The sequence below is a fragment of the Paludisphaera soli genome, assembly GCF_011064595.1.
Lineage (GTDB): Bacteria > Planctomycetota > Planctomycetia > Isosphaerales > Isosphaeraceae > Paludisphaera > Paludisphaera soli.
Window position 1 is genome coordinate 115,344 of record NZ_JAALJI010000011.1, and the last position, 57,671, is coordinate 173,014.

Sequence of the window (57,671 nt, forward strand, 5' to 3'; positions counted from 1 at the left end):
CCGCCGCCGCTTGATCCTGGCGCCGGGGGGGACGGCCGTCCTGGCGTTCACTACGGCCGTGGCCGAGAACCGCCGAGGGGCCCTCGCGCTGGCCGACCACTACCACGGCCCGAGCGCCCCGGCCCGCGCCTTCGAGCTGGCCTGGGCCCACCGCCAGGCCGAGCACGGCCAGCGCGGCTGGTCGGCCGAGGAGGCCCATCTGTTCCAGCGGCTGGCGGCCAACCTGATCTTCGCAGGCCCGGCCCTCCGCGCCCGCCCGGCGGCCGCCGAGCCGGCCGAGCCCGCGTCGCGGGTCGCCGCCCGTTTCGGGATCCACCTGCACCTGCCGGTCCTGCTGGCGAGGCTGTCCGGCACGCCCGAGCTGACGCTGGCCCGGCAGCTGATGTCGGCCCAGGCGTACCTCCGCTCGCAGGGGCTGGAGATCGACCTCGTCCTGATCGACGACGCCCCCGCGCCCGGCCTGGCCGAGCCGCTCGACGCGCTCGCCCGCGAGGTCGGCGCCGACGACCGGATCAACCAGCCGGGGGGCGTCCACGTCGTGATCGGCGCGGCGCTCGACCCCCCGGCCCGCGCGGTGCTGTACGCGGCGGCCCGCGTCGCGCTCGACGCGTCCGAAGGGCCGCTGGCGACCCAGCTCGAATCGGTCGACTGGTCGCCGCCGCTCCCCGAGCCGCTCACCGCGTCGCCCCCGGAAGTCCCGCACCGCGACGAGCCGGTCGCCCTCCCCGGCGACCTCGCGTTCGCCAACGGCCTGGGGGGCTTCACGGCCGACGGCCGCGAGTACGCCGTCCTGATCGACACCCCCGGACGCGCCGAGGCCGACGCCGCCCCGGCCTCGCCCTCGCGCCGGCCCCTCCCCAGGCCGACGCTGCCGCCGCTCCCCTGGAGCAACGTCGTCGCCAACCCGGCGATCGGCCTGCTCGTCACCGAGAGCGGGGCGCAAACCACCTGGGCGGGCAACAGCCAGACCAACCGCCTGACCGCCTGGAGCAACGACCCGGTCTCCGACCCCCCCGCCGAGGTCGTCTACCTCCGCGACGAGGAGGACGGCCAGGTCTGGTGCCCCACGCCCCTGCCGATCCCCTCGGCCGGGCCGGTCCTCGTCCGCCACGGCCAGGGGTCCACGAGCTTCGAGCGCAACAGCCACGGGATCGAGCACCGGCTCACGGTCTACGTCGACCCCGAGCGGCCGGTCAAGTACGCCCGGCTCCGCGTGACCAACCCCGGCGACTCCCGCCGCCGGCTCTCGGCCACCTACTACGCCGAGTGGGTGCTGGGGACGACCCGCGACCGCTCGGCCATGCACGTCGTCTCGGCGATCGACCCCGAGACCGGCGCGCTGACGGCCCGCAACCCCTTCCGCGAGGAGTTCGGCGGCGGCGTCGCCTTCCTCGACGTCGACCGCCGCCCCCGCACCGTCACCGCCGATCGGGGCGAGTTCCTCGGCCGGCACGGCTCGGTCGCCAATCCCTCGGCGCTCGGCCAGGTGGAGCTGTCCAACCGCGTCGGCCCCGGGCTCGACCCCTGCGGCGCCGTGCAGACCCAGTTCGAGCTGGGCCCCGGCGAGTCCCAGGAGATCGTCTTCCTGCTGGGCTGGGCCGACGCCCCCGGCCGGGTCCGCGAGCTGATCGCCCACGTCCGCGACCTCGGCGCCGCCGCCGCGCTCGACGAGGCGAAGGCGCGCTGGGACCGCATCCTCGACGCCGTCCGGGTCCGCACCCCCGAGCCGACGTTCGACCTCCTGCTCAACCGATGGCTGCTCCATCAGGCGACGAGCTGCCGGCTCTGGGGCCGCACCGCCTACTACCAGTCGGGCGGGGCCTTCGGCTTCCGCGACCAGCTCCAGGACGTGCTGGCGCTCCTGCACGCCGCGCCCGGCCTGGCGCGCGACCAGATCCTGCTCCACGCCTCGCGGCAGTTCGTCGAGGGGGACGTCCAGCACTGGTGGCATCCCCCCGAGGGCCGAGGCGTCCGCACCCGTTGCTCCGACGACTTCGCCTGGCTGCCGTTCGTCGCCTCGCGCTACGTCGAGGCGACCGGCGACCGCGCGATCCTGGACGTCGAGGCCCCGTTCCTCGAAGCCCCCGCGCTCGCGACGGGCCAGGACGACGACTACCGCCTGCCGGAGACCTCCGCCGAGTCCGCCTCGCTCTACGAGCACTGCGCCCGGGCGCTCGACCGCTCGGACGCCGCGGGCCCGCACGGGCTGCCGCTGATCGGCGGCGGCGACTGGAACGACGGCCTGAGCCGCGTCGGCGTCGAGGGGGAAGGGGAGAGCGTCTGGCTCGCCTGGTTCCTGATCGTCGCCCTCCGCCGCTTCGCGCCGATCGCCGAGGCGCGCGGCGACGCCGGACGCGCCTCGCGCTGGCTCGCCCGCGCCGACGCCCTGGCCGGGGCCGCCGAGGCCCACGCCTGGGACGGCTCCTGGTATCGCCGCGCCTTCTTCGACGACGGCTCGACGCTGGGCTCGGCCGCGAACGACGAGTGCCGGATCGACTCGATCGCCCAGTCGTGGTCGGTCTTCGCCGGGGCCGACCCCCACCGCTCGGCCCGGGCCGTCGACGCCGTCGAGGCCCATCTGGTCCGCGAGGCCGACCGGGTGATCCTCCTGCTCGACCCGCCGTTCGACCGCTCCGCCCCCAGCCCCGGCTACATCCAGGGCTATCTCCCCGGCGTCCGCGAGAACGGGGCCCAGTACACCCACGCCGCCGCCTGGTTCGTCCAGGCCCTCGCGGCGCTGGGACGCGGAAATTCCGCCCTCCAGGCGTTCCAGCTCCTCAATCCGATCAACCACGCACTTTGTAAGGACGACGTCGGGCGTTACAAAGGCGAGCCCTACGCCCTGGCCGGCGACGTCTTCAGCCGGCCCCCGCACGCCGGCCGCGCCGGCTGGACCTGGTACACCGGCGCGGCCGGCTGGCTCTATCAGGCCGGGCTGGAATCGATCCTGGGAGTCCGTCGGGTCGGCGATCGGCTGACGATCGACCCACGCATCCCCGCCTCGTGGGACCATTTCCAGGTCGACTACCGCTTCGGCGGGTCGGTCTACGAGATCCACGTCCGCAACCCGGAGGGCTGCGAGTCCGGGACCGTACGGGTCGTCGTCGACGGCGAGCCCCAGCCCGCGCCGGAGGTCCTCCTGGCGGACGACGGGCGTCGGCGGCATGTCGAAGTCGTCATGTCTCCACCCGGGGCAGCCGCGTCGGGTGCATGATTAAGGGGCACTCAGCCCGGAAATCCTTCAGGCTTTCGCCCCCCTCCGGGCCGTCCCGGCGCGGCGCGCACGCCGACGGCCCGCGTCCCGCCCCCTCTCGCGAAGGGGAGGGCGACCGGGCCGGGGACCTATCGGGTCCGCGGGCCGAAGGGGCCCGCGGCGGCGTGTTCGAGAACTTGCCGCGACGCTCGGGAGGTCGCGAGGGGCCGGCGTCGGGCCGCGAGGGGGAGGATCGCGGCGAAGCCGGAAGAAGAGGGGACGAGTGAAGATGCCGTGACGCTTTGGTCAGGGCGATATGAACATGAAGCCCGTCGGCCTCGGATCATCTCAACGCGACCGCAGCATGGCCCGCATCTGCAGGCGGCTGGCGGGCAGCGAGGCTTCCTTCAGGAGTCGGGTGAGCTTGGATTCGACGACGCAGGCGGGCCGCAGGCCCGAGCGTTCGTCCACGACGAGGGCCTCTTCCCGCGGGGCGGGCGAGCGGCGGTCGGCGGCGGACTGGGGCCGGGCGGGCGTCACTTCGGTGGCGGTCATCACGAAACTCAAGGAATCCTCTCTCGATATCATGGAAGGGGCACCTCCTGCAAAACGGGCTTCGAGCCGCTCCTGTCCGATGGCACTGCAAAGGGCGCGCCGAAGACGAATCCTCAGGACGGCCGACGAGGCGAAGTGGGGGAGGCGGGCCGGTGGATCGCGGTGGAACAGGAGTTAAACACGATCCCGAGCTTCCCTTGGGCCTGCGAGCGTCCGGGGTTGGATTTGTCGTCCCGTTCGCTCACCAGACTAGTACGCATTTCTTCCGGGGCCCGTGGGACGATCCGCGCGAATTTCCAGAGAAATCGGATCCGGGCCGAAAATCGTCGATCCGCCGGGTCCGCCTCGCACGATCGCCCGCGGGATCCGTACGATGATCCGAGGGGGGACGCGGCGGCGTCCCCGAGGCCGGGACCGGACGCGGACGAGCGAGGGATGGGGGAGCGATGGCGCGAGAGAGCGTGGGAAAGCGGCTGCGCGAGGTCGGACGCGAGCTTTCGCGGATCCGACGCCGCGGCCGGCAGGTCTGGCGGCTGGTCCCCTGGCGGCATCGGCTCTCGCTGGGGGCGGCCCTGGTCGTCATGGCGCTCGCCAGCGCCGGCGGCACGGCCAGCGCCATCTTCCTGGGCAAGCTCGTCAACGCCATCGGCCCGGCCGCCGACGGACAGAAGCCGCCCCTCGACGTCATCGCCCGCACGGCCGGGCTCTACCTGGCGATGATCGGGGTCGGCTACCTCGTCCGCGAGACCATGAACGTCCTGCGGCGGTTCCTCGTCGAGCGGGCCTGCACCCGGATCGACAAGGACATGAGCATTCGGCTGGTGGGCCACCTGATGCGGGTGGACCTGGCCTCGCTGGCCCAGGACCAGGTCGGCGCCCTCTACGGCCGCGTCACCCGCAGCGCGGACGGCTTCGTCCGGTTCATCCGCATCAGCTTCCTGGACTTCATCCCGGCGCTCTTCATCGGCGGGTTCGCGATCTTCTACGCGGTGACGCAGCAGCCGTGGGTCGCCCTGGCGATGCTCGGCGTCGTCCCCATCTCGCTCGGCCTGACGGTGGCCCAGATCGTCACCCAGAAGGGGGTCCGGCTGGACCTGCTGCGCACCCGCGAGCGCATGGACGGCACCGTGGTCGAGCAGCTCAGCGGCATCGACTACGTCCGCGCCTCGAACACCCACCGCCGCGAGGTCCGCCGCGTCGCCAAGGCCGCCGAGCGCAAGCGCTCGATGGAGCTGAAGCACCACTTCCAGATGTCCCTCTTCGGCTGCGGCAAGGCGCTCAACGAGGGCTTCTTCCACCTGGTCGTCCTGGCCCTGGCCGTCGCCTTCTACATGAACGGGCGCATCAACCTGGGCGACATCTTCACCTTCTCGATCCTCTACCTGAACGTGATGGCGCCGCTCAACGAGGTCCACCGCTTCATCGACGAGGCCCACGAGAGCAGCCTGCGGGTGGGCGACCTGATCAACCTCCTGCGCGAGCCGATCGACCCCTCGTTCAAGCCGGTCGACCCCCGCACGCCGGTCCTGACGACCGGCCAGCCGCTGTTCGTGGCCGAGGACGTGGGAGTACGCTATCCCCGGACCGTCGAGAACGGCCGCCAGGCGCTCGAGGGGCTGTCGCTGGTCATCCGCCACGGCGAGACGATCGGCATGGCCGGCCGCTCGGGGTGCGGCAAGACGACCTGGCTCCGCGTGCTCATGCGGCTGGTCCACCCCACCTCGGGCAAGGTCTGGTTCGGCGGCGTCCCGCTGGAGTCGGTCTCGCGCGAGTCGATCGGCGACCTCGTGGGCTACGTCGGCCAGAACCCGTTCGTCTTCTCCGGGACCGTGGCCGAGAACATCGCTTACGGCTGCCGCGACGTCACCGCCGAGGGGGTCCGCAAGGCCGCCGAGGCCGCCTGCATCCACGACGAGATCATGATGATGCCCGGCGGCTATCGCGCGCGCGTCGCCGAGCGCGGCCAGAACCTCTCCGGCGGCCAGCGCCAGCGGATCGCCCTGGCGCGGATCTTCCTCAAGAATCCGCCGATCCTGATCCTCGACGAGGGGACCTCGGCCCTGGACAACATCAGCGAGCGGAAGGTCCAGCAGGCCGTCGACGCCGCCCGCGCCGACCGCACGGTGATCCTGGTCGCCCACCGCCTGACGACCCTGATCGACACCGACCGGATCCTCGTCTTCGAGGACGGCAAGGTCGTCGAGAGCGGCCCCTACGGCCGCCTTGTCCGGGCCGACGGCCACTTCGCCGACCTCGTCCGCTCGGCCGAGCAGGGCCGCCTCGACCGCTCGCCCGACGACCGGGACGACGCCGTCCGGGCCGTCGAAGGGGGGGACGCCGGGGAGATGGCGTGACCCCCGCCCCCTCCCGGCGGGCGAGGCGCCCGCCCCACGAGCCGGGTCTTGGGGCCTACGCCTCACGGGGCGCCGGCGTCTCGACGACCTTCCCTAGCGCCGGGGTGCCGTCCGGCCGCCGAAGTCGCCGGCGGGGGCGGGCGCCAGCTTGAGCCAGTCGACGCCGACGAGATAGCTGACGCTCTCGGCGTTCCTGCCGGCTGTGGTGAGGCTCAGGACGTGGGGGCCGGCGTCCAGGTCGACCACGCCCAGCGGGACCTCGCCCGAGTGGACGACGTTCGGCGCGTACAGGTCGATGGGCTTGCCCAGCGGCGCGCCGTCGAGGGCGAGCTGCACGACGCCGTAGTCGGCGGCCTTCGTGAACGCGGCCCAGAGCGCGTAGGGGCCGGCCTTCTCGACCGGAAGCTCCAGGTCCAGCCGGGCGCCGGGCTCGCGGACGATCCAGAAGAGTTGGCTGGAGCCCGACCAGGCGTCGCCGAACGGGGTCATGTCCTGGCTGGCGAATTCGCCCGCCGTCTTGTCCCGGAGCCGCAGGGACTCGGCCTCGATCGCGCCCGGCTCGCGCTTGATCGGCGGCCGGGGATGGACGATGCGCGTGGACAGGTCCGGGACGCCCGAAGGTTCGACCTTCGCGCCGGGGGCGGCGTAAGCGTAGGCGATCGTCGCGTACTGGACCTTCACGGCCTCCCAGTGCCAGAGTTCCAGGTCGAACGTCAGCGAGCGGTCGAACGGGATGTTGTCGAGGACGTGCACTCGCAGGTTGCTGGTGTTCCCCTTGTTGCCGGGGCCGTCGCAGCGGGTCTGGGCGTGGAAGGGGTTCATGTAAGGATGCGGGTCGCACCAGGCGTAGCCGAAGTAATCCTCGGTGCCGGTGCCGAAGGTGCTGGGGAAGGCCTCGCCGTCGACGTAGGCCTTCTCGTCCCCCTCGCCCCACCAGGCCGGGGTCGGGTTGTGGACGTTGCCGAGCAGGCCGACGAACCGCCCGGCCCCGCCCGAGACGCGGAGCGCCGGCCAGTCGAGCGTGCCGTCCGCCTTCACGGTCGGGACGTCGTCGCGCTGCCGCCAGCGGGCGTGGAACGTGAGCTTGTCGGCCGCCGAGGGGTCGTCTCGCCAGTTGTAGCGGACGACCAGGTCCGCCGCATGTCCGGACTGGTTCGCGACGGCGATCCGGGCCTTCCGCTTGTAGGGCATCTCCCATCGCGAGGCCATCGCCCCGTCCTCGCGGACCTCCTGGACCAGGGTGCGGAACGGGTTCAGGCCGGGCCCCGAGCCGAAGAAGTCGCCCAGCGGGACGGCGACCTGGGGCTCGGCCGCGTCGTCGAACGTGATCGTCAGCAGGGTGCGGGCGAGCACCTCGGCCAGGGCCTCGTCGTCCAGCTCGACCTTCCGGGCCTGGATCGCCAAAGCCGTCAGCACGCCCGGCTTGCCGGGGTCGTGGGCGAATTCTTGCGAGCGGCCGGGCTCCAGCCGGAACGGCCGGGACGCCGCGAGCGCCGCATCGAGCGGGGCCAGGGGCGATTCCAGGAGCGACCGCCGGGCCCGGGCGATCGCCCCGCCCGCCCGCTCCAGGACGCGGGGCGAATAACTCTCGACGGCCGTCCCCGGGGCGAACGTCGTGACGTTCACCTGGTAATACTGGTCCCCCTGCGTCGTCGTGATCTTGATCGACCTGGCGAACGGGAAGGGGAAGTAGAGGTTCCGCCCGCGCGAGGCGTCGTGGCCGAAGGGGGCGGAGAAGGGCTCGACCCGGCCGTCGGTGATCGCGGCGAAGTCGGCCGCCAGGGCCGGCTCGGCCGCGCCGTCGACGTAGATGCGCAGCTCGCCGGCCGGGTTGGCGCTCCAGATCCGCGAGACGTAGCCGGGCCCCTCCGCGTCGGCCAGGACCCACTCCCGCGCGTCGCCTTCGCCCTCGACGCGGAGGTAGTGACCCCGGTCGCCGTTGGCGAACGGCTCGACGAGCTTGCCGTCCACGAGGCGGCTCGCGCGGTCGTAGCTGGAGGACTGGAGCGACCGCTCGCCCGGCAGCGGCACCTCAGCCAGCCACGAGGGGTCGACCATCCGCCGCAGCAGCGACTCAACCGTCATCGGCCCCGGCGGCGCGTCGGCCCGCACTTCCCGCGAGGTCGGGGCCAGGGAGGCGGTCAGGAACGCCAGCGCCAGCAGGGCGCGTCGGGGCGTGGGCATGAGAGGGGCCCTCTTCCGCGGGATCAACCGGCAGGCGGGGCGGGCGGGGCGACGGGCTCCGTCCGTCGATCCTCAATCGGACCAGACCGCGGGGACCCCCGCAAGGCCTCGGCGGCATCCCGCATGCGGGATGAGAGGTGTCACGGGAACCGCACGTTTCGAACACGGGCCCGCCGCCCCGCCACGAGTCGAAGGCCGGGGGCAGGGATCGGGCCCGACCCTTGGCTCGCCTCGGGGGCTGTGATACGGTCGAGGGGCTTTCTGAGGACATCCGTTTCGAGGCCGGGCGAGGGGAGCGTGCGATGACGATGGGGACCGGATCGACGTCGCGGCGCGCGTTCGCGACCGCGTGGGCCTCCCTGCTGGCGGGAGCGATGTTCATGACGACGACCGAGGCCCGCGCCGCGGAGAAGTCCTGGGTGTTCGTCGGCACCTACACCAACTCGAAGTCCTCGCCCAGCGAGGGGATCTATCGGCTGGAGTTCGACCCGGCCGACGGCTCGCTGACGCCGAAGGGGGTCGCGGCCGAGTCCGCCGACCCGTCGTTCCTGGCGGTCCACCCGAGCGGCAAGTTCCTCTACGCGGTGAACGAGCTGGGCGAGTTCGAGGGCGAGAAGGCCGGCGGCGTGAGCGCCTTCGCCCTGGACGCGGCGACCGGCGCGCTGAAGCCGCTGAACCGGCAGTCGTCCCGGGGGGCGCATCCGTGCCACCTGGCGATCGACCCGTCGGGTAAGGTCGCGCTGGCCGCCAACTACTCGGGCGGGAGCGTGGTTTGCCTGCCGATCGACCCGGACGGCTCGCTGCGGCCGGCCTCGTCGTTCATCCAGCATCAGGGCAAGAGCGTCGACCCCGACCGCCAGACCGCGCCCCACGCCCATTCGGCGAACCTCGACCCGACGGGCAAGCTCGCCCTGGTGGCCGACCTGGGGCTCGACAAGGTTTTGATCTACGACCTGGACGCCCCCGCCGGCAAGCTCACGCCCCACGACCCGGCCTTCGCCCCGGTCGCGGCCGGCTCCGGGCCCCGGCACCTGGCCTGGCACCCCTCGGGCCGCTTCGCCTACGTCATCACCGAGATGGGGAACACGGTCGCCGCGTTCGCCTACGACCAGGAGAAGGGCGCGCTCAAGGAGATCCAGTCGATCCCCACGCTCCCCGACGACTTCCGGGGCAAGAGCTTCTGCGCCGAGGTCGTCGCACACCCGTCGGGCAAGTTCCTCTACGGCTCGAACCGGGGCCACGACAGCCTGGCGATCTACAAGGTCGACCCCGCGACGAGGAAGCTGGCCGCGGCCGGCTGGCAGCCCGTCGGCGGCAAGAACCCGCGCAACTTCGCGATCGACCCCACCGGCGGGTTCCTGCTGGCCGCGAGCATGGATTCCGACCGGATCGTCGTCTTCCGCATCGACCCGGAGACCGGCGGGCTGACGGCCGTGGGCGAGCCGGTCTCGCTCCCGAAGCCCGTCTGCATCCGGTTCGTGACGCAGCCCTCCTCGGCGAAGTGAAGTGAGCCCGCCCCCCGCATGAGCGTCCCCCTCGGCGACGAAGCGACGTGGTCCGAAGCGTCCGGCCCGGGCCGCCCGCGGCAGGCCAGGCTCGCTTCGCTCCTGTACGCGCCGGCCGAGGCCCGCGATCGTTCGCGGCGGATCTACGCGGCGGTGCTGGATGAGTCGCCGAGGATCCGCGAGGGGAACTTCGAGACGATCGGGGCGGACGACCTGGAGCGGCTGTTCCACCTCTACGACGCGGCCTTCTTCCGGGGGTCGTTGTCGGAGATGCTGCAGGAGGACCGGGCCTATCCGATGGCCTTCCGGCTCTCGCGGCGGCTGACCCGCGCCGCCGGCCAGACGATCCGCCTGGTGCGCCGGGTCCGTCGCGGCCCGACGGTGGTCGAGCAGGCCGAGTACGAGATCTCGGTCTCCACGACCTTGCTGTTCAACACGTTCCACGAGGTCGACCGCGAGGTGGTCGTCGGCGGCCTGGCCTGCGCCGACCGGCTGGAGGCGCTCCAGCGGATCTTCGAGCACGAGCTGCTGCACCTGGCCGAGTTCCTGGGCTGGGGCCGGTCGAGCTGCTCGGCCGAGAACTTCCACGCCCTCTCGCGGCGGATCTTCGCCCACGAGGGGGTCCGGCACGACCTGGTGACGCCCCGCGAGCAGGCCGCGGCGGCCTTCGGCGTCCGCGTGGGGGACGCCGTGGAGTTCGACATGGAGGGCGCCCGCCTGCTCGGACGCGTCAACCGCATCACCCGCCGGGCCACCGTGCTGGTGGAGGACCCCGCCGGCGTCCTCTTCACCGACGGCCGCCGCTACCAGACCTTCTACGTCCCCCTGTCGCTCCTGCGGCGGGTCTGAGCGACGCCCGGGCGTTTCCCCCGGCGCGGATTGCCGTCGCCCGCACCGTCGACGTAGATTGGACTGCATGGGAGAGAAAATCCTCGAAGGGACCTGGGAAGAGATCGCCCGCCGCGGCCCCGAGCTGGCGGGTCGCCGCGTGCGCGTCACGATCATCGAGGAGCCGCAGCCGAGCCCGCTCGACATCGCCCTGGCCCCCTTGATCGAGGACGCCGAGCGTCTGGCTCGGCCCGATGCGTCGGAACCGCCCGCCGCCGACTGGGGGGAGGCGGTCGAAGAGAAGTTCCGACGCCAGGGGTTCGACCTGTGATCCTGTGCGACGCCGGCCCGCTCTTCGCCCTCGTCGACCCGAGGCAAGCGGAGCTTCACCGGCGTTGCAAGGACGCGTTGCCGGGCCTCTCCTCGCCCCTCGTCACCACCTGGCCGAGCTTCACGGAGGCCATGTATCTGGCGCACCGTTGGGGCGGTTGGGCGATGCAGCGGATCCTCTGGCGTTTCGTCGGCGAATCGGTCCTCAGCTTCCATGAGCCTGCGCCCGGCGAGGCCGCTCGGATGGTCGAGCTGATGGAGCGGTATCGCGACGTGCCGATGGACCTGGCGGACGCCTCGCTCGTGGCGGCCGCCGAGGCCCTGGGAGTCTCGCGGAGCTTCACGCTGGACCACCATTTCCGCGTGTACCGCATCCAGGGAGTCGCTGCCTTCCACGTCATCCCATGACCATCGCCGATCCCCCCTCCCGCTCGGAAAATCCCCCGGCGGGTGCAAGGTCCGGGCGGGGCGCGGCAACTCTCCTCTCACGATGAGCGAAGAAAGCCCGCAACGAATGGACGCGGAGGGGCCGGACTGGGGCGGCCTGCTGGCCCGGCACGAGGGCTGGCTGCGTCGCGTGGCGTCGGCCCGGGTGCGGGAGCCGCAGGGGGTGGACGAGGTGATGCAGGAGGTGGCCCTGGCGGTCGTCGCCGGCCGCTCCCCCTTGCTCGACCCCTCGCGGCTCGTGGGCTGGCTGTATCGGCTGACGGTGCGACAGGCGCTCCTGTACCGCCGCAAGGCGGGGCGCGGGCGGGCCCTGATCGGCCGCTGCGCGGCGGTTCGGCCCGTCGCCGAGGAGGCCCCCGGCCCCTCGCCCCTGGCCTGGCTGCTGCACGACGAACGCCGGGAGCTGGTGCGGAAGGCCCTGGACCGGCTCCCCCCCCGCGACGCCGACCTGCTGGCGCTCAAGCACGGCGAAGGCTGGACCGCCCGCGAGCTGGCCGAGCGGCTCGGCCTGGGCGTCCCCGCCGTCGAGGCCCGGCTCTCGCGGGCGCGGAAGCGGCTCCGGGCCGAGCTGGAATCCCTCACGAGCGACTTCGAGGACCACGACCCATGACGCCCGACCTCGAGACCCTCCTCGACCGCCTCGTCGACGGCGACCTCGCCCCGGCCGAACTCCGCGAGGCCCTGACGGCCGTCGAGGCCGCCCCCGACGGCTGGCGGCGCTGCGCCCTGGCCCTCCTGGAGGCCCGCTGCCTGGACCACGCCCTTCGCGAGCCGGCACCGGCGCCGAAGCCGACGTTCGCAGTCGCGGCCCCGTCGCGCCGTCGGTTCCGCCCGGCCCTGGCGGCGTCCCTCGCCCTCGCCTGCTTCGGCTCGGGCTGGCTCGTCGGCGGCGGCGGTCCGGGCCCGGTCGACGAGCCCGAACCGCCGGCCCCTCTCGTTGCGAGGGCCGAGCCGTCGCCCGAATCCCCCGAGCCGCCGCCCGAGGCACCGCAGCCGCAGCCCGAGGCACCGCAGCCGCCGCCCGCGCCCGTTCGCCTGGCGTCCTGGGTGGTGAACCAGCCGCTGCCGGTCTCGGACGCCGAGCGGGCCGCGCTGGAAGCTCGCGGCTACCGCCTCGACCAGCAGCGCCGGCTCGTCTCCGCCCGCCTCGCCGACGGCCGCCGCGTCGTCGTCCCCGTCGATCGCCTGGGCCTCCGCTACGTCGGCGGGGCGACGCTGTAGGCAGGCGGCGCGAATCGACCTTCTCCCCTGGTGGTGCTCCGTCGAAAAATCCTCGTCGGAGAGCCCGGGTTCGTCGGCCTGAAACGGTCTTCCCCCCTGGCGGGGGAAGACAGACCGCGAAGCGGTCAGATGAGGGGGGGACGCGCGCGGGCAGCTTCGGATTTCCAGGCCCGTTCGCAGGCCGGCGGCCTCGGAATGACCTCTGGAAGCTCCGACGGTCGTCTCGCTCGGCCCCCCCTCATCCGGCCCTCCGGGCCACCTTCCCCCGCCAGGGGGGAAGGGAAGAAATGTATGCCTTGGAATCCGCCTTGATGATCCCTTTCCTCGACCGCTTCGCGGTCCTTCCCCCACCGGGGGGGAAGGATCGACGCCTCAGTCTCTTTTGATCAGGAGATTCCGCCCATGCTCCGTTCCCTCGCCTGCTCGCTCCTCGCGGCGTTCGCGCCGTTCGGCCCGTTCGACGACCCGGGCCCGCAAACCCCGGAGGACGCCGGCGCCGTCTACCGGGGCGATGGGCAGGACTTTCGACTCAACCTGTCCGCCGGCTCCGACCTGAATCGCTTCCTCGTCGAGAACGCCCCGACCCGCGCCGACCTCGTGCTGGAGACGCTCGACGACGCGGCCCGGGGCCAGCTCGGCGTGCCCGAGGGGCGCGGGCTGGTCGTCGCCTCGGTGCAGGTGGACGGCCCGGCGTGGGAGGCCGGCGTCCGCGAGCGGGACGTCCTGCTGACGCTGAACGACGAGCCCCTGGCCGAGCCCGACGACCTGCCCCGCCTGCTGAAGAAGGCGGGCGACGAGCCGGCGACGCTCACCCTCCTCCGCAAGCGGAAGCCGACCACGCTCAAGGTCCAGGCCCAGGTGCGCGTGGACCTGGGCCCGCTGGAGGACGAGGCGCCGGAGTTCTGGATCGGCGCGAACGTCGGGCCGGTCGCCCCGATCCTCCGCGATCAGCTCGACCTGCCGGCCGACCGCGGCCTGAGCGTCGTCGGGCTGGTCGACGACGGGCCCGCCGCCAAGTCCGGCCTGAAGGTCCACGACGTCATCCTGGCCCTCGACGGCGAGCCCGTCGCGGACGCCGCCGGCCTGGTCGGCCGCGTGGGCAAGTCGGCCGCGAAGCCCCTGAACTTCGAGATCCTCCGCGGCGGCGAGAAGCTCGCGCTCAGCGTCACCCCCGCGAAGCGCCCGCCCCGCGACGAGACGCGGCGCTACTACAGGATCAGCAGCCCCCCGGCGCAGAACTTCAAGTACTATGACGTCGTCCGCCCCGGGGTGGTCCTGGACCGCCAGGGCCTCCTGCTCGACAACGCCTGGCAGGACATGATCGCCGGCCAGGCGAGACCCAAGCCCGACGACCCCGGCGCGCCCGACGCGCGGATCGACGCCATGGCCGCCGAGATCAAGGCCCTGCGCGAGGCGGTCGAGTCGCTCCGCAAGGCCCTCGAAGCCAAGAAATAAGGCCGAGGCCGGCCGGGGCGGGGGGCCTTCGACCATTGACGACGCGGGGCGGCGGGCTTAGTCTGCAAGTCCGCCGCCGGTGGGTCGCCGGCAGGGTCGAAGACACCCCCCGCAGAGCAGACAACCCGCCCGGAGCCTCCCCTTGATGACCGCGCGACGCCTCCCCTTCGTCCTCTCGTCGGCCGTCGCCGTCGGGGCCCTGCTCGTCCTGTCCGGCGCGGACGATCCGGCGCCGGCGCCGGCCCACGCGCCGACGCCCGCCGATCAGGCCCCGTCGAAGATGACCATCCCGCCGGGGTTCACCGTCAAGCCGTTCGCGGCCGAGCCCGACGTGCTCCAGCCGATCGCCTTCACCATCGACCCGAAGGGCCGGCTCTGGGTGGTCGAGAACTTCTCGTACCCGATCTGGCTGGGCGGGCCGGTGGGCAAGGACCGCGTGACGATCTTCGAGGACGCCGACGGCGACGGAAAATTCGACTCGCGCAAGGTCTTCTACGAGGGCGGGACCAGCTTCACCGGCATCGAGCTGGGCTTCGGCGGCGTCTGGCTCTGCGCCACGCCGAACCTCCTGTTCATCCCCGACGCCGACGGCGACGACGCGCCCGACGGCCCGGCCGTCACGGTCCTCGACGGCTGGGACGAAAAAGCCCAGCATAATATGTTCAACGGCCTGAAATGGGGCCCGGACGGCTGGCTCTGGGGCCTCAACGGCATCCTGTCCAACTCCAAGGTCGGCGCCCCCGGCGCGTCCGACGCCGACCGCACGCCGATCAACACCGGCGTCTGGCGGTATCACCCCACGCGCAAGACCTTCGAGGTCGTCGCGCACGGGACGACGAACCCCTGGGGCCTGGACTTCGACGACCACGGCGAGGCGTTCATCACCAACTGCGTGATCCCCCACCTGTTCCACGTCGTCCCCGGGGCCCGGTTCGACCGCATGTTCGGCGAGGACTTCAACCCGAACACCTATCAACGCATCCCCACCTGCGCCGACCACCTGCACTGGGCCGGCGGCCACTGGACCGAGTCGCGCGAGGGCGAGGGGCACGACAAGCACAGCCTGGCCGGCGGCGGCCACGCCCACGTCGGCGCGATGGTCTACCTGGGCGACAACTGGCCCGACTCGTACCGCGACGGCGTTTACACGTTCAACATCCACGGCCACCGCGTCAACCACGACCGCCTGGAACTCAAGGGGTCCGGCTACGTCGCCCATCACGAGCCCGACCTCCTCCGCGTGGACGACGTCTGGTTCCGCGGCCTGGAGCTGAAGTACGGCCCCGACGGCGCCGTCTACTTCACCGACTGGGCCGACATCGGCGAATGCCACGAGAACGACGCCGACAACGCCCACCGCGAGAACGGGCGGATCTATAAGATGACCTACGGCGAGACGAAGCCGGTCCAGGTCGACCTGGCGAAGCAGACCGACGTCGAGCTGGCCGGCCTCCAGCGCCACAAGAACGATTGGTACGTCCGCACCGCCCGCCGGATTTTGCAGGAGCGCGCGGCGGCCGGCGGCGACATGAGCGCGGCCCGCTCGGCGCTGCAGGCGACCTTCCGCGACGAGGCCGAGGCTCCCCGACGCCTCCGCGCCTTGTGGGCGCTGCACGCGATCGGCGGGCTCGACGAGGAGGCCCTGATCGGCCTGCTGGCCGACCGCGACGAGTCGGTGCGGGGCTGGGCCGTCCGCCTGCTGGTGGACGGGCCTTCGGTCGCCCCGGCGGTCGTGGCGAAGCTCGCGGCGCTGGCGAAGGACGAGCCCTCGCCCCGCGTGCGGCTGGCCCTGACGTCGGCCCTCCAGCGGATCCCCGTCGCCGACCGCCGGCCCCTGGCCGAGACGCTGGCGGCGGCCGAGATCGACCCGGCCGACCCGATGCTCCCGCTGATGACCTGGTACGGGATCGAGCCCCTGGCGGCGGACGACTTCGACCGCGCGGCGGCCCTCGCGCCGGTGGTCAAGCTGCCGATGCTCCGCAACTTCCTGGCGCGGCGGATGGTCTCGGCCGACCCGGCGAAGGGCCTGGCGGCGCTCGCCTCGGTGCTGAAGCTCGACCGCGACGACCTGCGGTCAGACGTGCTCGACGGCGTGCTGGAGGCCTTCCGGGGCCGCAAGCAGGTCCCCCGGCCCGAGGGCTGGGCGGACCTCTACGCCGGGCTCTCGGCCGTGAAGTCGCCCGAGGTCCTGGAGAAGGCCCTGCGTCTGGCCGTGATCCTCGACGAGCCCCGGGCCGTCGAGGCCCTGCGCGCCACCCTGCTCGACTCGAAGGCCGACGCCGAACGACGCGCCCAGGCCCTCACCACGCTGGTCGAGCGCCGGACCCCGGGCCTGGAGCGCGACATCCCCGGCCTGCTCGACGACGACGCCCTCCGCGCCCGGGCCCTCCGCGCCCTGGCCGCCTTCGCCGACCCGGACGTCCCCGGGCTCGTGCTCGGCCGCTACCCGAAGCTCACCCCCTCCGAGCGCGAGGACGCCGTCGCCACGCTCGCCGCGCGGCCGGCCTGGGCGCTCGCCCTGCTCGACGCGGTGGAGCAGGGGACCGTCCCGCGCCGCGAGGTCAGCGTGACCACGGCCCGCCAGATCCAGGCCCTGGGCGACGCCGGCCTGGCCCGCCGCCTGGAGGCCGTCTGGGGGACTGTGCGGGCGACCTCGGCCGACAAGGCGTCGCTGATCGGCAAGTACAAGGCGATCCTGGGCGGCGGCGAGCCCGACCTCGTCAACGGCCGCGCCGTGTTCGAGCGGACGTGCCAGGCCTGCCACAAGCTGTTCGACTCCGGCGGGGACGTCGGCCCCGAGCTGACCGGCTCCGACCGCGCCAACGCCGACTACATCCTGGAGAACGTCCTCGACCCCAGCGCCACGGTCGCCCGCGAGTACACCGTGACCAACGTCGCCACCGCCGACGGCCGCCTGGTCTCGGGCATCCTCCGCTCCCAGACCGACGCCGTCCTGACCATCCAGACGGCCAACGAGCGGATCATCCTCCCCCGCGAGGACGTGGAGGAGGTCAAGACCTCCAACATCTCCATGATGCCCGAAGGCCAGCTCGAAGCCCTCTCCCCCCAGGAGATCCGCGACCTCTTCGCCTACCTCGCCTCCCCGGCCCAGGTCGCGCCGCCGTCGGCGAAGTGAAGTCAGATTCGATTCCTCAAAGTCCTTCCCCCCTGGCGGGGGAAGGTGGCCCGAAGGGCCGGATGAGGGGGGGACGAGCGAGAAGGCCGCCGGAGTTCCAGCAAGGTTTTCGAGGCCGTCGGCCGTGCGGGCCTGGCTTCGAAGTGCGAAGCACCCCGCGAGCGCCCCCCCTCAACTGACCGCTCCGCGGTCTGTCTTCCCACGCCAGGGGGGAAGACCGTTCCGGACCTCATACCACTCGCCCCGCCGGCGCTAGCTCGATGCGGACCATCCCCGCCCGCCCCTGCCGATCAGCCCCGGCGGACGCGGATCGTGAACGCCTCGCGCGGGTTGTCGACGGTCAGCTTGCGGACCTCCGCGTCGGTGAAGTCGGCCCGGCGAAGGGCGGGGAGGAGGTCTTTCCCCAGGGTGTCGAACGGCCGGAAGTCGCCGCCGCCGGGTTCGCCGACGTGGTACCAGCCGGCGTCGTGCGAGAGCAGCACGCGGCCGAGCCGGCCCTTCGCCTTCATCGCGGCGACGAGTTCGACGTGGCGGTCGACCGAGCCGGGGGCGACGCCGTCGAACTCGACCCAGGCCCCCCGCGCGGCGGCCTCGGCGTGCATCGCGAGGTCCGGCTCGGCGTTGGCGTGGACCCAGATGAAGGCCGAGGGGTCGACGCCTTCCTCGCGCAGCAGGTCCAGTTCCTGGAGCGCCGCTCGGCCGTCGCCGGTGTGCGCGGCGATGGTCAGGCCGCTCGCCAGGTGGACCCGCGCCGCGGCGCGGACGAGCTTGACGCCGACCTCCGGGAGCGGCCCGGCGTCGAGGCCGATCTTCTGGAACCCCGGGCGGATCCCGGTCCCGCCGATCCCGTCGCGCCACTCCGCCAGCCAGCGCGCCGCCAGCTCGTCGGCCGACTCTGTCCGCGCGTGGGCCGGCAGAAACAGCCCGTCCCACGCCGCGTAGTAGCCGGTGTTTGTCAGGACCTGCAGCCCCGTCGCCTCGGACAGCCGCCTCAGCAGCGCCGGGTCGCGGGCGAGGTACGCCGGCGTGCATTCGACCAGCGTCCGCACGCCCTGCTCGCGGATCGCCCTCAGGTGGGGCAGGGCGACGGCCTCCACGTCGTCGGGCCGGTAGCGGTCGGGCGTCGCCGCGTCGGCCCCGGCGAAGTCGACGAGGATATGCTCATGGGTGAGCGTGAAGCCCAGCTCGCCGGGCGCGATCGGCCCGAGCACGGTCATGACGCGGCCGGCGTGGTCGTCGGCGTCGGCCTCGCGGCGGCGGGCGTCGAGCAGCAGGGCGGCGGCGCCGGCCCGGAGCAGGTCGCGACGGTTCACGGGGCGTCTCCCCCGTCCTGGTCGTCGGCCTGGGAGCCCGGGAGCGAGTCGAGCATCGGCTTGACGACGGACCAGAGCTGTTCCTTGAACCGGATGACGGGCGGGTTGTCGAGGGTCGCGGGCGACTCGTCCTTGCGGCCGACATCGGCGAGGACGCCGACGGTCAGCTCGCCGTCGGTGTAATACGGATCGCCGCCGCCGTTGCGGCCGAAGAGGGTCGCGCCGACGCCGGTGACCTGGAACACCTGGCTGAGCAGCCCATGCTCGCGGAGGCCGGCCATGAGGGCGTCGCGCTCGTCGTCCACGTCGGGGGCGATGTGGTGGGTGATCTGGCCCGTCCGGTGGCTCAGGCCCACGCTCCGGTCGAACGTCACGGCCCCGATCCAGAGCGGCTCGCCGGCGCGGCCCAGGTCGGTCGACTCCCAGAACCGGACGTGGTGCCGACGCTTGGCGCTCGCGCCGGCGGGCTTCTCGAACGCCAGGTCCTGCTTGCGGCCGAAGACGAACAGCGGGCTCACCGGGGCGTCGGGATACGGCTTGCCGCGGATGACGCTGCCGGCGATCTCCAGGCTGGTGCGGAGCGTGACCGGGTCGGCCGGGTCCCAGCCCGCGCCGGCCATCGCGCGGATCAGCTCCTCCTTGGTGCCGATCAGCCCGACGTTCAGCGGGTCGCCGGGGATGCCCTGGGCGGTCACGGTCGTCCGGGGCGCCGCGACCATCGCCGGCGCGTGCTCGTAGTGCGTCCAGAAGAAGGGCGCGATCAGATAAGCCGCGAGGAACCAGGACCCGACGACCGCCGCGACGATCTTCATCGTCCGCACCGACCACCGCCGCGTCCGCGAGTGCTTCGGCCCGGCGACGCCCTCGGCCGCCGGCTCGGCCTGCGCCTCCCGGCGCTCCTCGTGCTCGTCCGCCATCGCTCACCGCCTTCTTGATCCGGGGACGACGTCGTCCCGGACGCCTCGACGCGAACCATCCTCCGCGTTCGCCATTCTGCCCACGCCCGCCGATGCGCGTCAAAGGGGGCGATCACGCCTCGCCCGGCGGGGTGGCGGGGGCGGGCTTGAGCCGGTCGCAGGCGGCCCTGGCCTGGGCGCGGACCTCGGCGTCGGGGTCTTCGCGGAGGCGTTCGAGGGCGGGCAGGGCCGGGGCGGCGGCGGGGCCGGCGAGGGCGACGAGGCGGACGGCCAGCAGGCGGACGGCCGGGTGGTCGTGGCCCAGGCGCGAGGTCAGCTCGGGGATCGTGCGGGGGTCGGGGCCCCGTCGCTCCAGCCGCTTCAGGAAGCGTTCGACGGCGGGGCGGTCCTCCTTCTCGACGGCCATCAAGAGGACGTCGGGGGCGAAGTACGAGGCCGAGGGGCCGAACCGCTGGACCGTCCGCAGGGCGGCCTTGCGGACGGCCGGGGAGGGATCGCGGAGGGCGCCGGCCAGGCGCGGGCGGACGGCCTCGGCGTCCAGGCCGAGCGCGCCGAGCGTCAGCGCGGCGGCCTCGCGGACCGGCTCGTCGGGCGAGTCGAGCAGCGCGGCGACGGGGTCGAAGGCGGCCTGCGCGGAACGGCCGAGCTTGCCGAGCGTCTCGGCGGCCAGGATCCGGATCCGTGGCGAGGGGCCGGCGAGCATCGCCGTGAGCGCGGGGACGGCCTCGGCGGCCGACGGGCCGTGGCCGCCGAGGAGGTCGGCGGCGGCGGCGCGGACGTCGTCGTCGGGGTCGTTCAGCTTCGCGATCGCGGCGGGGATGGCCTTGCGGCCGAGCGTCCCCAGGCCCCGCAGGCGTTCGAGCGCCGGGCGGCGGACGGCGGGCTCGGGGTCGTCCAGGACGCCCATCAGGTCGTCGACGAGCTTCCCGTCGCGCGGGGCGGCCTGGGCGAGCACCGCGACCGCCTGCGCCCGCAGCTCGGCCGAGTCGCCGCGGAGCAGGGCGCGGACCTCGGGGATGGCCGGCGCGGCGCGGGGGCCGAGCGAGCCCAGCGCCGCGAGGCTCGCGGCGGAGACGGCCGGGTCGGCGTCGCGCAGGCCCTTCGTCATCACCTCGACGGCCCCCGGGGCGAGCGGGCGGAGGCTCCCCAGGGCGAGCACCGCGGCCTGCCGGACGCGGGGCGAGGGGGACGCGGCGGCCTCGACGAGCGTCGGCGCGACCGGGAGGCCGAGGCCGGCCAGGGCGTCGGCGATCGGCCCGACGCGGCTGCGATCGTCGGCCAGGGCGCGGAGGAGTCGCGGCGCGGCGTCGGCCCCCATGCGGCCGAGCAGGAACGCCGCGTGCCGCGCGGGCCCGTCGCCGGGCGCGGTCAGGAGCGACTCCAGGTCGTCGGCCGACCTCGCCAGCAACTCGGGCCGATCGATCGACGCGTCGACGGCCGCGAGCCGGACGCCCTCGTCGTCGTCGCGGAGGCCGGCCTGGAGCGCCGTCAGGGCGTCTTTCTCCGGGACGGCCTCGCCGAACCGCGCCAGCGAGCGGATCGCGGCGGCGCGGACTTCCGGGGAGTCGTCGCGGGCGCGTCCGATCACGGCGGCGACGGCGCGGGGGTCGGGGGCGGTCGCGAAGCCCAGAGCCTCGACGGCCCCGGACCGGACCTTCGCGTCTTCATGCGAACATGCGGCGATCAGCGGGTCGAGCGACGCGGGGCCGATCGAGCCCAGGGCGCGGACGGCCTCGGCGCGGATGCGGTCGCCGGGGTCGGCCAGGAGCGGCAGCAGGTCGGCGACGGCCGGCGCGGCGTCGGGGCCGATCCGGCCCAGGGCCATGACGACCTCGGCGCGGACGCTCTCCCGGCGCTCGGTCAGCAGCGAGCGGAGCGTCTCGACCGCGGGCCCGCCGATCGCCGCCAGGGCCAGCGCGGCGCGGTAGTCCTGGTGCGACTTCTCGCGGCCCTGGTTCCCGAAGTTGCTGCGGAGGGAGTGGGCCAGCGCCTCCACGGCGGGCGCGGCGTCCGGACCCAGGCTCGTCACGGCGTCGAACACCGCCAGCCGGACCTGGCCGTCCTTCTCGGTCATCAGCCGGTCGATCAACGCCGGCAGGGCCGCGACGCGGGCCTCGCGGTCGACCGAGCGGATGGCCAACGCGGCGGCCCGGCGGGCCTCGACGCCCTCCGATTTCAGGTCCTCGACCGGTCCGGCGAGGGCCAAGACGAGTAATCCTACTGTCATGCTCATCTCGGGATGCCTCACCGCCGTCAAGGAACCAGGTGCTCGCTCTCCTTCCCCCCTGGTGGGGGAAGGTGGCCCGAAGGGCCGGATGAGGGGGACCATCAAGGCGGACGAGACGAGGATGCATCGACTTTCGGGCCCGCCCGATTTTCCGGACGGCGCTCGTGCTCGTCCTCTCCCGCATCCGCCCCTTCGGGGAACCTTCCCCCGCGAGGGGGGAAGGGTTGGACGGCCTGGTCAGACCGCCAGGCCGGGGATGGTCCCGGTGCTGTCGCCGAACTGGTCGATCGGGAGGCCGGCCTGCTGGAGCATGGTGAGGAGGACGTTGGCCATGGGGGTCTCGGCGCGGAGCTTGTGGTGGCGGCCGGCGCGGATGGCGCCTCCCCCCTTGCCGACGAGGAGGACCGGGAGGTTGACGTGGTCGTGGCGGTCGCCGTCGGCGATGCCGCTGCCGTAGAGGACCATCGAGTTGTCCAGCAGCGTCGACCCGTCGGCCTCCTCGACCGCGGCCATCTTCTCGACCATGTAGGCCAGGATCGAGACGTGGTAGCGGTCGATGGCGCGGAGCTTCCGGTTCTTCTCCGGGTCGTTGCCGTGGTGCGAGGTCTCGTGGTGGCCGTCGGTGAAGCCGAGCCACGGGTAGTTCCGGTCCGAGGCCTCCTTGGTCACCATGAACGTGGAGGCGCGGGTGGTGTCGGTCTGGAAGGCCAGGACCATGAGGTCGCACATCAGCCGCAGGTGCTCGTCGAAGTCCTCGGGGACGCCGGCGGGGCGGGCGAAGTCGCCGGGGAGGTCGGCGGCCGTCGCGGCCTGCTGGATCCGCCGCTCCACCTCGCGGACGCCGGTCAGGTACTGGTCGAGCTTGCGGCGGTCGTTGGTGGAGACGGCGCGGCGGACGCGGTCGGCGTCGTCGCGGACGTAGTCGATGAGGCTCTTGCGGTAGAAGTCGCGGTCGGCCACGGTCGCCTGCGTCAGGCTGTTGGTCCCCTTGGTGAACAGGCGGTCGAAGACGACCTTGGGGTTCAGCTCATAGGGGGCGGGCGAGGTCGGCGTGCGCCAGGAGATGTGCGTCTTGTAGGCGCCGCTGTAGCCGAAGGCGTTGCCCGACCGGGGGGACTCGCAGCCCAGCTCCAGGCTGGGGAAGCGGGTGGCCCCGCCGACGTGGCGAGCGTAGAGCTGGTCCACCGAGACGTCGACCCGGACGGCGTCCTGCGACTTGGCGGCCTGCGCGCCGGTCAGGAAGCTGGCGGCGCCCTGGCCGTGGCCGCAGCCTTCGTCGTCGCCGTTGGTCAGGGCCGTGTTGTGGATCAGGCCGTGGAACGTGCTCAAATGATCGCGCGCGAACGCCAGCGGTTCGAGGGTCGGCGGCAGGTCGACGAGCGCCCCGGCGTGGTCGGGGAACCAGGCCGGCAGGTGGACGCCGTTGGGGACGTACCAGCAGCACATCCGGACCGGCGGCTTGCCGGCCTCGGCCGGCGAAGCCCCGGCGGCGCGGGCGAACGGGGCGAGGCTCTCCATCCAGGGGAGGGCCAGGGCCGCGCCCAGGCCCCGGAGCATGTCGCGACGGCTGGGGTTCCTCATCCGTTCCTCCTCGTAAGCGTCGACGGTTCGATGGCGGGTCTGCGACGCAGGGGCCTGGTTTGTCATGAAGGGAGGACGTCAAGAAGGCTGTATAGGCACGCCATGGTCAGAGCAGAAAGCAACGCGATGTAGATCGAAGTCGGTACTACGATGTTTCTCTTGAGACGCAGAATCGTTGCATGCGCGAACAAGATGGAAATCCCGGTGCCATGGAGCATTAGTTCCAGGAAGACCTCTCTGCCCCTGTCGACCCTTCCGTTTGCCGGCATGTCGCACCCGATGGTCCAATAGCGGAAAGCGCCGTACAAAACAAAGGCCCATCCGATTCCTACGGCCAGACGATCGATCGTGTTCGGCTGTATCCGCATCGCTGTCGCGACGGCCGGCTTCAAAACCGCCCGATCTCCACATCCCCGGGGTGACGCTGCCGGTCCTCCGCGCCGTTTTGGGCTTCAGGCTTGCGATTTTAACCCCTCAAACGACCTTCGCCATCTTGTAAAATGGTGAATCGATGAACTCGCTTATCAGTTTGGCGCACTCGCCGTTGACGAAGAAATCGCCGTTCTGAAAGATCGGATACTCCTGAATCATGTCTCGCGTCACTCGGAATGGGCCGTCGCCTAGATCGACGTACTCGTCGTCCTCCGGGACGACGACCCGGATGCTCGAGCCGGCGCGAAAACGATCTGGTTTGATGTCTTCGTAATGCGGAACTACGATTTCATAATGCTCGCCTGCGTGGTCGTGCAGCTCAGGATGGTCCGGCAGCCGGTCGATGAGCGTCTCTGGGTCGTGGCTGAATGGATCGGCGAGGAAGTCCCCGCTGTCGTAATAAGAAAAGTCGCCTACGGGATAATCGCAGTCGACAAGCTTTTTGAAATGCACAGGTCTGTACTCGACGCCTTTGAAGCGAGACAGCTTGGATCTGACCGCCGAGGACACGACGAGCCCGCCTCCGACGATTGTGACGTCGGGGGTGTGGCGGCCGCTTCTCATGATCTGGAGCGGACGAATAGGGCGTCCGTCGCTCGTATTCAGGTCTTTGCCGTGGAATAAATAATAATGCAGGACGTTGTACAAGTTCGGGCGTGAGGTCGGACTGTATAGCATGAACAAGCAGTTGTCGTCATACATCGATCTGATCCGGGCGGGGGCCAAGATTCCATTTTTCAATCTGGCCCCATCCCCAGAGAACGCTCACGGGGCGACGCCGCGGTTCTGGAAGGCGGGGCTCTCGACGATCGCGAGGACGGCGCTCCGGATCCGCCAGCCGTCGCCGGCCAGCCGCGAGCGGACGTCTTCCACGGTGCGGAAGTCGGCCGGCTCCAGGCCCCGTCCCAGGGCGTAGGTTAGCAGATTCTTCACCAGGGCCTGCGCGAATTTGCGCGAGGCCGTGCCGCGCAGGACGTTCTTCAGCTCGCCCGCGTCGCGGAAGGACCGGCCGCCGGACAGCTCGCCGGAGGGGTCGATCGGCGTGTCGCCGTCGCTCGACCGCCAGCGGCCGACGGCGTCGTAGTTCTCCAGGGCGAAGCCCAGGGCGTCCATCTGCTGGTGGCACGAGGCGCACTGGGGGTCGGCCCGGTGCCGCTCCATCCGCTCGCGGAGCGAGGCGTCCGCGTCGCCGGCGTGGCCGTCGTCGTCCAGCTCGGGGACGTCGGGCGGCGGAGGCGGCGGGGGCGTGCCCAGCAGTTGCTGGAGGATGAACTGGCCGCGCTTCACCGGCGACGTCCGGTTCGGGTTCGAGGTCAGGGTCAGCACGCTCGCCTGGGTCAGCACCCCGCCGCGACGGCCGTCCGTCAGCGACACCCGGCGGAAGCCCTCGCCGTCGACCCCGTCGATCCCGTAGTGCTTCGCCAGCGCCGGGTTCACGAACGTGTAGTCGGCGTCCAGGAGTTCCAGGATGCTGCGATTCTCATGCAGGACGTGGGCGAAGAACCGCTCGGTCTCCTCGCGCATCGCGGCTCGCAGGGAGTCGTCGAAGCCGGGGAAGCGGTCGGGGTCGGGGGCCACGCCTTCCAGGCGGCGGAGCTGGAGCCACTGGCCGGCGAAGTTGGCGACGAACGCCGAGGACTTCGGGTCGTCCAGCATCCGGCCGACCTGCGCGGCGAGGTTCGCCCGCAAGGTCCCGGCGCGGGCGTGGTCGAACAGGGCCTCGTCCGGCATGCTGCTCCAGAGGAAGTACGACAGCCGGCTCGCCAGCTCGTACTCATCGAGCGGACGGTCGACGCCGGGGTTCTCGGCGTCGGGCTCGATCAGGTAGAGGAACCGGGGGGAGGCCAGGACCGACGCCATCGCCACCTGCACCGACCGCTCGTAGCTCTCGCCCCGGTCGTCGGCCAGGCGGAAGAGGGCCATCACCCGGTCGATTTCCTCCGGGGGCGTGGGGCGTCGGAACGCGCGGTCGACGAACCGCGAGACCGCCGCGCGGGCGGCTTCGAGCCGTGCCGCATCGCCGAGGCCCGGCGTCTCGGGCAGGAGTCGCCGGTGCGATTCGGGGAGGTTCGTTTCCTCCACGAGCAGCGGGCCTCGGACGACCATCGAGTCGACGTGCAGGCCGCGGTCGGAGCCGTAGCGCTGATCGCCGCCGGCCGCCGCGCCGACCTGCCTGGGCGCGACGACGTTCTCCCCCTTCTCCTCGCCGGGGGCGAGCGTGACGAAGGCGGATTCGTCGCCGTCGACCACGGTCAGCCAGTAGCGGTAGACGACGGTCTCGTCCTGCACGCTCACGGCCCGGACGGTGCGACGGTCCTTCCCCAGGCCGACGATCAGCCGGGGGGGCTCGACCGATTCGTCGACCCCCACGCGGACCAGGCTGAAGTCGACGAGGTAGCGGCCGGGCTTGAGCGTGTGGGCGAATTCGACGGGCTTGTCCGGCGGCAGGCGGTACGTCTGCAGCCCGATCAGCTCGCGGGGCGGGAACGCCTCGGCGTCGGGCGGGCGGATCGCGGCGGCCAGGACGGCCTCGGCGGCGTCCAGGTACTTCTCCACCAGCACGGGCGAGACGTTGAGCGCCGAGCCGACGTTGTCGAAGCCGAAGCCCACGTCGTCGGCCGGGAAGAGGGCTGCGGCCAGCTTCAGGTCGGCGCCGGTCAGGTCGCGGATCGTGTTGTCGTACTCCTGCCGGTTCAGGCGGCGGATCGCGACGGGGGCGGGGGGCCGCCCTTCGCCGAATCGGGCGGCCAGGTAGTCGCGCTCGATCCAGCCGGTGACGGTTTCGATCTCGCCCAGGGTCGGCCGGGGCTTGTTGGGGGGCGGCATGGTCCCGCCGTCGAGCGCGTCGAGCACCCGCAGCCAGGCCTTGTCGTCCTTCACCGCCGCCGCCTGGTCGTCGTAAAGGTCGAGCGCCAGGTCCCCCTTGGCGTCCCCCTCCATGTGGCAGTTGATGCAGTACCGCTCCAGCAGCGGCAGCACCTTCGCCTGGAAGGGGTCGGCCCCTTCGGGCCCCGGCTCGCGCGCGACGGCCGTCCCGGCGGGCAGGGCGCAGGCGGCGATGAGGACCATCCGGCGGATCGTCGATCTGGTCATGCTTGGCTCGATCTCGGCGCCTTTCGATCTCCCCGATCCAGGTTAGGAGCGTCGTCGGCCCGATTCAAGGCCGAGAATTCCGCCCGTGGTCGATCGGAATGCTCGCGTCGGGCCGGCCGGTCCGATCTCCTACCGGGGATAGCGGACGCGGCGGATCTTCGAAGGGGCGTCGTCGGGGGGGAACTCCTTGAGTTCCGGCACGAGCTGCTGCGCCTTGGGGCCGAAGGCGCGCAGGGCGCGGGCGAGGACGGGGCGCTGCTTCGGGGTGGCGGCCGCCCAGGATCCGGCCAGCGTCGCGAGGGCGCGGTCCTCGTCGGGCGTGCCGCGGGCGACCTCGACGAGTGCCTCGGCGACGATCCCGCGCAGGAGGTCGGCGTCGCGCGGGGCCGCCTCGTAGGTCGCGAGGAGCAGGGGCGCGGCGGAGGCGGCCGAGCGGCCGAGGATCCCCAGGGACCAGGCGGCCTCGGCGAGCCGGAACTCGCGTTCCGAAGCAGGCTGAGCCGGCGGGCCGGCGTGCTTCAAGACGTCGCCCAGGACCTCGACCGTCCCCGGGGGCGCGGGGCTCGCGTCCGTGACGTTCTCGCCGATCGCCCCCGACGCCATCGCCAGGATCGCCTCGGAGAGCGGGGGCGGGTCGGCGGAACGGGCCCGCGCCAGCTCCTCGCGGATCGCGGCGACGAGCGCGGGAAGGGCCGGGCCGGCGTCGGGGCCCATGTGGTTGATCGCCGTCGCGCAGCAGCGGCGGACTTCCGGGTCCGGGCTCGCCAGCCCCTCGATGAGCAGCGGCAGGACCGACGGTTCGAGCCTGGTGTAGTGGAAGACCCTCGCGAATTCCGAGCGGGCGGCCCGGCCTTCGGTCGGCAGGCGCCGCAGGGCCACCGGGACGATCCGCTCGGGCCCGCGAGCGTAGGCGGCCACGGCGGCGGCCGCGGCCTTGCGGACCTGTTCGTCCTCGTCGTCCAGCCCGTCCACCAGCCGGGGGGGCGGGTCCTGGAGCCTCCGGGCCGAGGCCAGGGCCTGCAGGGCCCTCGCCGCGGCCGCGCGGAGGAAGGGCGACGGGTCGTCGAGGCGCGCCGCCGTCGCCGACTCGGCCCTGCGGCCGAGCGCCTCGACCTCCGCTTCCCGGCCGGCGCCGGCCTGACCCTGGCGGCCGTATCGCTCGATCAGCCCGGAGGTCGCCGAGAGGGCCGCACCGCGGATCATCGGCGACGCGTCGCCCAGCGCGCCGAGCAGGGCGGGGAAGACCCGGACGAACTCCTCCGGGCCTTCGACCGCCGCGTTGAGGCCGAGGATCGTGTTGGTCCTGGCGATCTCCTCGCCTTGTTCGAGGTTGCGGACGACCAGCTCGATGCGTTCCCTCGACCGCCGCTCCCGGTCGGCCCGGAACCCGAGCACGCCCGCCGCGACGGCCAGGATCGCCAGGCCGACCGCCGCGATCCGCTTCCAGTTCCAGGACCACGTCCGGCCGCGATCGACGTCTCCCATCATCCCACCCCCCGATCCGATCGTGCCTTCGATGCGCCGCCGTTCCAGGCCTCGATTGGAATGGCTCCGCGCGGCGGTATCCAGGAAAAGCCGGGAAAGTCCGCCGCGGGCCGACCGCGATTCCATGGCTCCGCCGGCCGCTCCGGGTTAACATGCCGGACCGATTCATGCCCGAGCCTCGACCGAGGCGACCGTTCGGAGGCTGGACGATGGCCGGACAATCCTTGAAGGATCGGACGATCGCCGAGTTGGAGGGGCAGGGCTTCCGCCCGGCCCGATGGCTCCCCGAGCCGGACGCCGGCCGGTCGCTCCGGCCGTTGGAAGAGGTCGCCGCCCGCCTGATGGCGCTGCACGCCCTCTTCTCCTGGGTGGTCCTCCCCGAGGACCTCGTCGCGACCGACCGGATCGAGGGGGCTCTGGGCAGGAACGACCTGCGGAGCTGGCTGACGGACGAGGAGGGGGAGATCCTGTCGCTGGACCGCGCGGGGGCGAACGAGGCGCACGCCGGCTCGATCGGCTGGAAGCTCGAGAACATGTGGCCGCTGGCCTGGGTGCTCGGGTTCGAGCCGCCGCCGTCGGTGGGCTCGCAGGTCGGGCCCGAGGTCGCCCGGCCGATGATCGTCGACTTCATCCCCGGCCTGGGAGGGACCGTCGCCGACGCCGTCGCCGGGTCGAAGCCGCGGACGGTCGAGGAGGTGATCGCCCTGGAATACCGCTTCTACTGCGCCCACAACGCCGTCCGCAGCGCCCAGCTCGGCCGGGACACGGTGCCGCGGGGCTTCCACCCGATCCACGACGGCGGCGCCGTCCACGAGCGGCGGCACGGCCTCACCTGGTGCCTCAGCCCCGCCGTATCCTGGGAAGAGACGGACCTGAGCACCTGAGATCGTCGCGGTCGCGTCGTCCCGGCGGGGGACGGCCGGGCGAACTACGGACACCGGCCGGGCCGTGGGGCCCGGTCCACCGCCGAGTCTGATGAAAGGAGCGTGGAGATGGGCCGCCTCCCGATCGCCCGGCTCATGGTCCTGATCGGCATCGCCGCCCTCGAACTGGTGGCGATCCGGGCGCTCGTGAGGGAGGCGTCCAGGTTGGTCCTCGCCGGCCCGCTCCTCGCGTCGCGGACGTTCACGATCCTGATCTATGGAGCCCTCCCGATGGCGAACGTCCTGGCGTTCGGCCTCGCGATCGGCTGGCGACGCCGCAGCCCGTTTCTCCTGGGATTCGCGACGTTCGGGGCGGCGGCCCTGGCCCTCGCCCTCGCCGGACTGGCCCGGTCCCCGGATGAGACGGTAGGCTTCCTGTGCGACCGAGTCATCGAGCCTCTCTTCAAGGCCGTGACCCATGGACGTTACGTCACGAAAGGCGGCCTGATCGTCCTGCACGCCGTCGTCGTCGCCGGCCTCATCCTGCCGCAACTGGCCCTCGCCCTGATCGGCGGCCTCCTGTTCCACGGGGCGTCGCGAGTAATCGTCGGCCCACCTCGATGACCGAAGCGACGGCTTGCACGAAGCCTAAAATTGAGGAGGAGACGCGATGGCGGCGATCCTTTCATCGATCCAGGTGGGCCGGCCCCGGACGTGGGGAGAGGAGGGGGCGGCCGACCCGATGGATCGGCCCTGGGAGACCGGCTTCGTCAAGGGGCCCGTCGAAGGCCCGGTGAGGCTGCGGCGGACGAACCTCGACGGCGACGGCCAGGCCGACACGGTGAACCACGGCGGGCCCGACAAGGCCGTCTGCTGCTACCCGGCGGCCCATTACCCGGGCTGGCGGGCCGAGACCGGCCTGGCCGAGCTGGCCTTCGGCGGCTTCGGCGAGAACTTCACGGTCGAGGGGCTGGCCGAGGCCGACGTTTGCGTCGGCGACGTCTGGCGCGTGGGCGAGGCGCTGGTGCAGGTCTCGCAGCCCCGCCAGCCCTGCTGGAAGATCGCCCGCCGCTGGAAGATCAAGACGCTCACGCTCCAGGTCCAGCAGACGGGCCGCACCGGCTGGTACGTCCGCGTCCTGGAGGAAGGGCTCGTCGCCCCGGGCTCGCCGATCACGGTCGTCGAGCGCCCCCACCCGGACTGGACCGTCGCCCGCGCCAACCGGATCATGCACCACGACAAGGCCGACCTCGCCGGCGCGGCCGAGCTGGCCGCGCTCCCGGCCCTCGCCGCGAGCTGGCGGGGCCAGCTTCAGGGCCGGGTCGCCAAACGCCCACCCGACCCGTCGGCGAGGCTGCAAGGCCCCGGCGACGCCTGACGCGGCGGATCCCGAAAGTCCGCCCTGAACACCACCGGCTCGGCCGCCGTCGAGAGGCCCGGATCGGGGTGCGACGGGTTCCGTGAACCCGTGGATCGGCGTCGGGCTGGTCCCGAGCCGCCGCCGAGATCCCGAGCCGGTCCACGGGTTCACGGAACCCGTGGCACCCAGGTGCTTTCCTTTATGTATGAATCCGTGAGGTTGAGCGAGGACTCCCCGGAATCCCGTCGGCTTCCCCGGATCGGAGTGACTCCCACGTGCGTTTCGCGATAAACTGGAACGACGGACGGAACGCCCGAAACCGACCCGACGCGCCACCCGACGGAACGCCCCATGAGCATGATCACGCCGAGCGAAGGCCGCAACGGCCCCCTCCACCAGACCCCGAAGCCCTCGCCCCCGATCCCCGGGTCGCCGCCGCGGGCGGTCGACCTGCGCGGCGGGCGAGGCGGCCGGGAGTATTCCGGGCGCCGGTTCGTGATCCTGTCGGGCGTGGGGGTGGTCCTGCTCTGGGCCTTGCTCTTCCTGATCTTCCGGCCGGGCCTGGACCGCTTCAAGGAGCGCACCGAGTTCGGCCGCAAGGAGGTCGCCCCGACGGTCTTCGAGCTGCGGAAGGTCCAGCCCCCCGGCGTCGACTCCCGCGCCTGGGACGAGGCCGTCCAGGCGACCTACGGCCTGCTGGCGACGACCACCGCGTCGGGCGAGCTGCCGATCGAGGAGCAGACCGCCCTCCGCGACCAGGTCAAGGCCGTCGCCGCCCGCGCGGGCGAGCATCCCGAGAACGCCGTCGCCGAGCTGGCCGCCCTCTGGGACTCCGTCGCCGCCCGCGCCCGCCAGGCCCACCGCCCCGGCGAGCCCGACGTCGACCGCCGCCACCCGCGCCCCTCCCTCCTGCCGCCGCCGAAGGGCTGAAACGCGCGCTTTTCGACACGCCTCACTCGACCCGACCCGTACGCGATGGAAAATCGTCGGGTGCCACGGGTTCGGGGAACCCGTGGCACCCAGGTCCGGCCCTCGCGAAGACCCTGTGTCGTGGCGTCGAGCGAGGAGCGTCCAATTTCACGCCCGGCGGGGGCTCGCGCCCAGCAAATCGGCCAACGCCGCGTCCAGGCGGGGGAACCGGAACGCGAATCCTTCGGCTTCGAGCCGCTTCGAGACGACGTAGCGGCCGTAGAGGGCCAGCTCCGGGTCGGTCCGCATGACGAGCGGGGCGCCGAGGCGGACGAGCCAGGCGGGGGCGGGGAGGCCGATCGGCATGCCGACGGCGCGGCGAAGCGTCCGCATGAACTCGCGCTAGGGGACGGGCTCCGGGGCGGAGGCGATGTACGCTCCTTGCATCGTCGGGCCGTCCAGGGCGCGTTCAAAGAGCCGGTTCATGTCGAGTTCGTGGATCCAGCTCATCCCCTGCTCGCCCGAGCCGACCCGCCCTCCCAGGCCGAGGCGGACCAGCGTGCGGAGCCTCGCGAGCGCGCCGCCGCCGGCCCCGCGATCGCGGCCGACGACGAAGCTCGTCCGCAGCACCACGGCCCGCTGCGAGGGGAGGACGCTCCGCGCGAATTCCTCCTCCCACGCCCGGCCGACCTCGGGGGCGAGGCCGAGGCCGAAGGGGGAATCCTCGTCGCAGACCTCGCGCGGCGGGTCGCCGTAGATGTGGGCGGTGCTCATCTGGACCCAGACCGGCGGCGGGGCCGCGACGGCGCGGACGGCCAGGCCCAGCACGCGGGTCGATTCGACGCGGGAGCGGAGGATCTCGTCGCGATGGTCGGGCGTCTTGATGCAGTCGACGGTCCGCCCCGCCAGGTTCACCAGGCCGCTCGCCCCGTCCAGCTCGCGGGCCCAATCGCCGACCGTGCGGCCGTCCCAGGCGACGTGCCGCCAGGGGCCGGCCGGCTTCGGGGGCCTGCGGGAGAGGATCACGACGGGTCGGCCCGGGCTCAGGTGCGTCGCCAGCGACACGCCCAGGAAGCCGCTGCCGCCGGCGACGACGACCGGCCCCGGCCCGGTCATTCGGCGTCGGGCTCGTCGGGCGACGCTTCGGCTTCCGCCGCTTCCTCATCGGCGTCGTCCGCCGACCGGACGTCGCCCCAGCTCGCCTGCAGGGCCTTCGCTAGCGCGATCCACTGGGGGACTTCCAGGGCCTCGCCGCGGAGGCGGCCGTCGATGGCGACGGATTCCAGGACGGCGTCGACGTCGGCCTTGGCGACCCCCTCGGGGGCGAGCTTCGAGAGGACGACGCGGAGGTTCTTGCGGCGGTGGAGGAAGACGTCGCGGACGAACCGGTGGAACCAGGCCAGGTCGCCCACGGCCTCGCGCTTCTCGGGGATCGGCCGGATCGCCACGATCGCCGACTCGACCTTGGGGCGGGGCCAGAAGACCGTCGGCGCCAGGACGCGCGCGATCTCGACCTCGGACGTCGCCTGCATGAGCACCGACAGGGCGCTGTTCTCGGGCGAGCCGGGGCCGGCGATCATCCGCTCGCCCAACTCCTTCTGGATGGTGACGACCATCGATTCCGGCCGGTGGGCGTCGTCGACCAGCAGGTTCATGATGAGCGGCGTGGCGATGTTGTACGGCAGATTCGCCACGAGCTTGTAGGGCCGACCTTCGCGGAGGGCGTCCAGGGCCTCCAAAACCTCGGGGGCCACGCGGTGCTTGGAGGCCAGTGCGTCGAGGTTCAGGACGCGGGCGTTAGGCAGGTCGGCGATCGCCTCGGTGGTCAGGGCGGCCATCCCGGGATCGACCTCGACGGCCAGGACCCGCGCCCCGCGGCCGGCCATGAGGGCGGTCAAGGCCCCCGCGCCGGGGCCGACTTCCAGGATCACGTCGTCGGGGCCGACGGCGGCCTGCTCGACGATCACGTCGTGGATGTTCAGGTCGATGAGGAAGTTCTGGCCCAGCCGGTGCCGGGGCGAGAGCCCGCGGCGGCCGAACAGCCGTCGGAGGTACGATTGCGTCTGGCGTTGGGGCGTAGGGGCTTCGCTCGTCATCGGACCTGCCCCAGGAGCTTCTGGACGTGCTTGGCCAGCACGTCGGCCTCGATGTTGACGCGGTCGCCGGGCCGCAAAAGCCCCAGGGTGGTGACGCCCAGGGTGTGCGGGATCAGCATGATCGAGAACGACGACGGTCCCACGTCCACCAGGGTCAGGCTCACGCCGTCGACGGCGATCGAGCCCTTGGGGACCATCAAGGCGGTCCAGGCGGGGTCGATCTCGAAGCCGAAGAACTCCCACTCCCCCTCGCGACGGCGCTCGCGGAGGGCGGCGGTGGCGTCGACGTGCCCCTGGACGAAGTGGCCGCCGAGGCGGTCGCCCACGCGGAGCGAGCGCTCCAGGTTCACCCGGTCGCCCGGCTTGCGGGCCCCGAGGTTGGTGCGGAGCAGGGTCTCGGGCCCGGCCTGGACCTCGAAGCGTTCCGGGCCGGTCACGACGACGGAGAGGCAGCAGCCGTTGACCGCCACGCTCTCGCCGATCGCCAGCGGGGCGTCGAGCCCCTCCCAGCGGACGGCGAACCGCCGGCCCCCGTCCTCGTCCGCGGCCTCCTCGATCCGCCCCATCGCCTCGACCAGACCCGTGAACACGACCGACCTCCAGCCCTTTTCAGCACCGCGCGAGATGTTCGACTTCCCCATGGTAGCATCGGGCGGGCCGGGATAGAATCGGGGGTCCACGTCGGCGGACGGAATCCGTCCCCTTTCCTCGGATCGAGACGCCACGATACGGGAGACCCGCACATGACGCCCGCTCTCAACCGCCGCGACTTCCTCGCCTCCACCGCGGCCGCCGCGACGCTCGCCGCCACGGCCGGCGCCGGGACGTCGCGCGCCGCCGGGGCCTTCGGCCGCAACGCCCTGCCCGCCGGCCCCCAGGCCCGCGTCGTGCTCGGCAAGACCGGCATCGAGACGTCTCTCATCGGCATGGGGAGCGGCACCGTCGGCGGCGGCCAGTCCAGCAACCAGACCAAGCTGGGCGTCAAGGGCTTCACCAAGGTCGTCCGCCACGCGCTCGACCACGGCGTCACCCTGTTCGACGTCGCCGACCAGTACGGCTCGCACGTCTACCTGCGCGAGGCCCTCAAGGGGGTCCCCCGCGAGCAGTACCAGATCCAGACCAAGACCCACGCCACCGACGCCGTCACCGCCCGCGACCACCTCCAGCGCTACCGCCTGGAGCTGGGCGTGGACTACATCGACGTCCTGCTGCTCCACTGCATGACCAAGGACGGCTGGGACCACGAGCACACCGGCGCGATGGAAGCCCTGATGCAGGCCAAGGAGGAGAAGCTGATCCGCGCCCACGGCACCAGCTGCCACGGCATGGACCCGCTCCGCACCTCCGCCAAGCTGCCGTTCGTCGAGGTCGACCTCGCCCGGATCAACCCCGAAGGGCTGATCATGGACGACAAGAAGCCCGACGAGGTCGCCTCCGTCCTGGAGGAGATGCACAACGCCGGCAAGGGCGTCATCGGCATGAAGATCCTCGGCGAGGGCAAGATCAACGAGCCCGGCCGCATCGACGCCAGCCTCCGCTACGTCCTCGGCCTCGGCACCGTCGACTCCTTCATCATCGGCTTCCAGTCCACCGACCAGGTCGACGACATCCTCAAGCGCACCGAGGCCGCCATCGGCGCCCTCAAGGCCTGACGAGTTCGAGCCCAACTCCCTTCCCCCCTCGCGGGGGAAGGTGGCCCGAAGGGCCGGATGAGGGGGAAGACGAGCACGAGCGCCGTCGGAGCCTCAGCCGGCCCGAAAAGCCGTCGCTGCCTCTCGCCGTCCGCCTGGATGGTCCCCCTCATCCGGCCTTCGCGAATCGTCCTTCTCCCCTCGTGGGAGAAGGTGCCGCGCAGCGGCGGATGAGGGGGGCGTTCCGAAAAGCCGTCGCTGCCACGTCTCGTCCGCCTGGATGGTCCCCCTCATCGACCGCTTCGCGGTCCTTCCCCCACCAGGGGAGAAGGGTAGGGAGGCCGATCTCAGCGCGTGGCGGCCTCGGCGTTCGCGGCGATCATCGGGAACCGGGGCGGGCGCGCGGCCGTGTGGACGACGATCCGGCCGGTCCGCAGGCGACGGACCCATCGCGAGCCGTTGACGATCGACCGCGCGAGTCCGAGCTGGCCGAGCACCTGATACATCAGGCGGAACTTCCAGAGGCCGTCCCGCCGCTTGAACAGGTCGCGGACGAGGCTCAGCGGGTTGTAGAAGGCCGCGTAGGCGACGAACAGGTTCGCCTGCTTGCGCCAGGGGTGCGCGCTGCCGGTGGTGAGGCAGTGGTTGCCGTCGAAGTGGCTGTCGTCCACCTCCTGACCGTCGACCTCGCGCATCAGCAGGCCGTCCTCGAAGTAGCGCTCGTAGCTCTTCGAGCCCACCATCGGCGTCAGGAAGGTGATCTGCATGCTCACCGCCCCCGCCCGGCGCAGGAACCGCACCTGATTCAGGAGGCCGTAGAGCCCCCGGAAGGTGAACAGCGGCTGCTCGTCGTGGTGCATGATCATGGGCATCGGCGCGATGCCGTGGTCGTGCAGCTCGCGGAAGACGACGCGGGTCTTCTCGGGCGTCTGCCCCTTCTTGACCAGCGAGGCGGTCATGTCCTCGATGCCGAACCAGACCGCCCGCACGCCGGCCTCGCGGGCGAGCGGCAGCAGGTTGCGGTTGCGGTCCACGTCGTGCTCGGTGGCCTCGGTGCCGATCCACACCGCGTCGCGGAACGGCCTGCCGCCCGCCGTGCCGCGCGCCATGGCGAGAAGGAGCGACTCGGTCGACGCGCGGTCGTTGAAGAAGTTGTCGTCCGCGCCGAAGAACGTCGCCATCCCGCTGCGTTCGACGATCCCCGCCAGCTCCTCGACGATCCGGCTCGGGCTTTTATGTCGATACGTCCCCTGGTTGTAGCCCGGGATCGGGCAGTACGGGCAGTGGAACTTGCAGCCGTGCGTCAGCACGACCGTCAGGAGCGCCGCGTGGTCCTTCAACTGCGTCGCGGCGAGCGGGCGCGGGGCCAGCTCGACGCCCTTGTGCGGGGGCTCGAACAGGCCGAGGCCGTCGAACGGCAGGGGCAGCTCGTCGAGGTCGCGGACCAGCCGCTGGGGGCCGGTGTCGACCAGGGCCCCGGGCTCCGCCTCGCCCGGCTCGGGCGCGAACACCAGGCCCGCGACGTCGTGCAGCGCCCCGGCGGCCCGGGCGCGGTCGAAGCCCTCGCGCCACGAGTCGCGGTCGCGCTTGAATTCGAGGATCCGGTCGAGCAGCTCCAGCAGGACGAACTCCTCGCCGGTGACCACGACGTCGGCCCCCGCGCGGCCGTCCCGCCCCAGGCCGAAGAAGTCCCAGGGCTCGTACGCCGCCTTGGCCCCGCCGGCGATGATCAAGGGGCGCGCCGCGCCCAGGCTCCACGCGTCCTCGACCAGCCGGTAGGCCGACCGGCTGTGGATCTGCATGCCGGAGACCAGGAACAGGTCCGGCGCCGCGCCGTCGATCCGCGCCCGGCTCGGCCGGACGTGCGGCGACCACGCCTGGAGGACGAGCCGCGTGCTCGTCAGCCCGGCCGCGTGCAGGGCCGAGCCCACGGCCCTCGCGGCGCCCGGGATCAGCGACCGGTCCACGAACACATAAGGGCCCAGCCTCGTCCGCTCGTCGAACGCGGAGACGAACAGCGTCCGCGCGCCCTCGCCGATGGTCCGCCGTCGCACCCTCGCCTCCAGCTCGCGGTAGGCCCCGGGCGCGGTGAACACGTCGTGCTTCGGCCTTCTCGTCAATTCCATGACGGTCGATCTCTTCGAAAGTTTCGGGGTGGGCCTCCAGGAGGGCGGAGCCGGCGGGAGGTGGGGAGGTCGTCTCGTCGAGGGCCACGATCGGCCCTCCCTCCTAAACGACGGACACGCGGACGGATCTCGCCGCCGGTCGGTTATGATGGCGAGGCGGTCTGCCACGGAATCCTCGCCGATCCATGGCTGACGACGGCCTTCCCCCCTGGCGGGGGAAGGCAGACCCCGCCAGGGGTCGGATGAGGGGGAAGACGAGCATGGGGGCCTTCGGAGTTCCAGACCGCTCGCACGGCCGGCGGCCTCGGCAGCCGTCATCGACGACTCCGAACGGCGACCTTGCTCGTCTTCCCCCTCATCCGGCCCTTCGGGCCACCTTCCCCCGCCGGGGGGGAAGGCCGTCCACCGATGGCGCCCCCTCGCGTCATCGAGGGATCCAGGGGTCGGCCCGGCGATCCTCCGCGAACTCGACCGATCGAAGGGCCCCGAGCGCATGACCTCGCCGCCGAACGCCGAGCCGACTTCCCCGCCGCCCCGGCCCGTCGCGAGGCTCTCGCGACGCCGCCGATGGCTGTTCCGCCTCGTCACCCTGCTGGCGGTGGCGATCGGCCAGGAGGGCCTCTTCCGCGCCCTCTTCCCCACGCCCGAGGTCGCCGGATTCAACCGGATCAACTACCAGCAGATGGCGCAGTCGCACCCCCAGATCGGCCAGGCCATGAAGCGCGGGCTGGTCTACGACCGCCTGCTGATCGAGAGCCGGCCGGACGGCTTCGCCGAGGTCCACGACCTCAACCTCTACGGCTTCCGGGGGCCCGACTTCCGCGTCGACCCCGCGCCGGGGCGGCGGCGGATCCTGGTGATCGGCGACAGCGTGGTGGAGGGGCAGGGGGTCGACGACGGGGCGACCATCGCCGCCGCGTGGTCGCGCCTGCTGGCCGGCGACGGGACCCCGGCCGAGGTGATCAACCTGGGCGTGATCGCCGCCAGCCTGCCGCACCTCTGGATCCTCACGCGCGACGCCGTGTTGCTCCTGAAGCCCACCGACGTCGTCGTCGCGCTCTATCCCAACGACCTGCCGGCCCCGTTCGTCCCCTCGCTGTTCAACGCCCCCGCGCCGGCCTTCCCGCGCCGGGCGGAAGGCTTTCGGCCTCGGATCGTCGACCTGATCGGCCGCGCGATCCTCGAGGAGCCGATCCACCGCCGCTGGTTCCACCTCCCCATCCGCTTCTTCTCCCCCGTCCCCGACGGCACCAACCCCTGGTCCGACGGCCGCCCCCGGCCCGCCTCGCTCCGCGAAGATTTGTATGAAGATATGAAGGCCGGACGACTCAACCCCTGGCTCTACGCGCAGTCGCAGGACGCCCCCGGCCAGCTCGCGCACGACTTCGCGACCGGCGGCTCGCCCGTCCTGTTCCTCGACCGCATGAGCCAGGTCTGCCGCCAGGCGGGCGCCCGGATGATGGTCGCGTACACGCCGTTCGGCGCCGTGGTGAATCCCCGATACGCCCCCGCGCTCGTCGACCTGGGCATGGACCGCGCCACGGCCGAATCTCTTTCCGTCGACCCGAAGTACCGGAACCAGAACCGCGTGCTGGCCGCCGTCTGCGAGGAATTGAAGCTCCCCCTGGCCGACGCGACCGCCGCCCTCGAAGCCGCCGAGGCCTCCGCCCCCCAGTACTGGCCGTACGACACCCACCCCAACGCCCTCGGCTACGCCACCATCGCCCGCCGCATCCACGAGGTCTGGAAGGCGACGGCCGCGTCGGCCGCGCCCTCACCTTGATCCGTTCGACAGGAGACGCCATGACCCAGCTCCAGGCCGTCCACCCCATCTCGAACGAGGACGTGAACGCCCTCCCCGTGCAGGATCTGGGGCCGGCGATCGACTTTTACGAGCGGACGCTGGGCTTCACGCTGGCCGCGCGCGACGATTCGACCGCCAGGCTGACGCGCGACGACGTCCAGATCGGGCTGGTCCGCAAGCAGGACCACGACCCGGGCCAGGCCGGATCCTGCGCCTTCGACGTCCGCGACCTCGACGCCCTGCACGCCGAGCTGGAGGGCAAGGGGGGCGAGCTGGGCTCGATCGGGACCGCCCAGTGGGACGGCAAGCGATACCGCGTCTTCTTCCTGCGCGAGGACGAGGACGGCTACTGCTTCTGCTTCAGCCAGCCGGCGTAGCCCGGCGCCTTGCGACATCGCCCCTCTTCACCACGCCGGAAGGACCCGCCATGCGTCCAGGATGCGAACCTCGTGAGCGACGCGGCTTCACCCTGATCGAGCTGCTGACGGTGCTCGCCGTCGTCGGGCTCCTGGTCGCCCTGCTCCTGCCGGCCGTGCAGGCGGCGCGCGAGGCGGCCCGCCGGGCGCAGTGCGGGAGCAACCTCCGGCAGATCGGCCTGGCGATCCACGGCTACCACGACGCCTGGCAGGTCCTGCCGCCGGGCTACCTCGCCTCGTCTCCGCGCCCGACGCGGGCGGCGACGGGCCCGGAGCTGGGCCCGGGATGGGGCTGGGGGATGCTCGTCCTCCCCTTCGCCGAGCAGCGGCCGGTGTACGACGCGGCGAACTTCGACCTGGGGTTCGGCGACGTGAACGGCGACCTCGTGGGGCTGCGGGAGAATCGGACCGTCCGGCAGGTCGGCCTCGCCCTCTTCCTCTGCCCGAGCGGCGGCGGCGGGGACGGTCCCCTCGAAGTGGGCGGGGGCACGATCGCCGGGTCGCCCGGCCAGTACGTCGCGTCGGCGGGCGACCTGGACCTGTCTCGCCCGCCTTTCCTCGGCACGGGCCTCCTGCTCCCGAACGGCCGGGTCGGAATCGGTGGAGCGACCGACGGCGCCTCCTCGACCCTGATGGTCGGCGAGCGCTCGCGCGACGTGGCCGAGGCGGCCTGGTCCGGGACCCACGGCAGCCACGCCGAGCTGGTCCCGCTCTGCGCGAAGCCGGGCCGGAGTTCGGAGGCGTGCGTCGCGCTGATGTTCCTGCTCATGGGCCGCACCGGTCCCGCGACCGACCTGATCAGCGGGAGCCTCCCCGACGCGGCGCCCCTGGACCCGCGATCGGCGGGGCCCGACGGCTTCGCCAGCCGACACCCCGGCGGATGCCAGTTCCTGATGGGGGACGGCTCGGTCCGATTCCTCAAACAGTCCCTCGCCCCGCCCGTCTTCCGAGCCCTCGCCTCGCGCGCCGGCGGCGAAGTCGTCGGGGCCGACTCGTACTGAACCGACCCTCGCGCGCCCCCTCCTCGGAGCCTCCCCATGAAGCGACTCGCGACCGCCTGCCTGTTGATCGCCTGCATCGGAGTCCCCGCCCTCGGCCAGGGGCCGACGAAGGAGGACGACGCGGCCGTGCGCGAGGTCGTCCGCCGCTACGTCGAAGCCCGCGAGGCGCGCGACGCGCAGGCCGTCGAGGCCCTGCTCACGCCCGACGCAGACCAGCTCGTCTCCGACGGGACCTGGCGGCGGGGCCGGGAATCGCTCGTGCAAGGCATGCTCGAATCCTCGCGCAAGAACCCGGCGAAGCGGACCATCGACGTCGAGTCCGTCCGCCTGCTCGCCCCCGACGTGGCGATCGCCGACGGCCGCTACACGCAGGTGGCGGCCGCGACCGACGTCCGCGCGATGTGGACCACGATCGTCGCCCGCCGCACGCCCGAAGGCTGGAAGATCGCCGCCATCCGCAACATGCTCCCCGCCGCGCCGGCGAAGTAATCCTCGTCGGATGGACGTCGTTTCCTACAGTGGGAGAAGGCGTGCCGTGAACCCCAACGTCCTTCCCCCCTGGCGGGGGAAGGTGGCCCGTCAGGGCCGGATGAGGGGGAAGACGAGCAGGGAAACCGTCGGAGAGATCGGCGGCTGCGAACGCCGTCGGGCCCTCGCCTGGTCCAACTTGATGGTCCCCCTCATCCGCCCCTTCGGGGCACCTTCCCCCACCAGGGGGGAAGGACGGACGGCGACGGCCTCATCGTTCGGAGTGCAGCCATGCCGAAGCCGCGCCGCAGGACCCTCGCCTGGCTGATGCTGCTGGTCGCCTCGGCCTCGCTCCCGCTCGCCCTGTTCGCTCACCTGCGAGGCTGGGAGCGGCGTCGGCAGCTCATGTACCACCAGGCGGACGTCACCAGGGCGATCCTCGACGAAGCTCATGAGGACATCGCCGCGGCCGGGCGGAAGGAGTCGCTCTTCCTCGTCCTCGGCGGCGACCACGCCCGCACGGCCGAGTGGGACGTGCGGCTGGAGGCCTGGGAGCGACGCGACGGGGAGGACCGGCCCCTGATCCGGGCGAGGGTCTCGGGCTCCAACGGCCGGCTCGCGTCCGCGCTCGCCCCGATCCGCGTCGAGACCTACGGCTCGCCCCTGGACCCCGCCTGGCTCGACCGCCTGACCCGCGCCTACCGCAAGCGGGGCTGGCGCTTCGAACTCGTCCGCGACCCGACCGGCCCCGACGTCCGCGAGCTGCTCGACCGACACGGGCGGCGCTGAGCCGCGTCCACGGGGGATTCTCGCGGATTCCGACCGGAAGGCGAGTCCGTCGCGCGCATCCGTGTACATCGTTTCCTGGAGGTCTTTGGCAATTTGGACAGGGGCGTGCCGCGCGCCGATCGGACGCTCGTGCGACGGGGGCGTGCCTCGCTGGAAGTACCGAATGCGCGCCGAACGAAGCCAATTTCCGGGCCCGTCGTCGACGGTTAAATCGCTGCCGCGAAGTGGCTTGCGTCCGATGGGTTCGTTTTCGGGGCCGGCGGACGAAGCCAATCGCGTCGCTCTCGGGCTCGCGTGGTTTCCACGGCTGCGGGGCAGCTTGCGAAAGCGGGCGCTCCTCACGCGACGGGAAGCTTGAGGGACTCGAACCCGTGCTACCCGAAGGTCTTCCCTCGCCGTTTGGCGGCATTGAGTGAGAAGTCTCCCAGAGCGCGCCGAACGAAGCCAATTTCCGACGCCGCGAATCCGTATTTAACCTGTTTCTGAGCAGGTTGTTACGCTCGATGGGTTCGTTCTCGGAGGTCGCCGAACGAACCCGATCGAAGCCAATTGCGGAGGGGTCGCCATGGGGGGGGGCGGACTGCGGGGAGGCTGGCTCCGGGGCTCGCGAGAAACGCGCCGAACGAAGCCAATTTCGGGGGCGTGGATATCGGGGTAAGTCGTTGGTGGGGAATTGATTGCGTCGTGGGTGCTTCGGCGCGAACGAACCCGATCGAAGCCGATCCGGCGGGCGGGGCGTGGGGGGCGTGGGGTCGGTATAATGGGGGCGGTCGCGAACGGGGAAACGAGGCAGGGGGGGAATCCCGTGGACAGGTGGAAGGCCGAGCTTGAGGTCGCCGAGGCCGCCGCGAAGGTGGGGGGCGGGGTGGCGACGGGGTATTTCCGGGGCGGGCTGGCGGCGGACGTGAAGAACGCCGAGGGGGAAGGGACTTACAACCTGGTCACCCAGGCCGACGTTGAGGCCGAGCGGGCCGTCGTCGAGGTCATCAAGAAGGCGTTCCCGGGCCACGCGATCTACGGCGAGGAGGGGCAGGGGGCCGGCGAGGGCGAGGCGGGCGCGGCGATCCTCGACAGCGAGGACGTCTGGATCGTCGACCCGATCGACGGCACCAGCAACTACGTCCACGGCATCCCCCACTTCGGGATCTCGGTCGCCTACTACCACAAGGGGGAGCCGACCGTCGGCGTGGTGGGGAGCCCGCTGCACGACGACTGGTACACGGCCGTCCGGGGCGGCGGGGCGTTCCACCGGGGGCGTCGGGCGCGGGTGTCGCCCTGCACGAGGCTGGACGAGGTGCTGGTGGGCTTCGGCTACTTCTACGACCGGGGCGCCATGATGGAGGCGACGCTCGAAGCCTGCACCGAGATCCTCCGCCGCCGGAGCCACGGCCTGCGGCGGCTGGGGGCGGCGACCCTCGACCTGGCCTACGTCGGTGTCGGCTCGTTCGGGGCGTTCTTCGAGTACGAGCTGGCGCCCTGGGACTTCGCCGCGGGCCGCCTGTTCGTCGAGGAGGCCGGGGGCGTCGTCACCACCTGCCACGGCGACCCGCTCACGCTCCGCAAGACCAGCGTCCTCGCCTCCAACGGCCTGATCCACGACGAGCTGGTCGCGATCATGGATCGGTATTTCAAGCGGTTATGATTTGTTACTGTGCTTGCGTGTTCATGATTCGAGGAGTTCGTCGATCGCCGTCAGGGCGTCCAGGGCTCCGGCGGGGATGGAGAGGGTGCCCGGGGGGGCGTGGGGCTCGCGGGGGTTGATGCGGATCAGGGTCCCGCCGAGCGCCTCGGCGGTGCGCTCGCAGGCGCGGCGGACGGTGGGGACGGCGGTCCCCGCGCCGCACTCGACGACGACGAGCCGGGCGCCGGCCGGGGCCAGGTCGCGGGCCCAGGCCCACTGGCGTTTCGCCTGGGCCTCGGTCCGCGAGCCGTCCCAGCCGCCGTCGCCGAACATCAGGATGTTGGGCCGGGCCAGGCCCCCGCACCGCGGGCAGTCGGGCAGCTTCCCCACGGCCCGCATCGTGCGCGGGTCGATGGTCGCGGCCCGCCCTTCGGCGGGGAAGATCCCCACGCCGCACTGATCCAGGCATTGGAGGAAGTCGATGGCTCCGTGGGCCTCGTGGATCATGTCGTCCGGGAACCCCGCCCGTTGGAACTGGCCGTCGACGTTCGAGGTGTAGACGAACCCGCCGCGCGGTAGGGCGTCGGCCCAGCGCTTCAGGATGGCGAAGCCCTCGTGGGGCCGGGTCGTCCGGTAGAGCTGCAGGCGGTGGCCGTAGAACCCCCAGGCCAGCTCCGGGTCCTGGCGGAACCATCGGGGCGAGGCCAGGGAGACGAAGTCCAGCCCCAGCCGCGCGTAGGGCGGATAGGCGTTCCAGAACCCCTCGTTCCCGCGGAAATCGGGCAGGCCGCTGTCCACCCCCATGCCCGCCCCCGCGCCGATCAGGATCGCGTCGGCCTGCGCGAGGGACTCGGCGGCGCGTTCGACCTCCCGCTCATATCCGTCGATCCCGCTCACGGCCGGGCCTCCGCGCGCTCGACGACGAACCGGAAGGGCCGGGGGGCGACGAGGGTGTGCTGGAGGGCCTCGAACCGGGCGCTGATCTCGCGGGCCTGCTCGTCGACGGCGGGGAGCGCGGGCGAGTCGGGGAGGTGGTGGGCCAGCTCCTGCCTCCCCTGGAAGAGCCGGTTGCGGGCCTGGGTCAGGTCGGCGAGCGCCCAGGCGGCGGCCTCCCACGGCCCGCCGGGCTCCCAGCCGTTCGCCGTGGCCGAGGCCAGGTTCACCCCCTCGGCCAGCCGTTCCGCCGGCCAGGTCCCCAGCGCCCGGCCGTCGACCCGGATCGCGTAGTCCCCCTTGGGCAGGTTTCGGATGGTGAGCATGTACCGATTCAACTCGTCGGAGACCGGGATGAAGCGATAGCGGAGGGCGCCGAAGAGGCCGAGATTCAGCGGCAGCCCGGCGTCGAGCCGGTCGAACTCCAGCTTCGAGGCGTCGCCGGCCAGGTTCGCCACGGTGCAGCCGACGGCCTCGGCGACGGGGCCCGCGGCGTCGAGATCGATCGCGACCGAGGAGACGTCGGCCGGGGCGTCGAGCCCCTTGAGGATCGCGAAGGCCATGGCGAGCTGGCCGTCGTCGTTGAGGTGGACCCCGTCGCCGACGTGGAGCGTGTGCTTGTGGGTCGGGTCGGAGGCGTTCGCCTCGGCCATCCGCCGCTGGACCTGACGCATGGATCGCTGGACGTCGATGGAATGCTCGCCCAGGGATCGGGCGAGGGCCATCCCCTCGTCGCACATCGTCTGGAGATACCCGCGCTCGGCGGTCTCGGGGTCCTCGGCGGTGGCGGCGGCCGAGCAGACGTAGACGCGGGCGCCGGCGGCCTTGCCCCTCTCGACGAGGCCGCGGATCCCATCCAGGTAGGCTTGCTTGTGCGCGTCGTCGGCCTTCGTCCCCCAGCCGATGTCGTTGACGCCGTAGGCGACGATCAGGACGGTCGGCCGCAGGGAGAGCACGTCGCGGTCCATCCGCGCGAGGCCGCCGGCGGCCGTGTCGCCCCCCCAGCCGGCGTTGTGGAAGTGGACCTTGCGGTCGGGGAACCGCAGGAGCGTGTAGTCCTCGATGTACCGCCCGTAGGTCCGCGCGGCGGTGATGCTGTCGCCCAGGAAGACCACCGTGTCGCCGTCGCGGAGCGCGAAGTCGGCGGCCGTGGCCGCGACGGGGGCGAGGGTCAGGAGGGCCGCCGCGAGGATCGTCCGCCAGGGTCGAATCATGCCGTGCTCCGTCCGATTTTTCCGGCCCGCTCGGGCGTCGACGCCTTCCGCTCGGGCGTCGACCGGTCTATCCTCGGTGGGTGCGAGACGCCCCGACGCCCCTCCCGAGGAGCTGGATTTCATGCTTGCCACGATGGTCCTGGCCGGACTGCTGGCCGCCGCGCCGACGGCGCCGGACGAGCCCCGCCCCGACGTCCCGATCGCCGACTTCGAGGGCCCGGAATACGGGGCCTGGAAGGCGACCGGCGAGGCCTTCGGCGACGCCCCGGCCCGGGGGACCCTCCCCGGCCAGATGACCGTTGAAGGATACCGGGGCCAGGGCCTGGTGAACAGCTTCCACGGCGGCGACGACGCGACCGGCGAGCTGACCAGCCCGCCCTTCCGCATCGAGCGCACGCACCTGAACTTCCTGATCGGCGGCGGCGGCTGGATCGGCGAGACCTGCCTCGACCTGCTCGTCGACGGCAAGGTCGTCCGCTCGGCGATCGGCCCCAACCGCGAGCCCGGCGGCTCCGAGAAGCTCCGCTGGGACGCCTGGGACGTGAAGGACCTGCAAGGCCGCGAGGCGACGCTCCGCGTCGTCGACCGCCGCAAAGGGGGGTGGGGTCACATCAACGTCGACCACATCGTCCAGACCGACGAGCCCAAGGCCCCCGCCCACGCCTCGCGGTCGATCGCGCTCACGCATCAATATCTGACCATCCCCGTCAAGACCGGGGCCCCCAAGGTCCGGGCCAAGATCCTCGACGAGTCGGGGTCGATTCTCCGCGAGTTCGACGTCGAGCTGGCCCCCGCCAGGGAGAAGCCCGACTTCCTCGCCGCCAGCGACCTGGAGGCCCACAAGGGGAAGACCCTGACCGTCCGAGTCGACGAGCTGGAGGACGCCAAGATCCTCGAAGGGATCGGCCAGGACGCCCGGGGGCTCGACCGGCCCGGCCTGTATGGGGAGCCGCACCGGCCGCAGCTCCACTTCACCTCGCGGGTGGGGTGGCTGAACGACCCCAACGGGCTCGTCTGGCAGGACGGCGAATATCACCTGTTCTACCAGCACAACCCCTTCGGCTGGGGCTGGGGGAACATGCACTGGGGCCACGCGGTCAGCCCGGACCTCGTCACCTGGACCGAGCTTCCCATCGCGATCTACCCGCACCAGTACGGCGACTGGGCCTTCTCCGGCAGCGCCCTGGTGGACCATCAGAACACGTCCGGCTTCCAGAAGGGGGACCGGCCGCCGCTGGTCGCCGCCTACACCAGCACTGGCCGGGGCGAGTGCATCGTCTACAGCAACGACCGGGGCCGGACCTGGACGGAGTTCGAGGGGAACCCCGTCGTCAAGCACGAGGGCCGCGACCCCCGGATCCTCTGGTACGCCCCCGGCAAGCACTGGGTCATGGTGGTGTACGATGAGGACGCGAAGGCCAAGCGCGAGAGCCTGGACTTCTACACCTCGCCCGACCTCAAGGCCTGGACCTTCGCCAGCCGGCTCGACGGCTTCTTCGAGTGCCCCGACCTGTTCGAGCTGGCCGTCGACGGCGACCTCAACAAGAGCCTCTGGGTCGTCTACGGGGCCGACGCCCAGTACAAGCTCGGCACGTTCGACGGCAAGACCTTCACCCCCACGTCGGGCCCGGACAAGCTGGCCTTCCGCCACGGCAACTTCTACGCCGCCCAGACGTTCAGCGACGAGCCGAAGGGGCGACGCATCCAGATCGGCTGGGCGCGGGAGGTGACGTTCCCCGGCTCCCCGTTCAACCAGCAGATGGCCCTGCCGGCCGAGCTGACGCTGCGGTCGACGAAGGACGGGCCGAGGATCATCGCCGAGCCGGTCGCCGAGCTGAAGGCGCTGCGGGCCGACTCCTGCGAGTTCTCCCGGATGACGCTGGAGCCCGGCGCGGACAACCCGTTGAGTCGGAGGAGTCACAGCCTCCTAGCCTTCTCTCCGCTGGCCCGACTGCAGATCCCGATCCAGAGCAAGTCGGTGAACGACCTCGGCAGGGCCGAGAAATACGACGGCCACTCGTGCGAGATCGAGCTGTCGTTCCGCCCGGGGGCGGCGAAATTCCTGGAGCTGGACCTGCTCGGCACGCCCCTGGTCTACGACGTCGAGCGTCAGGACGTCGTCTGCAAGCAGGTGCGGACGTTCGTCCCCCAGGTCGACGGCGTGGTGGACCTGCATGTTTTCGTAGACCGGGGCTCGATCGAGGTCTTCGCCGGCGGGGGCCGGACGGCGATCTCGGTCGCCGCGACTCAGGGCGAGACGGATCACGAGTTGGGCCTCGCGGCGAAGGGGGGGGCGGTCCGGCTGGAGAAGCTGGTCGTCCACCGGCTGCGGTCGGCCTGGGAGACCCGGGACGCGCGCTGATCGCCGGGGCCGGGCCTCTGGCAGCGGGGGCCTCGGCGTGGGAGAATCCTGGACCGGGGGCGAACCCGTCGCCCTCGCGTCGAATCGCTGGAAGGAATGTCGATGACCTCTCCGAACAAGAACGTGGACCAGGCTTTCGCCCTGGCGAAGGAACGCTACGCCGAGCTGGGGGTCGACGTCGAGAAGGCCCTGGAGCGGCTGGCGACGATCCCGATCTCGCTGCACTGCTGGCAGGGCGACGACGTCGGCGGCTTCGAGAACGCCGGCGAAGGGCTGGGCGCCGGCCTGGCCGTCACCGGCAACTATCCCGGCAAGGCTCGCACGGCGGATGAGCTGCGCAAGGACCTCGACGAGGCCCTGTCGCTGATCCCCGGCACCCACCGGCTGAACCTGCACGCCAGCTACGCCGAGACCGGCGGCAAGAAGGTCGACCGCGACGCCCTGGAGCCGGCCCACTTCCAGAACTGGATCGAGTGGGCCAGGGCGAAGGGGATGGGGATGGACTTCAACCCCACCTACTTCTCGCACCCCAAGGCGGCCGAGGGTTGGACGCTGGCCCACCCTGACAAGGCCATCCGCCAGTTCTGGATCGACCACGGCATCGCCTGCCGGAAGATCGGCGCGGCGATGGGGGAGGCGCTGGGGACCCCCTGCGTCACCAACGTCTGGATCCCGGACGGCATGAAGGACCAGACCGTCGACCGCAAGGGGCCCCGCGAGCGGCTCCTGAACGCGCTCGACGCCATGTTCGCCGAGGCCCTCGACCCGAGGCTCAACCGCGACGCCGTCGAGGGCAAGCTGTTCGGCATCGGCTCGGAGACCTACGTCGTCGGCATGCACGAGTTCTACCTCGGCTACGCCGTGAGCCGGAAGAAGATCTTCACCATCGACTCGGGCCACTTCCACCCGACCGAGGTCGTCGCCGACAAGCTCTCGTCGGCCCTGACCTACGTCGACGAAGTGCTCATGCACGTCAGCCGGGGCGTGCGGTGGGACAGCGACCACGTCGTCCTCCTGACCGACGACATCGAGCTGATCGCCCAGGAGCTGGTGCGCGGGGAGTACCTGGACCGCGTCCACATCGGCCTGGACTTCTTCGACGCCAGCATCAACCGCGTGGCCGCCTGGGTGATCGGCACCCGCTCCATGATCAAGGCGCTTTTGCTCGCCCTGCTGGAGCCGATCGACGCCCTCCGGAAGCACGAGGCCGACGGCGACTACACGTCCCGCCTGGCGATCCTCGAGGAACTCAAGACCATGCCCTTCGGCGCGGTGTGGGATCACTACCTCCAGACCAAGGACATCCCCGTCGGCCGCGCCTGGGTCGACGAGGTCAAGCGCTACGAGGCCGACGTGCTGAGCAAGCGGGGGTGATCGGAAGCTCCTGAATTCAACGTCCTTCCCCCCCGGCGGGAGAAGGTGCCCCGCAGGGGCGGATGAGGGGGAAGACGAGCAAGGAAACCTGAGGAGAATCAGCCGGGCCGGCCGCCGCAATCGTCCTTCTCCCCTCGTGGGAGAAGGTGGCCGAAGGCCGGATGAGGGGGATCATCAAGGTGGACGGCGCGAGGGAGCGAGGGCTTGCCGGCCCGCCTGAATCTCCGTGCGGTGCTCGTGCTGGTCTTCCCCATCATCCGGCCCTCCGGGCCACCTTCCCCCGCCAGGGGGGAAGGGAAGATTCGGAAGCCGTCGGTCTCTCGCCTCGTCCGCCTTGATGGTCCCCCTCATCGACCGCTTCGCGGTCCTTCCCCCACCAGGGGGGAAGGCATGACTCCGACGACCTCTTCGCTCACCCCGGCCTCGCCTGATATTTGCTATCCTGGATCGATCCCAACCAACCCTCCCAAGGCCATCCAGAACCTCTCATGACTTCCAACCCGTTCCTCGGCCTCGTCTACCACTGGCTGGGCGGCCTGGCCTCCGGCAGCTTCTACGTCCCGTATCGGTTCGTCCGCAAGTGGTCGTGGGAGACCTACTGGCTGACCGGCGGCGTCTTCAGTTGGCTCATCGCCCCGTGGGCCTTCGGGCTGGGGATGACGAACGACCTCCCGGCGGTGATCTCCGAGACGCCGCCGGACACGCTGTTCAAGGTCTACTTGTTCGGCGTGCTCTGGGGCATGGGGGGGCTGACGTTCGGCCTGACCATGCGCTACCTGGGGATGTCGCTGGGCATGGCCGTGGCGCTCGGGTACACGGCGGCCTTCGGGACGATGGTCCCGCCGATCGTGAAGGGGGAGCTGTTCACGAAGATCCTGCCGACCCGCTCGGGCCAGGTCGTCCTGTTCGGCGTCCTCGTCTGCCTGGGCGGGATCGCCGTGGCGGGCCTGGCCGGGATGTCGAAGGAGAAGGAGATGTCCGACGAGGCCAAGAAGGCCTCGATCCAGGAGTTCGACTTCAAGAAGGGGCTGCTCGTCGCCACCTTCTCGGGCGTGATGAGCGCCTGCTTCGCCTTCGGCCTGGACGCCAGCGGGCCGATCAAGGAGCTGACGAAGGTCCACGGCACCGACGACCTCTGGAGCGGCCTGCCGTCGCTGGTGGTCATCCTGGCCGGCGGCTTCACCACCAACTTCCTCTGGTGCGTCTTCCTGCACTGGAAGAACGGCTCGGCGTATCAGTACCTCAGCCCGGTCGTCCGGGCCGGCGACGAGCTGTCGCGCGACCGGACCGAGGTCCTGGAGACCCCGACCGACGCCCCCGGCGAGGAGGCCGCGCTGCAGGCGCCGGGCCTCGGCGCGACGGCGGCCGAGGCGGCCTCGGCCCGCGTCCCGCTCTTCTGGAACTACCTCTTCAGCGCCCTGGCCGGCGTGACCTGGTACTTCCAGTTCTTCTTCTACACGATGGGCGAGACCAAGATGGGGGAGGACTACAAGTTCTCCAGCTGGACCCTCCACATGGCCAGCATCATGATCTTCAGCACCCTCTGGGGGATCGCCCTGAAGGAATGGACCGGCACGAGCGCGCGGACCAAGCGGCTCGTCGCTCTCACCCTCGCCGTGCTGATCGCCTCCACCGTGATCATCGGCTACGGCAACTCCCTGGCGGAGAAGCCCGCGCCGGCGGCCGAAAGCCCCGCCGCGGCCGGCCCCGCCCCGGTCGTGGACGTGAAGTGAGATCCCGTCGCCGACCTCCCTCTCCCAGGAACGTCCTCGCATTCGTTGGAATAAAGGAATCCGCATCATGACGAGTCCAAGGCTCGTAAAAGCCCTCCTGGCCGCGGCCCTGGCGTGCGTCGCCACGGCGAAGGCCCGGGCGCAGCAGGTACCCGCGCAGGGGGACGTGCTCGGCCTCTCGCCGGCGTACCTGCGCGTCGACGCCAAGGTCGACCCGCGGGGGATCGACTCGGCGCACCCCCGCCTGAGCTGGCTGCTCGCGTCCTCCCGGCGCGGGGAGGCCCAGTCGGCGTATCAGATCATGGTCGCCAGCGACGAGGCCAAGCTCGCCGCCGATGAGGGGGACCTCTGGGACAGCGGCAAGGTCGCCAGCGACGAGACCACCGGCGTCCCCTACGCCGGCGCCCCGCTCAAGAGCGGGATGCGCTGCGTGTGGAAGGTCCGCGTGTGGGACAAGGCCGACGCGGCCTCCGGCTGGAGCGCCCCGGCGTCCTGGTCGATGGGCCTGCTGGAGCCGGGCGACTGGAAGGCCGAGTGGATCGGCTACGACAAGGCTCGCGACGAGTCCGCCGCCACCGCCCCGGCCGACTTCGGCGCCGGAGCCTGGATCTGGCACGCCGCCGACGAGGGGGCCGACAAGCCCAAGGGCCACCGCCTGTTCGTCGCCGAGTTCGACGTCCCGGCCGACTCGCCGATCGAGGAGGCGACCCTCCTCTCCGTCGCCGACGACTCGCACAAGTACACCCTCAACGGCGAGCTGGCCGCCTCCGGGACCAGCTTCAAGGTCCCCGTCCTGACCGACGCCCTCCGGTTCGTGAAGCCGGGCCGGAACACCGTCCGGGCCGAGGTCGAGAACGGCGCGCCCAGCCCCGCCGGCCTGCTCGCCCGCCTGACCGTCAAGCTCAAGGACGGCCGGGTCGTCGAGAAGGTCACCGACGCCTCGTGGAAGACGATCGCCGACCCCGGCGCGAACTGGCACAACCGCGAGATCGACCTGGCCGGCCTCCCCGCCGCCGCCGCGGTCGCCGCCTACGGCGACGGCCCCTGGGGCAAGCTCACGGTCGCCAAGCTGGTCCTCCCCAAGCCGGCCTTCCTGCGCAAGGAGTTCCAGGTCGCGAAGCCCGTCAAGCGGGCGGTCCTCTACACCACGGCCCTGGGCATCCACGACGTCCACGTCAACGGCGCCCGCGTGGCCGAGGACGCGTTCAACCCCGGCTGGACCGACTACACCAAGCGGGTCTACTACCGGACGTACGACGTCACCCCGATGGTCCGCCCCGGCGCCAACGCCCTGGGGGCGATCCTGGCCGACGGCTGGTACAGCGGCTACGTCGGCTTCGGCAAGCTCCGCGACCACTACGGCAAGAAGAACCGGCTCAAGGCCCAGCTCGTCGTCGACTACACCGACGGCTCGACCGACGTGGTCGCCACCGGCGGCGACTGGAAGGCGGCCGTCGGCCCGATCCTCGAGGCCGACTTCCTCATGGGCGAGACCCACGACGCCCGCCTGGAGAAGGCCGGCTGGGACCTCGCCGGCTATGACGCCTCGGGCTGGGACGCGGTCGACTCGGGCGCCGAGATGGACCCCAAGGTCCAGGCCCACCCCGGCCCGCCGGTCCTCCCCTTCGCCGAGCTGCGCGCGAAGACCGTCAGCGAGGTGAAGCCGGGCGTCTACGTGCTCGACTACGGCCGGAACTTCGCCGGCGTCCCCCGGCTGCGGCTCCGGGGGACCACTCCCGGCCAGACGATCACCCTGAGGTTCGCCGAGCGGCTCAACCCCGACGGCACCATGTACGTGACGAACCTCCGCGAGGCCCGCTGCGTCGACACTTACGTCTGCAAGGGGGCCGCCGAGGAGGTCTGGACCCCCCGGTTCACCTTCCACGGCTACCAGTACGCGGAGGTCTCGGGCCTGACGGCGCCGCCGGACTCCGAGACGGTCGTCGGCGTCGCCCTCTCCAGCGCCACGCCGGTCGCGGGCCGGTTCGAGTCGTCCGACCCGATGCTCAACCAGCTCTACAGCAACATCGTCTGGACCCAGCGCGCCAACTTCATCGACATCCCCACCGACTGCCCCCAGCGCGACGAGCGGCTGGGCTGGACCGGCGACGCGCAGGTCTACATCAAGACGGCCACGCTCAACGCCGACGTCCAGGCCTTCTTCGACAAGTGGCTCGTCGACCTGACCGACGGCCAGCGCGCCGACGGCCAGTTCCCGATGGTCGCGCCGGTGAAGGTCGCCGGCGACGACGGCGGCCCCGCCTGGGCCGAGGCCGGCGTCGTCTGCCCCTGGACCATCTACGAGGTCTACAACGACAAGCCGCTGCTGGAGCGGCAGTACCCCTCGATGGTCAAGTACGTCGAATTCCTGATCGCCCGCAGCACGCCCGACCTGCTGCCGCCGGAGAAGTACCACTGCTTCGGCGACTGGCTGAGCATCGGGGCCGACACGCCCAAGGACGTGATCTACACGGCCTACTTCGCCCTGGCCGCCCGGCTGACGTCGAAGGCCGCCGAGGTCCTCGGCAAGCCCGAGGACGCCCGCAAGTACGCCGAGGTGTACGAGAAGGTCAAGGCGTCGTTCAACAAGGCGTTCGTCGCCGAGGACGGCCGGATCAAGGGGGACACCCAGGCCTGCTACGTCCTGGCGATCGCCAACGACCTGGTCGACGGCGAGAAGGCGAAGCTGGCCGCCCAGCACCTGGTCGAGGCCATCGAGGCCAAGAACTGGCACCTCTCCACCGGGTTCATCGGCACCAAGGACCTGATGCTGGTCCTCTCCAAGATCGGCCGCCGGGACGTGGCGTACCGGCTCCTGTTCAACGACACGTTCCCCTCGTGGGGCTTCTCGATCAAGCACGGCGCCACCAGCATCTGGGAGCGCTGGGACGGGTGGACCCCGGAGAAGGGCTTCCAGGACCCGGGCATGAACTCGTTCGCCCACTACTCGTTCGGCGCGGTCTACGGCTGGATGGTGGAGAACATCGGCGGCATCCACAACGACGGGTCGGCCTACAAGCGGATCACGATCGCCCCCGAGCCGACCGACCGCCTGACCTTCGCGACGACCTCTTACCGGGGCATCCGGGGCGAGGTCGCCGTCACCTGGACGCGCGGGCCCGGCGTCGTCACGATGGACGTCACGATCCCCGCCAACACGACGGCCCGGGTCGTCATCCCCGCGGCCGACCCCGCCGCCGTCGCCGAGAGCGGCGTGGCGCTCGCCCAGGCGCCCGGCGTGACGAAGGCGGGCGTCGAGGACGGCCGGGTCGTCGCCGAGGTCGGCTCCGGCCGCTACGTCTTCACCTTCGCGGCCCCCTGAGCCCACATCGGCGAGAGGGCCCGGCCCGCCCCCGGCGCCGGGCCCTTTCGCCGCGACGAACCCCCCGCCTCTCCAGAACCCACCCCGATCCGACCCCCTGAGGAATCGACCTGATGCAGAAGACGCTCCCCCTGACGATGGCCCTGCTGGCGGCCTCGGCGGCCTTCGCCGGGCGGCCCGCCGCCGCCGACGAGGAACCCGCCTTCCAGACCCTCTTCAACGGCAAGGACCTCTCGGGCTGGCACGGCGAGTCGACCATCGACCCGCGCAAGTTCAAGGCGATGAGCCCCGAGGATCAGAAGGCCAAGCTGGAGAAGGACGCCGCCGACGCCGCCCAGCACTGGAAGGTCGAGGACGAGGAGATCGTCAACGACGGCCACGGCGTCTTCCTGGCGACCGACAAGGAGTATGGCGACGTCGAGTTCTTCGTCGACTTCAAGATCGGCCCCCTGGGCGACAGCGGGATCTACCTCCGCGGCACGCCCCAGATCCAGATCTGGGACTTCCGCGAGGAGGGCGGCAAGCACGAACTCGGCGCCGACAAGGGCTCGGGCGGCCTCTGGAACAACTCCCCCGGCGCGCCCGGCAAGGACCCGCTGGTCTTCGCCGACAACCCGATCGGCGAGTGGAACACCCTGCGGGTGATCCAGGTCGGCGCCCGGACCACGATCTACCTGAACGGCAAGCTCGTCGTCCAGGACGCGGTCATGGAGAACTACTGGGACCGCAAGACCCCCCTCGCCCCCGTCGGCCCGATCCAGCTCCAGACCCACGGCAGCGAGACCCGCTTCCGCAACGTCAAGCTCCGCGAGATCCCCGCCGAGGAGGCCAACGCCTACCTCTCCAAGCTCGACGGGGCCGTCGGCGGCTTCGCCGAGGTCTTCAACGGCAAGGACCTCTCCGGCTGGAAAGGCCCGGTCGAGAACTATGAGGTGGTGGACGGCGCCATCCGCTGCAAGCCCGGCCACGGCGGCACGCTCTACTACGGCGAGGAGTACGGCGACCTCGTCGCCCGGGTCGAGTTCAAGCTCCCCCCCGGCGGCAACAACGGCCTGGCCATCCGCTACCCCGGCTCCGGCGACGCCGCCTACAACGGCATGACCGAGCTGCAGGTCCTCGACGACGGCGCCGAGAAGTACGCCAAGCTCGACCCCCGCCAGTACCACGGCTCGTCCTACGGCATGGTCGCCGCCCAGCGCGGCTACCTCCGCCCGGTCGGCGAGTGGAACTACGAGAAGGTCACCGTCAAGGGCCCGAAGATCCAGGTCGAGCTCAACGGCACCGTGATCCTCGACGCCGACCTGAGCACCGTCAAGGAGTTCATGGCCGACTCCCCCCACCCCGGCAAGGACCGGACCAGGGGCTACTTCGGCTTCGCCGGCCACAACGACCCCGTCGAGTTCCGCAACGTCTCCATCAAGCCGCTCGACTGAGCCGAGCAGGCTTTGAACCCGACCCCCGAAGGCCGCGCGGACGTCCCCACCTCGGGACGCGCCGCGCGGCCTTCGCCGTCCCCGGCCGCCCGGCGGCGGTGGACGCCCGCCCGGCCGCGTGGGTACCCTGAAGCTCGACCCGAATCCGCCCCTCCCCCGGATCAGACGCCGCCGATGAGCGACCCCACACCCGACGACAGGCCCAAGCGGCGGCCGCGCTATCGCGGGCGGAACCCCCGGCTCTTCCACGAGAAGTACAAGGAACACCAGCCCGAGCGCTACCCCGACGACGTGGCGAAGGTCCTCGCCGGGGGCAAGACCCCCGCCGGCACGCACCGGCCGATCATGACGGCCGAGATCCTCCGCGCCCTCGCGCCCCGGCCGGGGGACGTCGCCGTCGACTGCACGCTCGGCCACGGCGGCCACGCCCGCGCCCTGCTCGACGCGATCAGGCCCGGCGGGCGGCTCCTGGGGATGGACGCCGACCCGATCGAGTTCCCCAGGACCGAGGCCCGGCTCCTCGCCCTGGGCCATCCCCCCGGCTCGATCGTCCTCCGCCGCGCGAACTTCGCGACGCTCGCCCGATTCCTGGCCGAGGAGGCCCCCGAGGGCGCCGACGTGCTGCTGGCCGACCTCGGCCTCTCCTCCATGCAGATCGACGATCCGGCGCGAGGCTTCAGCTTCAAGGCGGACGGCCCGCTCGACATGCGGATGAACCCCGCGCGGGGCCGGCCCGCCTCCGCCCTGCTGTCGGAGCTGGGCGAGCCCGGCCTGGCCCGGCTCCTCGACGAGAACGCCGACGAGCCCCGCGCCCGCGAGCTGGCCGCCGCGATCCTCCGCGCCCGCGCGCGCGAGCCGATCGCGACGACCGGGGCCCTCGCCTCGGCCGTGCGAGCGGCCTGCACGCGGCTCGGCCTCCCGGCCGAGGTCGCCGAGGACGCCGTGCGGCGGACCTTCCAGGCGATCCGGATCGCGGTGAACGACGAGTTCGGGACGCTGGCCGAGTTCCTCCGCACCCTGCCGGGCTGCCTCCGCTCGGGTGGTCGGGTCGCGATCCTGACGTTCCACTCGGGCGAGGACCGTCGCGTGAAGGCGGCGTTCAAGGACGGCCTGCACGCGGGCGTCTACGCCTCGATCGCCGACGACGTCGTCCGACCCTCGGCCGAGGAGCGCCGCGACAACCCCCGCTCGTCGTCGGCCAAGCTGCGGTTCGCGGTCCGGGCGTAGGTCGTGTTCGAACGGGAAGGCGGAATCGCATGGGAACGGACCTCGGGCGGCTCGGACGGATCGTCGGCAAGTGGGCCTTCGCCGGGCTGTTCGTGCTCGCCGGCGTGGGCCATTTCGTCGCGCCCGAGGCCTACATGCGGATCATGCCGCCGGCCCTGCCGTACCACCGGGAGCTGGTGCTGATCAGCGGCGCGTTCGAGATCGCGCTGGGGGTCCTGCTGCTGATCCCGCGGACCTCCCGCTTCGCCGCCTGGGGCCTGATCGCCCTGCTGATCGCCGTCTTCCCGGCGAACGTCTTCATGTACCATCACGCCGATCGGTTCGCGGTCCCCCCGGCGCTCCTGCTGATGAGGCTGCCGCTCCAGGGGTTGCTGATCCTCTGGGCGTACGCCTACACGAGGCCGGGCCGCCGCGACTGACCGCCGGGCTCGGATCGCCCGTCAGTCGTAGAGGACGCCCTTGAGGTCGAGCGTGAAGCCGGGGAGGACGTCCTCGCCGGAGAGGGTCGCGGGCCCGGCGAGGGTCTCGGCCCCGCGGCCGGGGCGGTAGACCTCGACGGCCCGCGCCTCCGGGTCGATCAGCCAGCCGAGGCGGACGCCGTGGGCGAGGTAGGCGGCCATCTTGGCGCGGAGGGCCGGGATCGGATCGCTGGGGGAGCGGAGCTCGGCGACGAAGTCGGGCACGACGGGGGCGAAGCGTCGGCGTTCCTCGGCGGGGACGCGGTCCCAGCGGT

Annotated in this window: 45 protein-coding genes (2 of these 45 cut by a window edge); 28 read left to right on the forward strand and 17 right to left on the reverse strand. The window is 71.9% G+C overall.

Going from position 1 to position 57,671, the window contains the following annotated elements; all coding sequences use genetic code 11:
* Positions 1–3,214, forward strand: partial view of a GH36-type glycosyl hydrolase domain-containing protein gene (locus G6O68_RS15705; protein WP_206108107.1) — the 3' end only. The gene continues 5,429 nt to the left of window position 1, outside the view; only the last 3,214 of its 8,643 coding nucleotides appear in the window; its start codon lies off the left edge, out of view; the stop codon is at positions 3,212–3,214.
* 327 nt (positions 3,215–3,541) lie between these two features.
* Here the strand turns inward: G6O68_RS15705 and G6O68_RS15710 are convergent, their stop codons facing one another.
* The gene (locus tag G6O68_RS15710; protein ID WP_165249449.1) at positions 3,542–3,751 is read right to left on the reverse strand and encodes a hypothetical protein; all 210 of its coding nucleotides are present in this window, start codon (positions 3,749–3,751) and stop codon (positions 3,542–3,544) included.
* A gap of 443 nt (positions 3,752–4,194) precedes the next feature.
* Between G6O68_RS15710 and G6O68_RS15715 the strand changes: the two genes are divergently transcribed.
* Positions 4,195–6,102, forward strand: coding sequence for an ABC transporter ATP-binding protein (locus G6O68_RS15715; protein ID WP_165249451.1), 1,908 nt, complete (start codon positions 4,195–4,197; stop codon positions 6,100–6,102).
* Between the two features lie 93 nt (positions 6,103–6,195).
* On the opposite strand, the gene G6O68_RS15720 is transcribed toward G6O68_RS15715, so the two are convergent.
* Positions 6,196–8,286: a glycoside hydrolase family 172 protein gene (locus G6O68_RS15720; RefSeq protein WP_165249453.1), complete on the reverse strand. Its 2,091-nt coding sequence runs from the start codon at positions 8,284–8,286 to the stop codon at positions 6,196–6,198.
* A gap of 302 nt (positions 8,287–8,588) precedes the next feature.
* Between G6O68_RS15720 and G6O68_RS15725 the strand changes: the two genes are divergently transcribed.
* The 8 genes from G6O68_RS15725 (at position 8,589) to G6O68_RS15760 (ending at position 17,208) form a co-directional block, all read left to right on the forward strand.
* Positions 8,589–9,791 (forward strand): lactonase family protein, encoded by a 1,203-nt coding sequence (locus tag G6O68_RS15725; protein WP_165249455.1) that lies wholly within the window; start codon positions 8,589–8,591, stop codon positions 9,789–9,791.
* Between the two features lie 18 nt (positions 9,792–9,809).
* On the forward strand, positions 9,810–10,640 hold the full coding sequence (locus G6O68_RS15730) for a SprT-like family protein (protein ID WP_240911289.1): 831 nt from the start codon (positions 9,810–9,812) through the stop codon (positions 10,638–10,640).
* A 67-nt stretch (positions 10,641–10,707) separates the two neighbouring features.
* On the forward strand, positions 10,708–10,950 hold the full coding sequence (locus G6O68_RS15735) for a hypothetical protein (protein WP_165249288.1): 243 nt from the start codon (positions 10,708–10,710) through the stop codon (positions 10,948–10,950).
* The gene (locus G6O68_RS15740) at positions 10,947–11,357 is read left to right on the forward strand and encodes a type II toxin-antitoxin system VapC family toxin (protein ID WP_165249457.1); all 411 of its coding nucleotides are present in this window, start codon (positions 10,947–10,949) and stop codon (positions 11,355–11,357) included. The genes G6O68_RS15735 and G6O68_RS15740 overlap by 4 nt, the downstream gene beginning before the upstream one ends.
* A 106-nt stretch (positions 11,358–11,463) precedes the next feature.
* Positions 11,464–12,006 carry an RNA polymerase sigma factor gene (locus G6O68_RS15745; RefSeq protein ID WP_240911291.1) on the forward strand — a complete coding sequence of 181 codons (543 nt, stop codon included), beginning with the start codon at positions 11,464–11,466 and terminating at the stop codon, positions 12,004–12,006.
* Positions 12,003–12,617, forward strand: coding sequence for a hypothetical protein (locus G6O68_RS15750; protein ID WP_165249461.1), 615 nt, complete (start codon positions 12,003–12,005; stop codon positions 12,615–12,617). The genes G6O68_RS15745 and G6O68_RS15750 overlap by 4 nt, the downstream gene beginning before the upstream one ends.
* Positions 12,618–13,019: 402 nt before the next feature.
* Positions 13,020–14,072 (forward strand): PDZ domain-containing protein, encoded by a 1,053-nt coding sequence (locus G6O68_RS15755; protein ID WP_165249463.1) that lies wholly within the window; start codon positions 13,020–13,022, stop codon positions 14,070–14,072.
* Positions 14,073–14,217: 145 nt separating this feature from the next.
* Complete coding sequence (locus tag G6O68_RS15760) at positions 14,218–17,208, forward strand: PVC-type heme-binding CxxCH protein (protein ID WP_165249465.1); 2,991 nt, start codon at positions 14,218–14,220, stop codon at positions 17,206–17,208.
* 290 nt (positions 17,209–17,498) lie between these two features.
* Here the strand turns inward: G6O68_RS15760 and G6O68_RS15765 are convergent, their stop codons facing one another.
* The 7 genes from G6O68_RS15765 to G6O68_RS15795 form a co-directional block, all read right to left on the reverse strand.
* The gene (locus tag G6O68_RS15765; RefSeq protein WP_165249467.1) at positions 17,499–18,521 is read right to left on the reverse strand and encodes a phosphotriesterase family protein; all 1,023 of its coding nucleotides are present in this window, start codon (positions 18,519–18,521) and stop codon (positions 17,499–17,501) included.
* Positions 18,518–19,438, reverse strand: a complete 921-nt coding sequence (locus G6O68_RS15770) for an LssY C-terminal domain-containing protein (protein WP_165249469.1) — start codon at positions 19,436–19,438, stop codon at positions 18,518–18,520. The genes G6O68_RS15765 and G6O68_RS15770 overlap by 4 nt, the downstream gene beginning before the upstream one ends.
* Positions 19,439–19,550: 112 nt before the next feature.
* Complete coding sequence (locus G6O68_RS15775) at positions 19,551–21,644, reverse strand: HEAT repeat domain-containing protein (RefSeq protein WP_165249472.1); 2,094 nt, start codon at positions 21,642–21,644, stop codon at positions 19,551–19,553.
* A gap of 258 nt (positions 21,645–21,902) precedes the next feature.
* The gene (locus tag G6O68_RS15780) at positions 21,903–23,246 is read right to left on the reverse strand and encodes a DUF1552 domain-containing protein (RefSeq protein WP_165249474.1); all 1,344 of its coding nucleotides are present in this window, start codon (positions 23,244–23,246) and stop codon (positions 21,903–21,905) included.
* A gap of 474 nt (positions 23,247–23,720) precedes the next feature.
* Complete coding sequence (locus G6O68_RS15785) at positions 23,721–24,380, reverse strand: hypothetical protein (protein WP_165249476.1); 660 nt, start codon at positions 24,378–24,380, stop codon at positions 23,721–23,723.
* Positions 24,381–24,443: 63 nt separating this feature from the next.
* Complete coding sequence (locus tag G6O68_RS15790; protein ID WP_165249478.1) at positions 24,444–26,771, reverse strand: DUF1592 domain-containing protein; 2,328 nt, start codon at positions 26,769–26,771, stop codon at positions 24,444–24,446.
* Between the two features lie 129 nt (positions 26,772–26,900).
* The gene (locus G6O68_RS15795) at positions 26,901–28,259 is read right to left on the reverse strand and encodes a HEAT repeat domain-containing protein (protein ID WP_165249480.1); all 1,359 of its coding nucleotides are present in this window, start codon (positions 28,257–28,259) and stop codon (positions 26,901–26,903) included.
* Between the two features lie 206 nt (positions 28,260–28,465).
* Between G6O68_RS15795 and G6O68_RS15800 the strand changes: the two genes are divergently transcribed.
* The 4 genes from G6O68_RS15800 to G6O68_RS15815 all read left to right on the forward strand — a co-directional run bounded on the left by G6O68_RS15800 (position 28,466) and on the right by G6O68_RS15815 (position 31,409).
* Positions 28,466–29,140 carry a DUF4272 domain-containing protein gene (locus G6O68_RS15800; RefSeq protein WP_165249482.1) on the forward strand — a complete coding sequence of 225 codons (675 nt, stop codon included), beginning with the start codon at positions 28,466–28,468 and terminating at the stop codon, positions 29,138–29,140.
* A gap of 108 nt (positions 29,141–29,248) precedes the next feature.
* Complete coding sequence (locus G6O68_RS15805) at positions 29,249–29,743, forward strand: hypothetical protein (protein WP_165249484.1); 495 nt, start codon at positions 29,249–29,251, stop codon at positions 29,741–29,743.
* 46 nt (positions 29,744–29,789) lie between these two features.
* A complete protein-coding gene (locus tag G6O68_RS15810; protein ID WP_165249486.1) occupies positions 29,790–30,497 on the forward strand; it encodes an MOSC domain-containing protein in 708 nt (235 codons plus the stop codon).
* A gap of 333 nt (positions 30,498–30,830) precedes the next feature.
* Positions 30,831–31,409: a hypothetical protein gene (locus G6O68_RS15815; protein WP_165249488.1), complete on the forward strand. Its 579-nt coding sequence runs from the start codon at positions 30,831–30,833 to the stop codon at positions 31,407–31,409.
* A gap of 147 nt (positions 31,410–31,556) precedes the next feature.
* On the opposite strand, the gene G6O68_RS32400 is transcribed toward G6O68_RS15815, so the two are convergent.
* From G6O68_RS32400 to G6O68_RS15830, 4 genes are read right to left on the reverse strand one after another with little or no spacing between them, the layout of a single operon-like run.
* Positions 31,557–31,781, reverse strand: coding sequence for a DUF1731 domain-containing protein (locus tag G6O68_RS32400; protein ID WP_206108108.1), 225 nt, complete (start codon positions 31,779–31,781; stop codon positions 31,557–31,559).
* A gap of 9 nt (positions 31,782–31,790) precedes the next feature.
* Positions 31,791–32,504, reverse strand: coding sequence for an NAD-dependent epimerase/dehydratase family protein (locus G6O68_RS15820; RefSeq protein WP_206108109.1), 714 nt, complete (start codon positions 32,502–32,504; stop codon positions 31,791–31,793).
* On the reverse strand, positions 32,501–33,484 hold the full coding sequence (rsmA, locus tag G6O68_RS15825; RefSeq protein ID WP_165249490.1) for a 16S rRNA (adenine(1518)-N(6)/adenine(1519)-N(6))-dimethyltransferase RsmA: 984 nt from the start codon (positions 33,482–33,484) through the stop codon (positions 32,501–32,503). The genes G6O68_RS15820 and rsmA overlap by 4 nt, the downstream gene beginning before the upstream one ends.
* Positions 33,481–34,074, reverse strand: coding sequence for a riboflavin synthase (locus tag G6O68_RS15830; RefSeq protein WP_165249492.1), 594 nt, complete (start codon positions 34,072–34,074; stop codon positions 33,481–33,483). Before G6O68_RS15830 ends, rsmA begins: the two co-directional genes overlap by 4 nt.
* 153 nt (positions 34,075–34,227) lie before the next feature.
* On the opposite strand from G6O68_RS15830, the gene G6O68_RS15835 reads away from it, so the two are divergent.
* On the forward strand, positions 34,228–35,136 hold the full coding sequence (locus G6O68_RS15835) for an aldo/keto reductase (protein ID WP_165249494.1): 909 nt from the start codon (positions 34,228–34,230) through the stop codon (positions 35,134–35,136).
* Positions 35,137–35,462: 326 nt separating this feature from the next.
* Here G6O68_RS15835 and G6O68_RS15840 read toward each other — a convergent pair whose 3' ends face one another.
* Positions 35,463–37,241 (reverse strand): B12-binding domain-containing radical SAM protein, encoded by a 1,779-nt coding sequence (locus G6O68_RS15840; protein WP_165249496.1) that lies wholly within the window; start codon positions 37,239–37,241, stop codon positions 35,463–35,465.
* 493 nt (positions 37,242–37,734) lie between these two features.
* Between G6O68_RS15840 and G6O68_RS15845 the strand changes: the two genes are divergently transcribed.
* The 6 genes from G6O68_RS15845 to G6O68_RS15870 all read left to right on the forward strand — a co-directional run bounded on the left by G6O68_RS15845 (position 37,735) and on the right by G6O68_RS15870 (position 43,361).
* On the forward strand, positions 37,735–39,024 hold the full coding sequence (locus tag G6O68_RS15845; RefSeq protein WP_165249498.1) for an SGNH/GDSL hydrolase family protein: 1,290 nt from the start codon (positions 37,735–37,737) through the stop codon (positions 39,022–39,024).
* A 20-nt stretch (positions 39,025–39,044) separates the two neighbouring features.
* Complete coding sequence (locus G6O68_RS15850; protein WP_165249500.1) at positions 39,045–39,422, forward strand: VOC family protein; 378 nt, start codon at positions 39,045–39,047, stop codon at positions 39,420–39,422.
* Between the two features lie 50 nt (positions 39,423–39,472).
* Positions 39,473–40,462, forward strand: a complete 990-nt coding sequence (locus tag G6O68_RS15855; RefSeq protein WP_165249502.1) for a DUF1559 domain-containing protein — start codon at positions 39,473–39,475, stop codon at positions 40,460–40,462.
* Positions 40,463–40,498: 36 nt separating this feature from the next.
* Positions 40,499–40,951: a YybH family protein gene (locus G6O68_RS15860; RefSeq protein ID WP_165249504.1), complete on the forward strand. Its 453-nt coding sequence runs from the start codon at positions 40,499–40,501 to the stop codon at positions 40,949–40,951.
* 270 nt (positions 40,952–41,221) lie between these two features.
* A complete protein-coding gene (locus G6O68_RS15865; protein WP_165249506.1) occupies positions 41,222–41,719 on the forward strand; it encodes a hypothetical protein in 498 nt (165 codons plus the stop codon).
* A gap of 805 nt (positions 41,720–42,524) precedes the next feature.
* Positions 42,525–43,361, forward strand: a complete 837-nt coding sequence (locus tag G6O68_RS15870) for an inositol monophosphatase family protein (RefSeq protein ID WP_240911293.1) — start codon at positions 42,525–42,527, stop codon at positions 43,359–43,361.
* A gap of 21 nt (positions 43,362–43,382) precedes the next feature.
* Here the strand turns inward: G6O68_RS15870 and G6O68_RS15875 are convergent, their stop codons facing one another.
* Together G6O68_RS15875 and G6O68_RS15880 are read right to left on the reverse strand one after the other, a co-directional pair.
* Positions 43,383–44,237, reverse strand: coding sequence for an SIR2 family NAD-dependent protein deacylase (locus G6O68_RS15875; protein ID WP_206108110.1), 855 nt, complete (start codon positions 44,235–44,237; stop codon positions 43,383–43,385).
* Positions 44,234–45,487, reverse strand: a complete 1,254-nt coding sequence (locus G6O68_RS15880) for an SGNH/GDSL hydrolase family protein (RefSeq protein WP_165249510.1) — start codon at positions 45,485–45,487, stop codon at positions 44,234–44,236. Before G6O68_RS15880 ends, G6O68_RS15875 begins: the two co-directional genes overlap by 4 nt.
* A gap of 121 nt (positions 45,488–45,608) precedes the next feature.
* Here G6O68_RS15880 and G6O68_RS15885 point away from each other — a divergent pair, with 121 nt between their 5' ends.
* The 7 genes from G6O68_RS15885 (at position 45,609) to G6O68_RS15915 (ending at position 57,357) form a co-directional block, all read left to right on the forward strand.
* Positions 45,609–47,849 (forward strand): glycoside hydrolase family 32 protein, encoded by a 2,241-nt coding sequence (locus tag G6O68_RS15885; protein WP_165249512.1) that lies wholly within the window; start codon positions 45,609–45,611, stop codon positions 47,847–47,849.
* Positions 47,850–47,945: 96 nt separating this feature from the next.
* On the forward strand, positions 47,946–49,223 hold the full coding sequence (locus G6O68_RS15890) for an L-rhamnose isomerase (RefSeq protein ID WP_165249514.1): 1,278 nt from the start codon (positions 47,946–47,948) through the stop codon (positions 49,221–49,223).
* Positions 49,224–49,711: 488 nt separating this feature from the next.
* On the forward strand, positions 49,712–50,956 hold the full coding sequence (gene rhaT / locus G6O68_RS15895; RefSeq protein ID WP_165249516.1) for an L-rhamnose/proton symporter RhaT: 1,245 nt from the start codon (positions 49,712–49,714) through the stop codon (positions 50,954–50,956).
* Positions 50,957–51,023: 67 nt separating this feature from the next.
* Positions 51,024–54,278, forward strand: a complete 3,255-nt coding sequence (locus G6O68_RS15900) for an alpha-L-rhamnosidase (protein WP_165249518.1) — start codon at positions 51,024–51,026, stop codon at positions 54,276–54,278.
* A 113-nt stretch (positions 54,279–54,391) separates the two neighbouring features.
* Positions 54,392–55,711: a 3-keto-disaccharide hydrolase gene (locus tag G6O68_RS15905; protein WP_165249520.1), complete on the forward strand. Its 1,320-nt coding sequence runs from the start codon at positions 54,392–54,394 to the stop codon at positions 55,709–55,711.
* Between the two features lie 174 nt (positions 55,712–55,885).
* The gene (rsmH, locus tag G6O68_RS15910) at positions 55,886–56,938 is read left to right on the forward strand and encodes a 16S rRNA (cytosine(1402)-N(4))-methyltransferase RsmH (protein ID WP_165249522.1); all 1,053 of its coding nucleotides are present in this window, start codon (positions 55,886–55,888) and stop codon (positions 56,936–56,938) included.
* Positions 56,939–56,967: 29 nt separating this feature from the next.
* Positions 56,968–57,357 carry a DoxX family protein gene (locus tag G6O68_RS15915; RefSeq protein WP_165249524.1) on the forward strand — a complete coding sequence of 130 codons (390 nt, stop codon included), beginning with the start codon at positions 56,968–56,970 and terminating at the stop codon, positions 57,355–57,357.
* A gap of 21 nt (positions 57,358–57,378) precedes the next feature.
* On the opposite strand, the gene G6O68_RS15920 is transcribed toward G6O68_RS15915, so the two are convergent.
* Positions 57,379–57,671 carry the 3' end of a Uma2 family endonuclease gene (locus G6O68_RS15920; RefSeq protein WP_165249526.1) on the reverse strand. 352 nt of this gene lie beyond the right edge of the window, so 293 of the gene's 645 nt are visible here — the last part of the coding sequence; its start codon lies off the right edge, out of view — the gene reads right to left on this strand; its stop codon occupies positions 57,379–57,381.

Bases quoted from the DNA above. Each gene is read 5' to 3' on its own strand.
- G6O68_RS15715 (WP_165249451.1), top strand. From the start codon at position 4,195: ATGGCGCGAGAGAGCGTGGGAAAGCGGCTGCGCGAGGTCGGACGCGAG.
- G6O68_RS15720 (WP_165249453.1), bottom strand. From the start codon at position 8,286: ATGCCCACGCCCCGACGCGCCCTGCTGGCGCTGGCGTTCCTGACCGCC.
- G6O68_RS15725 (WP_165249455.1), top strand. From the start codon at position 8,589: ATGACGATGGGGACCGGATCGACGTCGCGGCGCGCGTTCGCGACCGCG.
- G6O68_RS15730 (WP_240911289.1), top strand. From the start codon at position 9,810: ATGAGCGTCCCCCTCGGCGACGAAGCGACGTGGTCCGAAGCGTCCGGC.
- G6O68_RS15735 (WP_165249288.1), top strand. From the start codon at position 10,708: ATGGGAGAGAAAATCCTCGAAGGGACCTGGGAAGAGATCGCCCGCCGC.
- G6O68_RS15745 (WP_240911291.1), top strand. From the start codon at position 11,464: ATGGACGCGGAGGGGCCGGACTGGGGCGGCCTGCTGGCCCGGCACGAG.
- G6O68_RS15750 (WP_165249461.1), top strand. From the start codon at position 12,003: ATGACGCCCGACCTCGAGACCCTCCTCGACCGCCTCGTCGACGGCGAC.
- G6O68_RS15755 (WP_165249463.1), top strand. From the start codon at position 13,020: ATGCTCCGTTCCCTCGCCTGCTCGCTCCTCGCGGCGTTCGCGCCGTTC.
- G6O68_RS15760 (WP_165249465.1), top strand. From the start codon at position 14,218: ATGACCGCGCGACGCCTCCCCTTCGTCCTCTCGTCGGCCGTCGCCGTC.
- G6O68_RS15770 (WP_165249469.1), bottom strand. From the start codon at position 19,438: ATGGCGGACGAGCACGAGGAGCGCCGGGAGGCGCAGGCCGAGCCGGCG.
- G6O68_RS15780 (WP_165249474.1), bottom strand. From the start codon at position 23,246: ATGAGGAACCCCAGCCGTCGCGACATGCTCCGGGGCCTGGGCGCGGCC.
- G6O68_RS15785 (WP_165249476.1), bottom strand. From the start codon at position 24,380: ATGTATGACGACAACTGCTTGTTCATGCTATACAGTCCGACCTCACGC.
- G6O68_RS15790 (WP_165249478.1), bottom strand. From the start codon at position 26,771: ATGACCAGATCGACGATCCGCCGGATGGTCCTCATCGCCGCCTGCGCC.
- G6O68_RS15795 (WP_165249480.1), bottom strand. From the start codon at position 28,259: ATGATGGGAGACGTCGATCGCGGCCGGACGTGGTCCTGGAACTGGAAG.
- G6O68_RS15800 (WP_165249482.1), top strand. From the start codon at position 28,466: ATGGCCGGACAATCCTTGAAGGATCGGACGATCGCCGAGTTGGAGGGG.
- G6O68_RS15805 (WP_165249484.1), top strand. From the start codon at position 29,249: ATGGGCCGCCTCCCGATCGCCCGGCTCATGGTCCTGATCGGCATCGCC.
- G6O68_RS15810 (WP_165249486.1), top strand. From the start codon at position 29,790: ATGGCGGCGATCCTTTCATCGATCCAGGTGGGCCGGCCCCGGACGTGG.
- G6O68_RS15815 (WP_165249488.1), top strand. From the start codon at position 30,831: ATGAGCATGATCACGCCGAGCGAAGGCCGCAACGGCCCCCTCCACCAG.
- G6O68_RS32400 (WP_206108108.1), bottom strand. From the start codon at position 31,781: ATGCGGACGCTTCGCCGCGCCGTCGGCATGCCGATCGGCCTCCCCGCC.
- G6O68_RS15820 (WP_206108109.1), bottom strand. From the start codon at position 32,504: ATGACCGGGCCGGGGCCGGTCGTCGTCGCCGGCGGCAGCGGCTTCCTG.
- rsmA (WP_165249490.1), bottom strand. From the start codon at position 33,484: ATGACGAGCGAAGCCCCTACGCCCCAACGCCAGACGCAATCGTACCTC.
- G6O68_RS15835 (WP_165249494.1), top strand. From the start codon at position 34,228: ATGACGCCCGCTCTCAACCGCCGCGACTTCCTCGCCTCCACCGCGGCC.
- G6O68_RS15840 (WP_165249496.1), bottom strand. From the start codon at position 37,241: ATGGAATTGACGAGAAGGCCGAAGCACGACGTGTTCACCGCGCCCGGG.
- G6O68_RS15845 (WP_165249498.1), top strand. From the start codon at position 37,735: ATGACCTCGCCGCCGAACGCCGAGCCGACTTCCCCGCCGCCCCGGCCC.
- G6O68_RS15850 (WP_165249500.1), top strand. From the start codon at position 39,045: ATGACCCAGCTCCAGGCCGTCCACCCCATCTCGAACGAGGACGTGAAC.
- G6O68_RS15855 (WP_165249502.1), top strand. From the start codon at position 39,473: ATGCGTCCAGGATGCGAACCTCGTGAGCGACGCGGCTTCACCCTGATC.
- G6O68_RS15860 (WP_165249504.1), top strand. From the start codon at position 40,499: ATGAAGCGACTCGCGACCGCCTGCCTGTTGATCGCCTGCATCGGAGTC.
- G6O68_RS15865 (WP_165249506.1), top strand. From the start codon at position 41,222: ATGCCGAAGCCGCGCCGCAGGACCCTCGCCTGGCTGATGCTGCTGGTC.
- G6O68_RS15880 (WP_165249510.1), bottom strand. From the start codon at position 45,487: ATGATTCGACCCTGGCGGACGATCCTCGCGGCGGCCCTCCTGACCCTC.
- G6O68_RS15885 (WP_165249512.1), top strand. From the start codon at position 45,609: ATGCTTGCCACGATGGTCCTGGCCGGACTGCTGGCCGCCGCGCCGACG.
- G6O68_RS15890 (WP_165249514.1), top strand. From the start codon at position 47,946: ATGTCGATGACCTCTCCGAACAAGAACGTGGACCAGGCTTTCGCCCTG.
- rhaT (WP_165249516.1), top strand. From the start codon at position 49,712: ATGACTTCCAACCCGTTCCTCGGCCTCGTCTACCACTGGCTGGGCGGC.
- G6O68_RS15900 (WP_165249518.1), top strand. From the start codon at position 51,024: ATGACGAGTCCAAGGCTCGTAAAAGCCCTCCTGGCCGCGGCCCTGGCG.
- G6O68_RS15905 (WP_165249520.1), top strand. From the start codon at position 54,392: ATGCAGAAGACGCTCCCCCTGACGATGGCCCTGCTGGCGGCCTCGGCG.
- rsmH (WP_165249522.1), top strand. From the start codon at position 55,886: ATGAGCGACCCCACACCCGACGACAGGCCCAAGCGGCGGCCGCGCTAT.
- G6O68_RS15915 (WP_165249524.1), top strand. From the start codon at position 56,968: ATGGGAACGGACCTCGGGCGGCTCGGACGGATCGTCGGCAAGTGGGCC.